General features: G+C 70.0%; 52 protein-coding genes and 1 tRNA gene (2 of these 53 only partly in view). 22 read left to right on the plus strand and 31 right to left on the minus strand.

Annotated features, from left to right (window positions below):
- The 5 genes from DDV73_RS05945 to DDV73_RS05965 form a co-directional block, all read right to left on the minus strand.
- Nucleotides 1-381, minus strand: the 5' end (the start) of a protein-coding gene (locus DDV73_RS05945; RefSeq protein WP_109506299.1) for an RNA polymerase sigma factor. It extends 1,107 nt beyond the left edge of the window; the window shows 381 of its 1,488 coding nt (coding positions 1-381); its start codon is at nucleotides 379-381; its stop codon lies off the left edge, out of view.
- 127 nt (nucleotides 382-508) lie between these two features.
- Nucleotides 509-1,081 (minus strand): HhH-GPD-type base excision DNA repair protein, encoded by a 573-nt coding sequence (locus DDV73_RS05950; protein ID WP_109506300.1) that lies wholly within the window; start codon nucleotides 1,079-1,081, stop codon nucleotides 509-511.
- Between the two features lie 86 nt (nucleotides 1,082-1,167).
- Entirely contained in the window at nucleotides 1,168-1,506 is a 339-nt protein-coding gene (locus tag DDV73_RS05955) for a hypothetical protein (RefSeq protein WP_109506301.1), read from the minus strand.
- Nucleotides 1,500-1,787: a hypothetical protein gene (locus DDV73_RS05960; protein ID WP_109506302.1), complete on the minus strand. Its 288-nt coding sequence runs from the start codon at nucleotides 1,785-1,787 to the stop codon at nucleotides 1,500-1,502. Before DDV73_RS05960 ends, DDV73_RS05955 begins: the two co-directional genes overlap by 7 nt.
- Nucleotides 1,754-2,158, minus strand: coding sequence for a universal stress protein (locus DDV73_RS05965; protein WP_109506303.1), 405 nt, complete (start codon nucleotides 2,156-2,158; stop codon nucleotides 1,754-1,756). Before DDV73_RS05965 ends, DDV73_RS05960 begins: the two co-directional genes overlap by 34 nt.
- 130 nt (nucleotides 2,159-2,288) lie before the next feature.
- Between DDV73_RS05965 and DDV73_RS05970 the strand changes: the two genes are divergently transcribed.
- Nucleotides 2,289-2,747, plus strand: coding sequence for a hypothetical protein (locus tag DDV73_RS05970; RefSeq protein WP_109506304.1), 459 nt, complete (start codon nucleotides 2,289-2,291; stop codon nucleotides 2,745-2,747).
- A 50-nt stretch (nucleotides 2,748-2,797) separates the two neighbouring features.
- Here DDV73_RS05970 and DDV73_RS05975 read toward each other — a convergent pair whose 3' ends face one another.
- From DDV73_RS05975 to DDV73_RS05985, 3 genes are all read right to left on the minus strand, one after another.
- Nucleotides 2,798-4,267: a glutamate-cysteine ligase family protein gene (locus DDV73_RS05975; RefSeq protein ID WP_109506305.1), complete on the minus strand. Its 1,470-nt coding sequence runs from the start codon at nucleotides 4,265-4,267 to the stop codon at nucleotides 2,798-2,800.
- 39 nt (nucleotides 4,268-4,306) lie between these two features.
- Nucleotides 4,307-5,923 (minus strand): sulfatase family protein, encoded by a 1,617-nt coding sequence (locus tag DDV73_RS05980; RefSeq protein WP_109506306.1) that lies wholly within the window; start codon nucleotides 5,921-5,923, stop codon nucleotides 4,307-4,309.
- Nucleotides 5,924-5,987: 64 nt separating this feature from the next.
- A complete protein-coding gene (locus DDV73_RS05985; protein ID WP_154402623.1) occupies nucleotides 5,988-6,962 on the minus strand; it encodes a DUF4192 domain-containing protein in 975 nt (324 codons plus the stop codon).
- A gap of 134 nt (nucleotides 6,963-7,096) precedes the next feature.
- Here DDV73_RS05985 and DDV73_RS05990 point away from each other — a divergent pair, with 134 nt between their 5' ends.
- Nucleotides 7,097-8,404, plus strand: a complete 1,308-nt coding sequence (locus DDV73_RS05990) for a DNA polymerase IV (protein WP_109506308.1) — start codon at nucleotides 7,097-7,099, stop codon at nucleotides 8,402-8,404.
- Here DDV73_RS05990 and DDV73_RS05995 read toward each other — a convergent pair.
- Together DDV73_RS05995 and DDV73_RS06000 are read right to left on the minus strand one after the other, a co-directional pair.
- Complete coding sequence (locus DDV73_RS05995) at nucleotides 8,356-11,970, minus strand: hydantoinase B/oxoprolinase family protein (RefSeq protein WP_109506309.1); 3,615 nt, start codon at nucleotides 11,968-11,970, stop codon at nucleotides 8,356-8,358. The genes DDV73_RS05990 and DDV73_RS05995 overlap by 49 nt on opposite strands.
- Nucleotides 11,967-12,662 carry a LamB/YcsF family protein gene (locus DDV73_RS06000; RefSeq protein WP_240617146.1) on the minus strand — a complete coding sequence of 232 codons (696 nt, stop codon included), beginning with the start codon at nucleotides 12,660-12,662 and terminating at the stop codon, nucleotides 11,967-11,969. Before DDV73_RS06000 ends, DDV73_RS05995 begins: the two co-directional genes overlap by 4 nt.
- A 24-nt stretch (nucleotides 12,663-12,686) precedes the next feature.
- Here DDV73_RS06000 and DDV73_RS06005 point away from each other — a divergent pair, with 24 nt between their 5' ends.
- Entirely contained in the window at nucleotides 12,687-14,849 is a 2,163-nt protein-coding gene (locus tag DDV73_RS06005) for a S9 family peptidase (protein WP_109506310.1), read from the plus strand.
- A gap of 240 nt (nucleotides 14,850-15,089) precedes the next feature.
- A complete protein-coding gene (locus DDV73_RS06010) occupies nucleotides 15,090-16,052 on the plus strand; it encodes a sigma-70 family RNA polymerase sigma factor (RefSeq protein WP_109506311.1) in 963 nt (320 codons plus the stop codon).
- Nucleotides 16,053-16,142: 90 nt separating this feature from the next.
- Here DDV73_RS06010 and DDV73_RS06015 read toward each other — a convergent pair whose 3' ends face one another.
- A complete protein-coding gene (locus DDV73_RS06015; RefSeq protein WP_109506312.1) occupies nucleotides 16,143-17,420 on the minus strand; it encodes a glycoside hydrolase family 3 N-terminal domain-containing protein in 1,278 nt (425 codons plus the stop codon).
- A 2-nt stretch (nucleotides 17,421-17,422) separates the two neighbouring features.
- Nucleotides 17,423-18,016, minus strand: a complete 594-nt coding sequence (gene coaE / locus DDV73_RS06020) for a dephospho-CoA kinase (RefSeq protein WP_240617147.1) — start codon at nucleotides 18,014-18,016, stop codon at nucleotides 17,423-17,425.
- A 69-nt stretch (nucleotides 18,017-18,085) separates the two neighbouring features.
- On the opposite strand from coaE, the gene DDV73_RS06025 reads away from it, so the two are divergent.
- Both DDV73_RS06025 and DDV73_RS06030 read left to right on the plus strand, forming a co-directional pair.
- Nucleotides 18,086-19,372 (plus strand): class I adenylate-forming enzyme family protein, encoded by a 1,287-nt coding sequence (locus DDV73_RS06025; RefSeq protein WP_109506313.1) that lies wholly within the window; start codon nucleotides 18,086-18,088, stop codon nucleotides 19,370-19,372.
- A complete protein-coding gene (locus DDV73_RS06030) occupies nucleotides 19,359-19,895 on the plus strand; it encodes a GNAT family N-acetyltransferase (RefSeq protein WP_240617148.1) in 537 nt (178 codons plus the stop codon). Before DDV73_RS06025 ends, DDV73_RS06030 begins: the two co-directional genes overlap by 14 nt.
- Nucleotides 19,896-20,099: 204 nt before the next feature.
- Here DDV73_RS06030 and DDV73_RS06035 read toward each other — a convergent pair whose 3' ends face one another.
- Both DDV73_RS06035 and DDV73_RS06040 read right to left on the minus strand, forming a co-directional pair.
- Nucleotides 20,100-20,777 carry an SIMPL domain-containing protein gene (locus DDV73_RS06035; RefSeq protein WP_109506314.1) on the minus strand — a complete coding sequence of 226 codons (678 nt, stop codon included), beginning with the start codon at nucleotides 20,775-20,777 and terminating at the stop codon, nucleotides 20,100-20,102.
- A 25-nt stretch (nucleotides 20,778-20,802) separates the two neighbouring features.
- Nucleotides 20,803-21,759 (minus strand): GlxA family transcriptional regulator, encoded by a 957-nt coding sequence (locus DDV73_RS06040; protein ID WP_109506315.1) that lies wholly within the window; start codon nucleotides 21,757-21,759, stop codon nucleotides 20,803-20,805.
- 150 nt (nucleotides 21,760-21,909) lie between these two features.
- On the opposite strand from DDV73_RS06040, the gene DDV73_RS06045 reads away from it, so the two are divergent.
- Nucleotides 21,910-22,518, plus strand: a complete 609-nt coding sequence (locus DDV73_RS06045) for a LysE family translocator (protein ID WP_109506316.1) — start codon at nucleotides 21,910-21,912, stop codon at nucleotides 22,516-22,518.
- Here DDV73_RS06045 and DDV73_RS06050 read toward each other — a convergent pair.
- A complete protein-coding gene (locus DDV73_RS06050) occupies nucleotides 22,505-23,131 on the minus strand; it encodes a response regulator (protein WP_109506417.1) in 627 nt (208 codons plus the stop codon). The genes DDV73_RS06045 and DDV73_RS06050 overlap by 14 nt on opposite strands.
- A gap of 11 nt (nucleotides 23,132-23,142) precedes the next feature.
- On the minus strand, nucleotides 23,143-24,345 hold the full coding sequence (locus DDV73_RS06055; RefSeq protein WP_109506317.1) for a sensor histidine kinase: 1,203 nt from the start codon (nucleotides 24,343-24,345) through the stop codon (nucleotides 23,143-23,145).
- 110 nt (nucleotides 24,346-24,455) lie between these two features.
- Here DDV73_RS06055 and DDV73_RS06060 point away from each other — a divergent pair, with 110 nt between their 5' ends.
- Together DDV73_RS06060 and DDV73_RS06065 are read left to right on the plus strand one after the other, a co-directional pair.
- On the plus strand, nucleotides 24,456-25,466 hold the full coding sequence (locus DDV73_RS06060) for an SMP-30/gluconolactonase/LRE family protein (protein ID WP_109506318.1): 1,011 nt from the start codon (nucleotides 24,456-24,458) through the stop codon (nucleotides 25,464-25,466).
- Complete coding sequence (locus DDV73_RS06065) at nucleotides 25,463-26,170, plus strand: ankyrin repeat domain-containing protein (RefSeq protein WP_109506319.1); 708 nt, start codon at nucleotides 25,463-25,465, stop codon at nucleotides 26,168-26,170. The genes DDV73_RS06060 and DDV73_RS06065 overlap by 4 nt, the downstream gene beginning before the upstream one ends.
- 62 nt (nucleotides 26,171-26,232) lie before the next feature.
- Here the strand turns inward: DDV73_RS06065 and rpsA are convergent, their stop codons facing one another.
- Nucleotides 26,233-27,705 (minus strand): 30S ribosomal protein S1, encoded by a 1,473-nt coding sequence (gene rpsA / locus DDV73_RS06070; RefSeq protein ID WP_109506320.1) that lies wholly within the window; start codon nucleotides 27,703-27,705, stop codon nucleotides 26,233-26,235.
- A gap of 338 nt (nucleotides 27,706-28,043) precedes the next feature.
- Between rpsA and DDV73_RS06075 the strand changes: the two genes are divergently transcribed.
- On the plus strand, nucleotides 28,044-28,871 hold the full coding sequence (locus DDV73_RS06075) for a class I SAM-dependent methyltransferase (protein WP_109506321.1): 828 nt from the start codon (nucleotides 28,044-28,046) through the stop codon (nucleotides 28,869-28,871).
- Nucleotides 28,872-28,952: 81 nt separating this feature from the next.
- On the opposite strand, the gene DDV73_RS06080 is transcribed toward DDV73_RS06075, so the two are convergent.
- Nucleotides 28,953-29,882, minus strand: coding sequence for a PorA family protein (locus DDV73_RS06080; RefSeq protein ID WP_161962294.1), 930 nt, complete (start codon nucleotides 29,880-29,882; stop codon nucleotides 28,953-28,955).
- Nucleotides 29,883-30,074: 192 nt separating this feature from the next.
- On the opposite strand from DDV73_RS06080, the gene DDV73_RS06085 reads away from it, so the two are divergent.
- A complete protein-coding gene (locus tag DDV73_RS06085; protein ID WP_109506322.1) occupies nucleotides 30,075-31,352 on the plus strand; it encodes an acyltransferase family protein in 1,278 nt (425 codons plus the stop codon).
- Between the two features lie 2 nt (nucleotides 31,353-31,354).
- On the opposite strand, the gene DDV73_RS06090 is transcribed toward DDV73_RS06085, so the two are convergent.
- Nucleotides 31,355-32,203 (minus strand): 2OG-Fe(II) oxygenase, encoded by an 849-nt coding sequence (locus DDV73_RS06090; RefSeq protein ID WP_109506323.1) that lies wholly within the window; start codon nucleotides 32,201-32,203, stop codon nucleotides 31,355-31,357.
- 147 nt (nucleotides 32,204-32,350) lie between these two features.
- Here DDV73_RS06090 and DDV73_RS06095 point away from each other — a divergent pair, with 147 nt between their 5' ends.
- The 3 genes from DDV73_RS06095 to DDV73_RS06105 all read left to right on the plus strand — a co-directional run bounded on the left by DDV73_RS06095 (nucleotide 32,351) and on the right by DDV73_RS06105 (nucleotide 37,255).
- Entirely contained in the window at nucleotides 32,351-33,835 is a 1,485-nt protein-coding gene (locus DDV73_RS06095; protein ID WP_109506324.1) for a bifunctional glycosyltransferase/class I SAM-dependent methyltransferase, read from the plus strand.
- Between the two features lie 32 nt (nucleotides 33,836-33,867).
- Nucleotides 33,868-35,991 carry a hypothetical protein gene (locus DDV73_RS06100; RefSeq protein ID WP_154402624.1) on the plus strand — a complete coding sequence of 708 codons (2,124 nt, stop codon included), beginning with the start codon at nucleotides 33,868-33,870 and terminating at the stop codon, nucleotides 35,989-35,991.
- Nucleotides 35,992-36,142: 151 nt separating this feature from the next.
- A complete protein-coding gene (locus DDV73_RS06105; protein ID WP_109506326.1) occupies nucleotides 36,143-37,255 on the plus strand; it encodes a glycosyltransferase family 4 protein in 1,113 nt (370 codons plus the stop codon).
- A gap of 14 nt (nucleotides 37,256-37,269) precedes the next feature.
- On the opposite strand, the gene DDV73_RS27755 is transcribed toward DDV73_RS06105, so the two are convergent.
- Nucleotides 37,270-37,416: a hypothetical protein gene (locus DDV73_RS27755; RefSeq protein WP_154402625.1), complete on the minus strand. Its 147-nt coding sequence runs from the start codon at nucleotides 37,414-37,416 to the stop codon at nucleotides 37,270-37,272.
- Between the two features lie 48 nt (nucleotides 37,417-37,464).
- Nucleotides 37,465-39,177, minus strand: a complete 1,713-nt coding sequence (locus DDV73_RS06110; RefSeq protein WP_154402626.1) for an MmpA family trehalose lipid delivery protein — start codon at nucleotides 39,175-39,177, stop codon at nucleotides 37,465-37,467.
- Nucleotides 39,178-39,263: 86 nt separating this feature from the next.
- Here DDV73_RS06110 and DDV73_RS06115 point away from each other — a divergent pair, with 86 nt between their 5' ends.
- Nucleotides 39,264-39,971: a class I SAM-dependent methyltransferase gene (locus tag DDV73_RS06115; RefSeq protein ID WP_109506328.1), complete on the plus strand. Its 708-nt coding sequence runs from the start codon at nucleotides 39,264-39,266 to the stop codon at nucleotides 39,969-39,971.
- A gap of 78 nt (nucleotides 39,972-40,049) precedes the next feature.
- Nucleotides 40,050-41,291: a lipopolysaccharide biosynthesis protein gene (locus DDV73_RS06120; RefSeq protein ID WP_109506419.1), complete on the plus strand. Its 1,242-nt coding sequence runs from the start codon at nucleotides 40,050-40,052 to the stop codon at nucleotides 41,289-41,291.
- A 188-nt stretch (nucleotides 41,292-41,479) separates the two neighbouring features.
- Here the strand turns inward: DDV73_RS06120 and polA are convergent, their stop codons facing one another.
- Complete coding sequence (polA, locus tag DDV73_RS06125; RefSeq protein WP_109506329.1) at nucleotides 41,480-44,149, minus strand: DNA polymerase I; 2,670 nt, start codon at nucleotides 44,147-44,149, stop codon at nucleotides 41,480-41,482.
- Between the two features lie 96 nt (nucleotides 44,150-44,245).
- On the opposite strand from polA, the gene DDV73_RS06130 reads away from it, so the two are divergent.
- Nucleotides 44,246-44,695, plus strand: coding sequence for a PaaI family thioesterase (locus DDV73_RS06130; RefSeq protein ID WP_109506330.1), 450 nt, complete (start codon nucleotides 44,246-44,248; stop codon nucleotides 44,693-44,695).
- Nucleotides 44,696-44,704: 9 nt separating this feature from the next.
- Here the strand turns inward: DDV73_RS06130 and DDV73_RS06135 are convergent, their stop codons facing one another.
- Nucleotides 44,705-45,277 carry a GNAT family N-acetyltransferase gene (locus DDV73_RS06135; RefSeq protein WP_161962295.1) on the minus strand — a complete coding sequence of 191 codons (573 nt, stop codon included), beginning with the start codon at nucleotides 45,275-45,277 and terminating at the stop codon, nucleotides 44,705-44,707.
- A gap of 138 nt (nucleotides 45,278-45,415) precedes the next feature.
- On the opposite strand from DDV73_RS06135, the gene DDV73_RS06140 reads away from it, so the two are divergent.
- The 3 genes from DDV73_RS06140 to DDV73_RS27765 all read left to right on the plus strand — a co-directional run bounded on the left by DDV73_RS06140 (nucleotide 45,416) and on the right by DDV73_RS27765 (nucleotide 47,375).
- The gene (locus tag DDV73_RS06140; protein WP_240617149.1) at nucleotides 45,416-46,150 is read left to right on the plus strand and encodes a DUF554 domain-containing protein; all 735 of its coding nucleotides are present in this window, start codon (nucleotides 45,416-45,418) and stop codon (nucleotides 46,148-46,150) included.
- A gap of 103 nt (nucleotides 46,151-46,253) precedes the next feature.
- Nucleotides 46,254-46,922 carry a hypothetical protein gene (locus DDV73_RS27760; protein WP_154402627.1) on the plus strand — a complete coding sequence of 223 codons (669 nt, stop codon included), beginning with the start codon at nucleotides 46,254-46,256 and terminating at the stop codon, nucleotides 46,920-46,922.
- A 285-nt stretch (nucleotides 46,923-47,207) separates the two neighbouring features.
- Nucleotides 47,208-47,375, plus strand: a complete 168-nt coding sequence (locus tag DDV73_RS27765) for a hypothetical protein (RefSeq protein WP_154402628.1) — start codon at nucleotides 47,208-47,210, stop codon at nucleotides 47,373-47,375.
- A gap of 136 nt (nucleotides 47,376-47,511) precedes the next feature.
- Here the strand turns inward: DDV73_RS27765 and DDV73_RS06145 are convergent, their stop codons facing one another.
- From DDV73_RS06145 to DDV73_RS06175, 7 genes are all read right to left on the minus strand, one after another.
- Nucleotides 47,512-48,222, minus strand: coding sequence for an ABC transporter ATP-binding protein (locus DDV73_RS06145; protein WP_109506332.1), 711 nt, complete (start codon nucleotides 48,220-48,222; stop codon nucleotides 47,512-47,514).
- Nucleotides 48,206-49,081, minus strand: coding sequence for an ABC transporter ATP-binding protein (locus tag DDV73_RS06150; protein ID WP_206050731.1), 876 nt, complete (start codon nucleotides 49,079-49,081; stop codon nucleotides 48,206-48,208). The genes DDV73_RS06145 and DDV73_RS06150 overlap by 17 nt, the downstream gene beginning before the upstream one ends.
- A 46-nt stretch (nucleotides 49,082-49,127) precedes the next feature.
- Nucleotides 49,128-50,273 carry a branched-chain amino acid ABC transporter permease gene (locus tag DDV73_RS06155; RefSeq protein WP_109506334.1) on the minus strand — a complete coding sequence of 382 codons (1,146 nt, stop codon included), beginning with the start codon at nucleotides 50,271-50,273 and terminating at the stop codon, nucleotides 49,128-49,130.
- Nucleotides 50,270-51,235: a branched-chain amino acid ABC transporter permease gene (locus DDV73_RS06160; RefSeq protein WP_109506335.1), complete on the minus strand. Its 966-nt coding sequence runs from the start codon at nucleotides 51,233-51,235 to the stop codon at nucleotides 50,270-50,272. The genes DDV73_RS06155 and DDV73_RS06160 overlap by 4 nt, the downstream gene beginning before the upstream one ends.
- A 104-nt stretch (nucleotides 51,236-51,339) precedes the next feature.
- Complete coding sequence (locus tag DDV73_RS06165) at nucleotides 51,340-52,359, minus strand: branched-chain amino acid ABC transporter substrate-binding protein (protein ID WP_206050732.1); 1,020 nt, start codon at nucleotides 52,357-52,359, stop codon at nucleotides 51,340-51,342.
- Between the two features lie 379 nt (nucleotides 52,360-52,738).
- The gene (locus tag DDV73_RS06170) at nucleotides 52,739-53,896 is read right to left on the minus strand and encodes a hypothetical protein (RefSeq protein ID WP_109506337.1); all 1,158 of its coding nucleotides are present in this window, start codon (nucleotides 53,894-53,896) and stop codon (nucleotides 52,739-52,741) included.
- A 24-nt stretch (nucleotides 53,897-53,920) separates the two neighbouring features.
- Nucleotides 53,921-54,535, minus strand: coding sequence for an ANTAR domain-containing response regulator (locus DDV73_RS06175; RefSeq protein WP_276310090.1), 615 nt, complete (start codon nucleotides 54,533-54,535; stop codon nucleotides 53,921-53,923).
- A gap of 86 nt (nucleotides 54,536-54,621) precedes the next feature.
- Between DDV73_RS06175 and DDV73_RS06180 the strand changes: the two genes are divergently transcribed.
- A tRNA-Leu gene (locus DDV73_RS06180) sits at nucleotides 54,622-54,695 on the plus strand.
- A 45-nt stretch (nucleotides 54,696-54,740) separates the two neighbouring features.
- The gene (locus tag DDV73_RS06185; protein ID WP_109506338.1) at nucleotides 54,741-55,484 is read left to right on the plus strand and encodes a helix-turn-helix domain-containing protein; all 744 of its coding nucleotides are present in this window, start codon (nucleotides 54,741-54,743) and stop codon (nucleotides 55,482-55,484) included.
- 3 nt (nucleotides 55,485-55,487) lie between these two features.
- Here DDV73_RS06185 and DDV73_RS06190 read toward each other — a convergent pair whose 3' ends face one another.
- Nucleotides 55,488-55,712, minus strand: the end of a protein-coding gene (locus DDV73_RS06190; RefSeq protein ID WP_109506422.1) for a PIG-L deacetylase family protein. It continues 528 nt past the right edge of the window; only the last 225 of its 753 coding nucleotides appear in the window; the start codon falls outside the window, past its right edge — the gene reads right to left on this strand; it ends in the stop codon at nucleotides 55,488-55,490.

Consider the following 55,712-nt stretch of genomic DNA (forward strand, 5'->3'; position numbering starts at 1 on the left):
GGCGGCCTCGCCCTCGGCCTTCTTGGCACCCCTCTTCGGGGCCGCCTTGGCCGGCGCCGCCTCGGTGGCCGCGGCCTTCTTCGCCGCCGGCTTCTTGGCGGCCGCCGCCTTGGTGGCGGCGGCAGTGGTCGCCTTGCGCGGCGTCGAGGCCGCGACCGCGCGCGCACCGTCGGCGCCGACCGCGACCGAGATTCCCTGCGAGCTGAGGTGAGCCAGCAGCGCCTTGAGATGACGCGGCTCGATCGCGGCGTCGTCGCTGGCCTTGCGAACCTGCTCGGGGCTGATGGTGCCGCTAGGGGCGCCGTCCTCGATGAGCTTGAGGACTGCGGGGTGCGAGAGCACCTCCGCGGGAATCTTGCGTGCGTTCGAAGACACGAACACCTCTCGTAAAGCTATGAAGGGCGCGGCGAAGCCCGGTGACGTCAAGAGCCGCAGACGTATTCTGCCACGCTGACAGACGAACCCAAGCCATCCCCCACAAGCCGGGCGTCAGAGCGTGTCTCCCAGCCTAAGAATCCTTCAAAGCCTTGGCTGCGGCCTTCTTTTCCTTCTTGTAGTCGCGCACCCGTTGCAGGGACACCGAGTCCACGACGTCGGCGACCGAGCGGAACCCGTCCTCGGCGTACGCGCCCACCGCTGCCTCCCAGCCGGACGGGCGTACGCCGACCTGCTTGGCGAGCAGGGCGACGAAGATCTGCGCCTTCTGCTTGCCGAAGCCCGGAAGGTCGGTCATCCGCTTCATCAGCTCCTTGCCGTCGGCCGCCTCGTTCCACAGCCGCGTCGCGTCGCCGTCGTACTTGTCGACCACGATCCGGGCCAGGTCCTGGATCCGGGTCGCCATCGCGCCGGGGAACCGGTGCACCGCCGGTGGAGTGGAGCACAGCGCCGCAAACTTCTCCGGGTCGGCGTCCGCGATCCGCCGCGGGTCGAGAGTTCCGAACCGCTCCAGCACCTTCGCCGGCCCGCGGAAGGCGTGCTCCATCGGGTACTGCTGGTCGAGCAGCATGCCCATCAGCAGCGCGAACGGGTCCTTGGTGAGCACCTCGTCGGCGGCGGTGTCACCCGTGATGTGAATGGCCATGCCGCCCATCTTGCCGCACCGCCAGGTATCTCACAGCGCGAGCACGACGAACCCGGCGTTGGCGTAGGGGTTGTCGCCTTCGTCGTTCAGCCGGCGGAACGCCGGAGCCGGCGCGCCTGGTGGCGCAGGGCCTGAGGTCGGCTTCGGGTGCCCTCCAGGTCCTTGAGGCTCGCGGCGAGGGTCCCGGCTGGCACCCCTTGGTCGAGCCAGCGGAGCGCGTGACCGGCCCAGTAGTCGGATGCGGCAAGGCCGTAGGCGACCAGCTCGACAGGGTCGCAGGGACGGGTGACGTCGGAGTCGAAGTCGGACTCGAGGTCGACGAGGTGCGGCATCATCGGGTGGCTCTGCTCGCGACGGATCTCAGTGAGCTCGTCGTACTGGGCGCAGGACGCTGCGTCCAGGCTCGCACGCGGCCGGCTCAGCACGCGGTCCAGTGCCGCACCTGGAGCCAGACCCCCCAGGACGCCAGGCCTCCGAGGGCGTTCAGTTCCGCCTCAAGCGCGACGTCGTCCCGCTCAGCGACGGCGAGGTCGGCGAGTAGCGCCGCGACCTCGGCGTACTCCTCGCTCCTCAGCGGATGATGTCCCGATGCCGAGATGGAGTCGGTGACCGCGTCGGCCGCCGCCGCCCGTTCGGGGGCGACGGCCGACCGCAGGCCTGCGAACGCGTCGTTCAGGCGTTGGCCTTGACGGCGAGGACGGGACACGGCGCATCGAGGAGGATGCGCTGCGCGTTGCTGCCGAGGATCAGCTTGCCGACCGGCGAGCGGCGGCGCAGGCCGATCACGATCAGCTCGGCGGTGTTGGCCTCGGCCAGGCTGATCAGGTCCTCGGCTGGCTCGAAGCCGCGGACGAGCTGGCGGACGTCGTACTCGACTCCCGACGCGTCGAGCTTTGCACGGACGGCAGAAAGCTCGCCGTCGGACTTCGCGGCGGCCTCACTGTCGAACGCCTGCCCACCGCGCTGGGAGTTGACGACCACGAGCTTGGAGCCGCGGAGCTTCGCCTCCTCGATCGCCGTGTCCAGTGCGGCCTCTCCCTCAGGTTTGGGCACATAACCCACGACCACGGTCCCCATTGGCGCAACCTCCTCGTGACGTCGGGCCGCGTCGGGCCCTGTCGTTGGCACGCTACCGATTCCGGCCCGGCATGGACAGGGCTGTGGAGGAAGGTCGGCGGCGTTGGGCCGGTTGCGGCAGGCTGGAGGGATGGAAGCCAGCTCGCCGGCGGTCCCGGAACCGCCGTACGCCGCGATGCGAGACGCCGTGCTCGCGTTCAAGGCGTCCGAGCCGCGGCGGGTGTTCCCGCCCGTCGTCCACGTCGGCACGCCGGGCGCCCGCGCGGCCACCTTCGCCGAGCGAGCGGCCGACGGCCTCGACCACGGGCTGCGCACCGAGGTGCTGGCCGCGCTGCTGAGCCGGGCGCTGGTCCACGACCGGCAGCCGGTCACCTGGCTGACCCGGCCCGGCGGGCTCGAGACCCACGACGCCGACCTAGCCTGGCTGGCCGCCGCCCGATCGGCGTACGGCGAGGCCGGCATCCCGCTGGCGATGGCGGTGGTGACCCGCGACGGCTGGCGCGATCCGCGGACCGGCCGCGGCGCGACCTGGAAGCGGCTGCGGGACCGCCGAACCGTCGAGCGAAGCGAGCTTGGTTCGGCGGAATAGAAGGGCAGCCCGGCGAAGCCGGACGATGTAGTTGGTCCGCGCAGCGGGGTTCAGTCCCAGGTGTGCACGGGGTCGTTGGTGTGCATCTTCGCGCGGTACTCCACCAGCGTGCGGCGCAGGCACTCCATCCGCTCCTCCCCCGCGTCGGCGTGGTCGTGCACGCGGCGCGCGAACCACTCGGCGCCGTTGGTGCCCTTGAGACAGCGCTGCTCGATGATCCCGAGCAGCCGATCGCGCTCGGTGGGACGGGCGCCCCAGCGGTCCAGGCCGGCGTGGGCGAGCGGCAGCAGCCGGCGCAGCACCAGCTCGGTCGCCCGGACCTGACCGATCCCCGGCCAGTAGACCTGAGCGTCGATCCCCTGCTCCGCAGCGGTGTGGAAGTTCTCCTCCGCCGCGCTGAACGACATCTGCGACCACAGCGGGCGCTCGGCCTCCGCGAGCTCACGGACCAGACCGAAGTAGAACGCGGCGTTGGCCATCGTGTCGGCCACGGTCGGCCCGGCGGCCAGCACCCGGTTCTCGACGCGGAGGTGCGGCACACCGCCCGCGATGTCGTAGACCGGCCGGTTCCAGCGGTAGATGGTGCCGTTGTGCAGCCGCAGCTCGGCGAGCTGCGGCGTCCCGCCTGACTCGAGCACTGCGAGCGGGTCCTCGTCCTCGGTGATCGGCAGCAGCGCCGGGAAGTAGCGCACGTTCTCCTCGAACAGGTCGAAGACCGAGGTGATCCAGCGCTCGCCGAACCACACCCGCGGCCGCACGCCCTGCGCCTTCAGCTCCTCACTGCGGGTGTCGGTGGCCTGCTCGAACAGCGGGATCCGGGTCTCCCGCCACAGCTCCTTGCCGAGCAGGTACGGCGAGTTCGCGCCGACCGCGAGCTGGATCGCCGAGATCGCCTCCGACGCGTTCCAGTACGCCGCGAACTGGTCCGGCGAGGTCTGCACGTGGAACTGGGTGCTGGTGCAGGCGGCCTCCGGCACGATCGAGTCCGCGGTCGTCTGCAGCCGGTCGATGCCGCGGATGTCGATCACGATGTCCTCGCCGCGGGCGGCGAGCACCTGCTCGCTGAGCAGCTGGTAGCGCGGGTTGCCGCTGATGTTCTCCGGCTCCAGGTGCCCGTTCATCAGCGTCGGCAGGATGCCGATCATCACCTGGTGGGCGCCGACCCCTCGGGACTTCTCCTCGGCGTCGTTGAGGCTGCGGCGCAGCCCCGCCTCGAAAGTGCTCAGCCCACCCTCGCGCAAGCGCGCGGGTGGGCTGTTGATCTCGATGTTGAACTGCCCGAGCTCGGTCTGGAAGTCGGGGTCCGCGATCGCCGTCAGCACTTCTTGGTTCTTGAGCGCCGGCAGCCCGTCGTCGTCGACCAGGTTGAGCTCGATCTCCAGCCCGGTCATCGGATCGTCGGTATCGAAGGCGGCCTCCTTCAGCATCCGGGCGAACACGTCGAGGCAGCGTCTCACCTTCTCCCGGTGACGCGTGCGGTCGGCGCGGGTGAACTCTTGGGCAGCGACCTCTTCTCCCATGAAGACACGCTAGTGGGTCGGAGCGGCTCGGGTAGCACATCAGCGAGACAGACTGAGCGACTCCTCCCAGCAGCCGGGGCGGCCCGGCCGGCCACAGACCGCCATCCGCTGAAGCTCGACAATGAGCTGCGCCGGCGCCCAGTCCGGTTCGTTGCGCAGCTGCAGGGGGTCGGGCTGCGCTCCGATCCGCCCGTCGAGGTCGTAGAACTCCACCGGCTGGCCCAGGGCGGCGTAGTCGACCAGCAGCGCGTCGAGGGTGCGCAAGGCGTTGTACGTCGGCGCCGGGGTGTTGCGGGCGGCCAGCACGAGGTCAGGATCGGCGCGGTTCGGCCGCTCGGTCTTGTGCTCGACCAGCGCCGCCTTGCGCCAGCTCGCCGGGTTGGCGCCGGCCAGCAGGCCGGTCAGGGTCTGTCCGTCCCGGTCGTCCGGCGGCCGGATCCCGGCCATCTGCAGGAACGTCGGGTAGAAGTCGACGTTCTGGGCGATCTTGTCGATCCTGCGGTGCCGGACACCGGGCCCGCTGATGATCAGCGGGATCCGCACGTCGTGGTCATAGGCGGTGCCCTTGCCGGACAGCAGCCGGTGCTCGCCGAGATGGAAGCCGTTGTCCGGGCTGAACACGACGTAGGTGTCGCGGCGCTCTGCGGGGGTCAGGCTGCGCAGCACTCCCTTGATCAGGTCGTTGACCGACTGGACCATCCGCACCCGATTGCGGAAGTTGCGGTCGATCACATTGATCTCCGACCGCGTCAACGGGTCCCGGCGTACCCACCACGGCTTGTCGCCGGTGTCCTCGTTGAACGCCGCGGTCCGCGGGTGCCGGATCTCGTTGCACTTCGCCGGTCCGCAGTCGCCGTGCAGCAGCTCGCCACCCTGGCTCTTCGGCCGGTCGCGGACCGCCGGCGGGAACTTGGGCTCGCCGTTCTGGCCGCCGCCGGAGTGCGGAGCGAACGTCGAGATCTGCAGGAAGAACGGGCGGCGCCCGCTGCGGTCGACGAAGTCCTTCGCACGCTTCGCGAGCACATCGGTGATGTAGGTCCGGTCGGGATCGGAGGGACTCCGCCTCATGGTGTCGATGGTGCGGACCTTGCCCCGGACGAAGCGGGTGATCTTGTAGTTGAAGTGGCCGTAGCCGCCGTTGCCGGCGACGTGCCACTCGTCCCAGCCCTGCGGCGGCTTGTAGCCGGGGGCGAACGTGTAGCCGTTCATGTATTTGCCGAGATAGCCGGTGCGGTAGCCGTGCCGGCGGAGCGGTACGGCGTAGGTCCGCGCCTCGTGGCCGCGACGCTTGAACACCGGCCAGCCGCCGTCGCCGTCGTTGGCGGTGTTGGTGCGGATGCCGGTGTTGTGCGGCATCTCCCCGGTCAGGATGGTGGCCCGGGACGGGCAGCACAGCGAGTCGGCGACGAAGTAGTTCCGGAAGGTCGCGCCGCTCTTCGCCAGGCCCTGCGGTCCGGTCAGCGCCGACATGTACGGCAGCAGGTTCGGTGACAGGTCGTCGGTGTGGATGAAGATGATGTTCGGCTTCGGCGGCGCCACGACGGTCGACGTGTCGGTCGGCGCGGCGGAGGTCGAGTGGGCGGTCGAGGCGGCGGTGGGTGGCAGCGCTACGGCGAGGCAGACGGCCACTGCGATCAGTGGAGTGGGCGGGCGCATACGGCCTCTTTACCTGTCGGGAACTGCGCTGTCGAGGCGTCGGAGCCACGATGGCCGGACCTGGTCACGCCGAGTCGAGCAGGGTCAGCAGCTCGCGCGGGATGCCGGTCCAGCCGTCCGGGCGCGCGGCGTGCCGCAGCAGGTCGGCGAGCAGCTCGGCGAGCGTGTACGCCGGGTCGACGGCCGAGCAGCGGTCCAGCGCGCACCAGGCGAGGGCGCCGTGTCCGCTGAGCCAGGAGGCGAAGGCCAGCATCGTGGCGGGCGCGGGCAGCAGCTCGGGCGGCGACCGGCGGACCAGGTCGGTCCAGAACGCGACGTGTGCGGCCGCGCTGCCTGCGCTCATGTCGGCCCAGGCGACGTCACGCACGCGCAGGTCGGTGAGGCTCACGAGCAACCGAGCGGCGTCGTCGACGTCGAGGATGGTGCCCTCCCGGACCGCGGCCCGGACGGTCCGCTCCACCCAGCGCGCGGCGGCCGCAGGCTGGGCCAGGAACCGGCGATGCGACGCTCGCTCGACGGCCGCGGTCACCGCCCGCACCGCGTCCGGATCGGGATCGATGGTGGCGGCCAGCTCCTCCCTGCTGGCGTGGGTGACGGCGCCGTCGTACACAGCGGCGGTGGTGATCGGATGTGCGCCGACGTCGTACGGCACGCCCTCGGTGACCAGCTCCGGCGGCGCGTCCGCCGCCAGCGCGAACCATCGCTCGCCATCGGCGCGGATCATCGCGATGACCTCGACGCTCGTCGCCGAGAACGCGTCCGCCAGCCGCTCGGCCTGCCTGGCCGCGTCGTCGGCGCGCTCGCTGAAGATCACGAAGACGGCACGTTCGCAGTCGTTGCGGACCGCCGCCCCCGCAAGGTCGTCGGCGACCTCGGCGAAGGCCGGCTCCTCGGTGGGCAGGTCGGTGCGGCAGTGCACGCCGCCGCGGCCGACGGACATCATCACCACCGACTCGGTCGGGTGGAAGCCGAGGGCAACCGGGGCGGCGGCGATCACGTCCTCGGGCGTGGTGGCCCGGATTGTCTGTGGTGAGTTCATGCCGACCACGCTGCCCGAACGGATCGGTCCACGCACCCGGCTGCTCGCCGGCTGTGGAGAAAACGGCACCCGCGAATCTGTGGACGATAAGTGGGCTGTCCGAGGTGTCGACTAGGTTCACCAGCGTGAGACGGATGCGCGCACAGGCATCGGTGCTGCACATCGACCTGGATGCGTTCTTCGCCGCAGTGGAGCAGCGCGACAAGCCGTCGCTTCGCGGCAAGCCGGTCGTCGTCGGCGGCGTCGGTGGTCGTGGCGTGGTCGCGACCGCGTCCTACGAGGCCCGCGAGTACGGCGTCCGGTCGGCCATGTCGACCCGCGAGGCGCGGTCCCGCTGCCCGCACGCCGCCTTCCTCACCGGCCGCTTCCACGCCTACCGGGCCACAAGCCAGGCGGTGATGGAGCTGCTGCGCGGGGTCTCCCCACTGGTCGAGCCGCTCTCCCTCGACGAGGCGTTCGTCGACCTCGAGCAGGCCGGCCTCCCCGACCTCGAGGTCCCGACCGTGACCGAGTTCGCCGAGCAGCTGCGCAGCCGGGTCGCGGAGGTCAGTGGCGGCCTGACCGCCTCGGTCGGGCTCGCGTCGTCGAAATTCGTCGCCAAGGTCGCCAGCGACCTGGACAAGCCTGACGGCCTGGTCGTGGTCGCTCCCGGCACCGAGCTCGACCTGCTGCGTCCGATGAAGGTCACGGTGATCCCGGGCGTCGGCCCGGCGACCGCCGAGCGGCTGCGCCGGACCGGCGTACACACCGTCGAGGACCTGCAGCGGCTCAGCCTGGACGAGCTGGTCCGCCAGGTCGGCAAGGCCAACGGCCAGGGCCTCTACCACCTGGCCCGGGCCGAGGACACCCGCGCGGTCGAGCCGCACCGGGAGACCAAGTCGGTCAGCGTGGAGGGCACCTACGACACCGACCTCACCGACCGGAAGCTGATGGAGGCATTGCTCACCCGGCAGGCGGCAGGCGTCGGCGAGCGGCTGCGCAAGCACGGGCTGTCCGGCCGCACCATCTCGATCAAGGTCCGCCTGCACGACTTCACCACGCTCAGCCGCTCCAGCACCCTCGCCTCGCCCACGGACAGCTCGTCGACCATCGCCCGGCTGGCCCGCGGCCTGCTGGCCGACCTCGACACCTCGGGCGGCGTCCGGCTGCTCGGCGTCGGCGTCTCCGGGCTGGCCGACTGGGTCCAAGAGGACCTGTTCGGAGAGACCGCCGAGGCCGAGCCCGAGCTCGACCTCCCCGAGCCCGAGGCGCCCACCACCCACCAGCGGACCTGGGCTCCGGGCAGCGACGTCGAGCACGCCGAGCACGGCCGCGGCTGGGTCTGGGGGTCGGGCAAGGGCGTGGTCACCGTGCGGTTCGAGACCGCCGAGACCGAGCCCGGGCCGGTGCGCAGCTACTCGGCCGACGACCCGGCGCTGTCGCGGGTGGCGCCGGAGCCGTAGCCGCCCCCGCCGGGGGTCTCGACGACCAGCACGTCCTCAGCCTCGACCGCAACGGAGTCCCGCCCTGCCAGCGGCTGTACGGCGCCGTCCGAGCGCTCCACCCACTGCCGGCCGAGCGCGCCGGGCTCGCCGCCCGCGAGTCCGTACGGCGGCACCCGCCGGTGGCTGCTCAGGATGTTGACCGTCATCGGCTCCAGGAACCGGATCCGCCGCCGACCGCCGTTGCCACCCCGCCACTGCCCGGCGCCGCCGGTGCCGGGCAGGATCTCGAAGGACTCCACCCGCACGGGGTAGCGCCACTCCAGTACCTCGGGATCGGTGAGCCGGGAGTTCGTCATGTGCGTCTGGACCACGTCGGTCCCCCGGAACCCGTCGCCCGCCCCCGACCCGCTGGCGACCGTCTCGTAGTACTGGCTGCGCTCGTTGCCGAACGTCACGTTGTTCATGGTGCCGGACCCTTCGGCCTGCACCCCGAGTGCGGCGTACAGAGCGCCGGTGACCGCCTGCGAGGTCTCGACGTTGCCGGCCACGACCGCAGCGGGGTACGCCGGTGCGAGCATCGACCCGGGCGGAATCGTGACCCTGATCGGCGCCAGGCAGCCGGCGTTGAGCGGGATGTCGTCGTCGACCAGGCTCCGGAACACGTAGAGCACCGCCGCCATCACCACCGACGACGGCGCATTGTCGTTGCCGGGCCGCTGCGACGAGGTGCCGGTGAAGTCGATCTCCGCACTCCGGGCCGCCCTGTCGACCCGCACGGCGACCTCGATCCGCCCGCCGCCGTCGAGCTCGTAGGAGTAGCTGCCGTAGCTCAGCGCCGAGATCACCCGGCGTACCGACTCCTCCGCGTTGCGCCGGACGTGACCCATGTACGCCGTCACGACGTCCAGGCCGAAGTGGTCCACCATCGCCCGCAGTTCTTCGACGCCCTTCTCGTTGGCCGCGACCTGCGCGCGGAGGTCGGCCAGGTTGGCAGTGGGGTTGCGGGAGGGGTACTCCGCGCTCAGGAGCAGGTCCACGGTCTCCGCCTCGCGGAGCCGGCCGTGCTCGACCAGCAGCCAGTTGTCGATCAGCACCCCCTCCTCCTCGACCCGGCCGCTGGCCGCCGGCATGGACCCCGGCGCGATCCCCCCGATCTCGGCGTGGTGGCCGCGCGAGGCGACGTAGAACAGCAGCTCGCGGCCGGTCTCGTCGAAGACCGGGGTGACCACGGTGATGTCCGGCAGGTGCGTACCGCCGCGGTAGGGGTTGTTGAGGACGTAGGCATCGCCGGGCTTGATCCGCCCCTCGTTGGCCTCGATGACCGCCTTGATGCTCTCCCCCATCGAGCCCAGGTGCACCGGCATGTGCGGGGCGTTCGCGATCAGGTTGCCGTCGGCGTCGAAGAGCGCACAGGAGAAGTCCAGACGCTCCTTGATGTTGACCGAGTGCGCCGTGCTCTGCAGCCGCACTCCCATCTGCTCGGCGATGGACATGAAGAGGTTGTTGAAGATCTCCAGCATCACGGGGTCGGCGTTCGTGTCGACGTCCTCGACCGGGCGGCGCGAGGAGACCCGGTTCAGCAGCAGGTTGCCGAGAGGGTCGACGGTGGCACGCCAGCCCGGCTCGACCACCGTGGTCGCATTCGCCTCGGCCACGATCGCCGGACCCTCGACCGCGTCGCCGGGACGGATCTCGGCGCGATGGTGGAGGCCGGCCTTGGTCCAGGCGCCGGCCACGAACATCTCGACGTCGGTCGCCGAGGCCTCCCCCGGCACGCCCTCGGTCACGGCCTCCTCGGCCCGGTCGGTATCCGCCCGCACCTCGACCGAGACCGCCTCGACCATCACCTGCTTGTCCGGCATCAGGAACGAGAAGCGACGACGGTACGCCGCCTCGAACTCGTCCAGCATCTCCTCGACCGGACCGATCCGCACCGGCAGCGCGGTGTCGGTGCCGTCGTACCGGAGCAGCGCGCGGGCCGTTGTCACCGCGCTCTCCGGCGGCACCCCTTCGCCGGCCAGCTCGTCGAGCGCTTCCTGCAGCAGCCCCTCGACGACCTCGTCGAGAATCGGCCTGACCTCGCCGTCGACCGGCTTCTCCACCGCGCGCTCGCGCATCGCGGTGACATCGGCCAGACCCATGCCGTACGCCGACAGCACGCCGGCGAACCGGTGGATCACCACGCGGGTCATGCCGAGGGCGTCCGCGACCGCGCACGCATGCTGACCACCAGCACCACCGAATGTCGCGAGGGCGTACTCGGTCACGTCGTACCCGCGCTGCACCGAGATCTTCTTGATCGCGTTGGCCATGTTGGCGACGGCGATCTCGAGGAAGCCCTCGGCCACCTCCTCCGGCGTCCGGCCGTCGCCGATCTCGGCGGCGAGCTCGGCGAACTTCTCGCGCACAACTCCGCAGTCGAGCGACTGGTTGCCAGCCTCGCCGAACACTGCCGGGAAGTACGCCGGCTGGATCCGGCCGAGCATCACATTGGCATCGGTCACCGCCAGCGGACCACCCTTGCGGTACGACGCCGGGCCGGGCTCCGCGCCCGCCGAGTCCGGGCCGACCCGGTAGCGCGAACCGTCGAAGTGCAGGATCGACCCACCGCCCGCGGCCACGGTGTGGATGCTCATCATCGGCGCCCGCAGCCGGACCCCTGCGACCTGGGTCTCCAGCTCGCGTTCGAACTCGCCGGCGTAGTGCGACACGTCGGTGGAGGTGCCACCCATGTCGAACCCGATCACCCGGTCGAAGCCGGCCGCGGTGGCGGTACGGGCCATGCCCACGACGCCTCCCGCAGGGCCGGACAGGATCGCGTCCTTGCCGCGGAACCGATGTGCCTCGGTGAGCCCGCCGTTGGACTGCATGAACAGCAGGCGGGCCTGGTCGAGCGCGGCCGACACCTGGTCGACGTACCGCCGCAGGATCGGCGAGAGGTAGGCATCGACGACGGTCGTGTCGCCGCGGGCGACCAAGCGCATGAGCGGGCTGACCTCGTGAGACTCCGACACCTGGGTGAACCCGACCTCGCGGGCGGTCGCGCCGATCCGCTGCTCGTGAACCGGCTGCAGGTAGCCGTGCATGCACACCACGGCCACGGCCCGGAACCCGTCAGCGAAGGCGGCCGCGAGGTCCTTGCGGCAGGCATCCTCGGCGAGCGGCTCCAAGACCGTGCCGTCGGCCGCGACCCGCTCGGCCGCCTCGATCACCCGTGTGTGCACGGGCTCGGGCAGCCCGATCCGGCGATCGAAGATCCGAGGCCGGTTCTGGTAGGCGATCCGCAGCGCGTCCCGGAAGCCGCGCGTGACGACCAGCACGGTCGGCTCGCCGCGACGCTCGAGCAAGGCGTTGGTCGCGACCGTGGTACCCATCTTGACCGCCGCGATCCGATCGGCAGGAAGCGGTTCGCCGACGGGCGCGTCCAGCAGCCGGCGGATCCCCTCCACCACCGCGTCCGGATAGCGGGCCGGGTCCTCCGACAGCAGCTTGTGGGTGACCAGGCCACCGTCCGGGCGCCTGGCGACGATGTCGGTGAACGTGCCGCCGCGGTCGATCCAGAACTCCCAGCCGGGCTGGCTCATGCAAGGCTCCGCAGCTCGAAGCCGGCTGCGGTGAGCGCGCGTCGTACCTCGCGGGCGACGGAGAGCACGGTCGGCCTGTCGCCGCGCACGCAGATGGAGTCGACCCGGGCGGCCATCTCCACCGCGCGCCGGCCGACCTCGTCGATATCGGTGATCAGCGCGCCCGGCTTGCCGCGCGGGACCAGCCGGCCGTCGGGGGTGTAGGCCCGGTCGGGAAAGCCCTCGTGGAAGGTACGGCGCCCGGCGGCGCGCGCCCGGTCGAGGATCAGCGCGCCCTCCATGCCGAGCACGGGCAGGTCGCCGGACCCCTCCAGCAGCGCCTGCGCCTGCTCGGGGTCGTCGTACACACGGTGGTAGAGGGCGCCGTGGGGCTTGACGTAGCGCACGGTCGCGCCTTCCTTGCGCGCGATCCGGGTGAGGGTGCCGACCTGGTCGGCGATCTGCTCGGACAGCACCTTGAACGACACGTCGCGGGCCACCCGGCCGAAGTTCGGCCGGTCGTTGTAGGAGACCTGGGCGCCGACCGAGACCCCCGACCTCGCCGCGACCGCGCAGACCTTCCGCATCATCCGCTCGTCGCCGGCGTGGTAGCCGCAGGCGACGTTGGCGCTGGTGACCACCGCCAGCAGGCCCATGTCGTCGGTCAGCCCTTCGCCGAGGTCGGCATTGAGGTCGATGGATGAGGTGGTCACACTCCGACGCTATCGTCTGCCGCCATGGAGCACTCCGAAGTTGACCCACCCGTCGCCGACCGTCAGCCCGTGACCGCCGTTCATCACGGCGAGACCCGGACCGACGACTACGAGTGGCTGCGGCAGAAGGAGAAGCCCGAGGTCACGGCCTACCTGGAGGCCGAGAACGCCTACACCAAGGCCCGCACCGACCACCTGGCCGACCTGCGGCAGACGATCTTCGACGAGATCAAGGCGCGGACCCAGGAGACCGACCTGTCGGTGCCGACCCGCAACCGCGGCTACTGGTACTACGGCCGCTCCTTCGAGGGCAAGGAGTACGGCGCGAGCTGCCGGGTCCCGGTCACCGACGAGAGTGACTGGACTCCCCCGCGGCCGGCGGAGGACGCCGCACCCGACCAGCCCGCGCTGCCCGGCGAGGAGGTGCTGCTCGACCACAATGTGCTCGCCGAGGGTCACGAGTTCTTCAGTCTCGGCGGGTCCGCGATCAGCCCGGACACCACCCTGCTGGCCTACTCGACCGATGTGGTGGGCGACGAGCGGTACACGGTCCGGGTCAAGGACCTCGGCACCGGCGAGCTGCTGCCCGACGAGATCACCGGCGTGATCGGCGGGGTGACCTGGGACCGTGACGGCAGCGCCGTCTACTACACGACCGTGGACGAGGCCTGGCGCGCCGACAAGATCTGGCGGCACCGGCTCGGCACCGGCCAGCCCGACGACGAGCTGGTCTTCCACGAGACCGACGCCCGGTTCTGGGTCGGCGTCGGCCGCACCCGCAGCGACCGGTTCCTGATGATCGCCTCCGGCTCGAAGTCCACCTCGGAGTACCGCGTCCTGGACACCGAGGACCGCGCGGCCGGCTTCCAGGTCTTTGCCGAGCGTCGCGACGGCCTGGAGTACAGCCTCGAGCACGCCGTGATCGGCGGCGAGGACCGATTCCTGGTGCTGCACAACGCCGCCGGCGAGGACTTCGCGATCGGCATCGCGCCGGTGCGGCCGACGCTCCCGGAGGAGTGGGACGCGCTGATCCCGCACACCCCGAGCGTGCGGCTCGAGGACGTGGACGCCTTCGCCGGGCACCTCGTCGTACACCAGCGCAGTGAGGGTCTGACCCAGCTCCGGATCCTCGAGCTCGGACCGGACTCCCCCAACGGCATCGCCGACGACTACCTGGTCCGGTTCGACGACGAGGTCTACACGATCGGCTCGGGCGCCAACCCGGCCTTCGAGCAGCCCGTGGTCCGGCTCGGCTACACCACGATGGCGACCCCCGCCTCGGTCCACTCGTACGACGTCCGCACCCGCGAGCTGACGCTGCTCAAGCAGACGCCGGTGCTGGGCGGCTACGACCCGGGCGACTACGAGGAGCACCGGCTCTGGGCGAAGGCCGACGACGGCACCCAGGTGCCGATCTCGATCGTGGCCCGCCGCGGCGCCCGGGAGGCGGGACCGATCCCGACGCTCCTTTATGGGTACGGCGCCTACGAGATGTCGATCGACCCGTACTTCTCGGTCGCCCGGCTCTCGATGCTGGACCGCGGCGCGGCGTTCGCGATCGCCCACGTCCGCGGCGGCGGCGAGATGGGCCGGCACTGGTACGACACCGGCAAGCTCACGCACAAGCAGAACACGTTCTCCGACTTCATCGCCTGTGCCCGGCACCTGGTCGCGACGGGCTGGACGCGGCCGGACGTGCTGGTCGCCGAGGGCGGCAGCGCCGGTGGGCTGCTGATGGGCGCGGTGGCCAACCAGGCGCCGGAGCTGTTCGGCGGAGTCGTGGCCAACGTGCCGTTCGTGGACGCGCTCACCTCGATGCTCGACTCGACCCTGCCGCTGACGATCGGCGAGTACGAGGAGTGGGGCAACCCGGAGGGCGACCCGGCGGCGTACGCCACCATCAAGGCGTACGCGCCGTACGACAACGTCGCGGCCGTCGACTACCCGCCGATCCTCGCCGAGACCTCGCTCAACGACACCCGGGTGCTGTACGTCGAGCCGGCCAAGTGGGTGGCCCGTCTCCGAGCCACCGCCACCGGCCGCCGTGACTTCCTGCTGCGCACCGAGATGTCGGCCGGCCACGGCGGCGTGTCCGGCCGCTACAAGTCGTGGCACGACCGCGCCTTCTCGCTGGCGTGGATCCTCGATCGGATGGGCTTGGCCGATTCGGCCCGGAAAGCACCGTAAGGGGCTTAAGGACTTCTTCAAAGTTACTGTCCTGCCAAGGGTGCCCCCCTGAAAAGTCCCTGAGAAGCAACTTTCTCGGCAACTGATTGGCGCCCTCGTACGTCATTCCCTGTGTAGACGACAGGTGATCGGGTACTCGCAGCATCTCGAAGGAATGTTCGGGCCACTCGATCCGTTGGACTTGGCGTGAGGTGACCGCACCACATCGGTCACTCCGCGCGTACGAAGGAGGGGCGTCCCATGGCGACACGCACGGCAACGAGGAGCGCAGGAACTCGGGAGATCGAGGGCCGCGACAGCGTCGGCCTGTACCTGGACGAGATCGCCCGTAACCCGCTGCTCGACGCGGCCACCGAGGTCGAGCTCTCGAAGACGATCGAGGCCGGCCTGATGGCCGAGTACCTCCTCGCTGAAGGCCGGATCGGCCGCAAGAAGGGCGGAGCGCCCGGCACCGCCTCCAAGGAGGAGCTCGAGTGGCTCGCCGAGGAGGGCCGCCGCGCCGTCGACACCTTCATCACCGCCAACCTCCGGCTGGTGGTCTCCATCGCCCGCAAGTACGGCCGCTCGCAGATGCCGATGCTGGACCTGATCCAGGAGGGCAACACCGGCCTGATCCGCGCGGTCGAGAAGTTCGACTACGCGAAGGGCTACAAGTTCTCCACTTACGCCACCTGGTGGGTGCGCCAGGCGATCACCCGCGGCATCGCGCAGCAGGCCCGAGTGGTGCGGCTGCCCGTGCACGTGGTCGAGGAGCTCAACCAGGTCGGCGGCGCCCGGCGTACTCTCGAGCGCCAGCTCGGCCGCGAGCCGGAGCCGCAGGAGATCGCCGAGGAGCTCGGCATGGAGCTGGAGCGGGTGCTCGACCTGCTCGCCTGGGGCCGCGAGCACGTCAGTCTCGACACCCCGGTCGACGAGGACGGCGACACCTCGCTCGGTGACCTGATGGCGCAGGAGACCTCCCCCGGACCGGACCTGACCGTGCTCGACGTCGAGGCCCGCGACCGGCTCAACAGCCTGGTCGGCCTGCTCGACGAGCGCGCGGCCGACATCATCCGGTCCCGCTACGGGCTGGTCGACGGCCGCCAGCACAAGCTGGCCGACATCGGCGCCAAGCACGGCATCTCGGCCGAGCGGGTGCGCCAGCTGGAGCGCGAGGCGCTGCAGAAGCTGCGCAAGTTCGCAGACCCCGATCTCGCCGCCTGACGCGCGCTCCTGCCGGCGTGCTGCAGGGGCGCGACGGTGGGTCAGCCCGCGTCAGGCCGGCGTACCACGTCCGGCTCGGCGGCTGAGCGCTCAGCCGCCGAGATCGGCCAACTTGTCTGAAGCAGTCTGAGCCTTCTCGACGACGTCGGTCGGCACCTGCTTGTTAGCGGCGATGCGCTGCTGCCAGAGCTGGACGGCGATCACCCGGGCCGCGGCCTCCTCGGCCCGCTCCCGCGGGATCCGGCCGGACTCGATCGCCCTGCTGACCGCGGCGTGGGTCTTGGCCGTGTCGGCCGGCATCAGCAGCAGGTCGGCACCGGCCACCAGCGCCTTGATGCCGGGCTGATCGAAGCCCATCACCGCGCCCATCCCCATCGAGTCGGTGATCGCGATGCCCTGGAAACCGCCGGTGTCGCGCAGCACGTCGTACGCCGCGGGCGCCAGGCTGGCCGGGCGGCGGGCGTCGAACGCCTCGACCGCAATGTGGCTCATCATCACCGCCGGCGCTCCTGCCTGCACCCCCGCACGGAACGGCACCAGGTCGTGCTTCTCGAGCTCCGCGAACGTGGAGGACAAGACGGGCAGCGAGGTGTGGCTGTCGCTGGTCACGCCGCCGTGCCCCGGGAAGTGCTTGGTGGTCGACACCACCCCTGCCGCGTTGAATCCCTTGACCGCCGCGGCGGTTGCCCGGGCCGCGATCTTCGGGTCCTCCGACGGTGACCGCGAGCCGATGGTCGGGTCGGCGGCGCCGATGGTGACGTCGGCGACCGGAGCGAAGACCCAGGTGAACCCGAGCGCACGCAGCTCCATCGCCATCGCGTACGACGCCTGCCGGACGACCTTGCGGCCCTGCTTGCGGTCCGCCTCGATCGCGGCGCCGGCGCTCGCGAACGGCGGGAAGTCGGTGGCCACGCCGCGCAGGTGAGAGACGGTGCCGCCCTCCTGGTCGACGCCGATCACCGCCGGGAAGTCGCGGCCGTCGGCCGCCATCGCGTCCCGTACCGCCTGGGTGGTGGCCATGACCTGGTCGGTGTCGGCGACGTTGTCCGAGGTCACGCAGACCCCGGCGAGGTGCAGCTTCTCGACCAGCGCACGGACCTCGGCCGGGTCGGTGCCGGCGTAGCGGCCGACGATCAGCTGGCCGGCGAGACGATCGGAGTCCCAGTCGGCGATCAGCTCCCGCGCCTGGTCCAGCTCCCCGGCGGTCGGTCCCCAGCCGAGCGGCCCGGTGGCCGGCGCCTCTTCCGCGGCGGTCGACGGCGCCCGGTCCTGGCTCGGCGACGGGTCGCCGGACGGGCCGGACGTCTCGACCGCGCAGGCGGCCAGCGACGCGGTGGCTGCGGCCGCGAGCAGGAGTCGTAGCCGCATCGTCAGTGACTCGTCTGCAGGCCGGCGTACACCTCGGCGACGCGCAGCCGCAGCTGCTCCGGCGTACCAGAGTTGTCGATGATGTAGTTGGCGACCGCCAGCCGCTCCTCGCGGGTGGCCTGAGCCGCGATCCGGGCCTCGGCCTCCTCCGGGGTCATCCCTCGGTCCTTGACCAGGCGCTCGACCTGGATCTCGACCGGTACGTCGACCACCACGAGGGCGTCGAAGGCGTCGGCCTGGCCGGTCTCGACCAGCAGCGGGATCTCGTGGATCACGATCGGGCCCTGGGCAGCCGCCTCCAGCTCGGCGCCTCGCGCGCGCACCCGCGGGTGGATGATCGACTCCAGCGTCCTGCGCCTGGCCTCGTCGGCGAAGACGATCTCGCCCATCTTCGCGCGGTCCAGTTCGCCGGACGCGGTCAGCACGTCCTCGCCGAACGCCTTCACGATCTCGGCCAGCCCGTCGGTGCCCGGAGCCACGACCTCGCGCGCGAGCACGTCGGCGTCGATGACGGTGGCGCCGAGAGCCGCGAAGATCTGGCCGACCGTGCTCTTCCCCGACGCCACTCCCCCGGTCAGTCCCACTCGCTTGGTCACGCCGGGAGTATGTCAGCCGACCCCGACCTGGTCCCAAACGCTTGAGACAACACTTGAGACACTGGCCGGGTGAACCCGCTGTCCCTGCTGCGCCCCGAACAGCGGGTGGCGCTGCTCGTGCCCGGCTCGGTGAGGTACGTCGAAACCGTGCTGTCGCTGCTGGGCCGCGGGGTGTTCCCGATCCCACTGGACCCGCGGCTGACGGCGTACGAGCGGGAGCGGATCCTCGCCGACCTCGCGCCGGACCACGTCGTCACCGACCCCGGCGAGCTGATCGGGCTCGGCACCGACGAGCGACCGCTGCCACTCGGCCGGCCGATCCACGTGACCAGCGGCACCACCGGCACTCCCAAGGGTGTGTACAGCGGGCTGCTCGGCCCGGCAGCCGCGGCCCGGCTGGTCGCCGAGGAGCGGGAGCTCTGGGGCTTCCGCGGCGACGATGTCAACCTGGTGCTGAGCCCGCTCTACCACTCCGCGCCGCTGCGGTTCGCGGTCGGCACCCTGCTCGCGGGCGGTCGCGTGGTCGCGCCCGGCGCATTCGACGTGGCGCGGGTGACCGACGCGATCTTGACCGAGCGGCCGACCACGATGTTCTGCGTGCCGACGCACCTGCAGCAGCTGTTCGCGCACTGGGACCGGGTCGGCGTACCCGACCTGTCCTGCTTCCGGCTGGTCGCGCACGCCGGCGCCGCCTGCCCGCCGGTCATCAAGCGACGGCTGATCGAGCTGTTCCCCGACGGCACCACGTGGGAGTTCTACGGCTCGACCGAGGGCCAGTTCACCGCCTGCCGGAGCGAGGAGTGGTTGGCCCGTCCCGGCACGGTCGGCCGGGCCCGGCCCGGCCGCACGCTCAGCATGGACGACGATGGCCAGATCTGGTGCGTGGTACCCGAGCACGCTCGCTTCAGCTATCTCGGCGCACCCGAGAAGACCGCCGCCGCCTGGCGCGAGACCGCCGCCGGACCGGCGTTCACCGTCGGCGACCTGGGCCGGCTCGACGACGAGGGCTACTTGTACCTCGACGGGCGCCGGGAGGACCTGATCATCAGCGGTGGGGTCAACGTGTACCCGACCGAGGTGGAGAACGTGCTCGCCGAGCATCCCGGGGTCACCGAGATCGCGGTGTACGCCGCCGACGACGACCGCTGGGGACAGCGGGTCTGCGCCGCAGTGGTGGGCGAGGCGACCGCCGCCGACCTCGACGCCTGGGCGCGCGAGCGACTGGCGCCGCCCAAGCGCCCCAAGGACTACACCTTCCTGCCCGAGCTCCCCCGCACCGCGACCGGCAAGGTACGCCGCCAGGCGCTGCGGCCGGACGTGGCTCACGCGGAAGGTGTCCCCGGTGCTGGAGACTGATCGCCTCATCCTGCGGCGCCGGAGTGCCGACGAGGCCGGCGTCTATCGCCGACTGTGGACGGAGCGGGATCCCAGAGTGCCCGCGCACCGCCGGCTGGATGCCGAAGCACGGCCGACGGTGGCCGACATCGCCGCTGAGATCCGCAGGGAGCGTGAGGATCCGCGGCCGGGTGTGCTGGCGATCGAGCGGAAGGGCGCGGGCGATGTCATCGGGTACTGCGGGCTGGTCTTCCACGGGAACGGCGCACCCGGCGAGCCCGAGCTGGCCTTCGAGCTGCTGCGGCGGGCTCAAGGCTTCGGCTACGCCACCGAGGCGGCCGAGGCTGTGGTCGGCTGGGCCGGCGAGTCCGGCTACAACCGGCTGTGGGCAACCGTTCGCACGTGGAACCTCGCCTCCCGCCGAGTCCTGGAGAAGCTCGGGTTCCGCGAAACGGGCCAGGTCGAGATCGACTACGCCCATGGCGACAACCTGCTGACCGTCCGGCTCGCTGACCCGCCCCGTGTTCACCCGAGAGAGCGCTGACCCGGCCCTTGTTCACCTGAGGGAGCGCTGACCCGGCCCTTGTTCACCCGAGAGAGCGCCGACCCGGCCCTTGTTCACCCGAGAGAGCGCCGACCCGGCCCTTGTTCACACGCGGCTCGTCAACAGCGGCCGGGTCAGTGGATCTGGGCGTGAACACGGGCCGGGTCGGCGGGTCTGGGCGTCAAGACGGGCCGGGTCGGCGAACTAACCGACGGTGAAGCGGGCGTCGACCTCGGCGGACACGGCGATGTCCTCCGGGGTGAACTCGACACCGCTGCCGCCGGCGCCGCCCGCGGCATCCCGACTCCGCGCGTACGGCGTGATCCCGCCGCCGCCGACCGGGTTGAGACCGTCACCGAGCATCCCGGCGTCGGCGAGCGCGACGACCCGGACCGGCCCGAGATCCAGCGCGTCGGCGTACGCCTGTGCCCGGGTCCGGGCATCTCGCACGGCCTGGGCACGCACCTGGGCGGTCAGCTCCAGGCGCTTGACCTCGCGCAACGCCCACTCGATCCGCTCGACGCTGACGCCGGTGATCGCCATCGCGCGGCCGGCGAGCGCGCTGAGCTCGTCGAAGTCGCTGAACTTCACCGAGAGGCTCACCTGGGCGTGGTGGACGAGCGGCCGCAGCTTGCCGTCCTGGTTCCACGGCCGCTTCGCCCAGGTCCGGAGCTGGCCGCTGGACCACCAGGTGACCGGGCCGGCCTCTGGGTTGTGCAGCCGGGTGATGTCCTCGGTCATCGCCTGCGCCGACTTCGCGGCCTGCCGGTAGACCGGCTCCGGCGACGGTCCCTCGATCCCGACCGTCGCGCGCAGAGTGGCCCGCTGCGGCGGCGCGTAGGCCGTGTAGGTGCCGCGGACCGTGATCTGGACGTCGCTCATGCGGGCAAGCGTAGAGACCCTGCGGTCAGGCTCCTGCCGCCGCGCTGAACGAGCGCCGGTACTGCTGCGGGCTGACGCCGCGGGCGCGCAGGAAGTGGTGGCGCAGGGTGGCGGCGTTGCCGAAGCCGACCTCGCCGGCGATCCACTCCACCGAGGCGTCGCTCTGCTCGAGCAGCTCCTCGGCGGCCAGGATCCGTTGGCTGGTCACCCAGGCGTGCGGGGTCACCCCGGTCTCCGAGCGGAAGCGGCGGGCGAAGGTGCGCGGCGACATGTGTGACTTGCGGGCCAGCGCCTCGACGTTGAGCTCGTCGGCGAGGTTGCCGGTGATCCAGGTGAGCAGCGGGCCGAGCGTCTCCACATCGCAGTCGGGTACGGCGCGCTCGATGTACTGGGCCTGGCCACCGGACCGCTGCGGCGGCACCACCATCCGGCGGGCGATCTGGCTGGCGATGGCCGCGCCGTAGTCCTCGCGCCACAGGTGCAGCGCGGCGTCGATGCCGGCGGCCGACCCGGCGCTGGTGATCACCTGGCCGCTGTCGACGTACAGCACCTCGGGGATCACGCGCGCCTCCGGGAACCGCTCCTGCAGCTCGTCGGTGTAGCGCCAGTGGGTGGTGCAGTCCAGGCCGTCGAGCAGCCCGGCCTCGCCGAGGGTGAAGGCGCCCGAGCACACCGACAGGATCCGCGCCCCGCGCTCGTGGGCGGCCTCCAGCGCGTCCAGGATCGCCAGCGGCGCGTGGCCGGCGCGCGGCATCGCGGGCACCGCGACCAGGTCGGCCTCGGCCGCGCGGGTCAGGTCCTCCTCGACGTCGATCCCGAACCCGAGCGAGGTGGGCACCCGGCCGGGCTGCACCGCACACACCGCGAAGTCGAGCGTCGGCAGGCCCTGGTCGGACCGGTCGATCCCGAACGCCTCGCAGAGCACGCCGAGCTCGAACGGCGCGACGCCGTCGTACGCAAGCACAGCCACGTTGGTCAGCATTCTCGTATCCTGCCACGATCCTGGCAGAAAATCGATGGAAGGTCACATGTCTGCCACTCGTGGCAGGATCTCGATGGGCGGAATGGCCTACCAGACGGTCCGGATGGTGCTCCGTGACGTGCAACCGGTGGCTCGGTAGTCTCATTCCGCATGACCCTGACCTTCCTGCTCACCACGCTGGTCGTGGTGGCAACGCCCGGCACCGGCGTCCTGTTCACGCTCGCCGCCGGGCTCGCGCACGGCACCCGGCAGAGCCTGGTTGCGGCCTTCGGATGCACCCTCGGCATCGTCCCGCACATGGTCGCCGCGATCACCGGCCTGGCCGCCCTCCTGCACACCAGTGCGGTGGCCTTCGGCATCGTCAAGTGGGCCGGCGTCGCCTACCTGCTCTACATGGCATGGGCGACCTTGCGTGAGAAGGGCGCGCTGACCGTGTCCGACCAGGCGCCCGCGTCGGCCGGCCGGACCATCGTCTCCGCGGTGCTGATCAACGTCCTCAACCCGAAGCTCACGATCTTCTTCTTCGCGTTCCTGCCGCAGTTCGTCTCCCCCGGCACCCCGCACGAGCTGCGCCAGATGCTGCTGCTGAGTGCGGTGTTCATGCTGGCCACGTTCGTCGTGTTCGCGGTGTACGGCGTGCTGGCGGCCGCCGTCCGCGACCAGGTGATCAGCCGGCCGCGGGTGATGGACTGGCTGCGGCGCACGTTCGCGGTCTCGTTCGTCGCACTCGGCGCGAAGCTGGCCTTCACCCGCGCCTGATGATCCGCCGCTCGATCGCGACCGCAACCGCGCCGGCCCGGGTGTCCACGCCAAGCTTGGTGTAGATGTGCGACAGGTGGGACTTGACCGTCGCCTCGCTCACCAGCAGCTCCCGCGCCAGCTCGCGGTTGCCCTTGCCGGTCGCGAGCAGCTGCAGGATCTCCACCTCGCGCTCGGTGAGCGACGGCTCGGGCGACGAGGCGCGCCGTACCAACCGGGCGGCGACCGCCGGTGAGAGCACCATCTCGCCGCGCACCGCCGCGCGTACCGCGCGGAACAGCTCGTCCGGCGGTGCGTCCTTGAGCAGGTACCCGACGGCGCCGGCGTCGACCGCCTCCAAGATGTCGGCCTCGGTGTCGTAGGTGGTCAGCACCAGCACCTGCGGCGGCTCGGGCAGGGCTCGGATCCCGGCCGTCGCGGTGGCGCCGCCGGGTCCGGCGCCCAGGCTGAGGTCCATGAGCACGACGTCGGGGCGGAGCTCACGCACCGCCCGCTCGGCCTCGTCGGCGGCAGCCGCCTCGCCGACCACCTCGATGTCCGGCTGCCCCTCGAGCAGCGCGCGGACGCCCGCCCGGACAACGGGATGGTCGTCGACCAGCAGGACCCGGATCATCGGCGTGACCACTAGCCTCTCCTCGGCAGCGGGAACGATGCGGCGACGACGGTGCCCTCGCCCGGCCGGCTCTCGACCACCAGCTCTCCCCCGAGCTCGGCGACCCGCGACCTGATGCCGGCGAGGCCGTAGCCGCGCAGGTCCTGCGGGTTGTGCGCGCCGACCGAGATGCCCACCCCGTCGTCGCGCACGTCCAGCGCGACCTCCGACTCGAGGTAGGTCAGGGTGACGGTCGCCGCGGATGCCCGGGAGTGCTCGGCGACGTTGGCGAGCGCGCCGCGCGCCGTCCGCAGCACGGCGGTCGCGACCGCGCCGGAGACCGGCACCGGGTCGCCGTGTATCCGCAGGTCGGTCGGCACACCCGAGACCCGCTCTGCCCGCTCGCAGAGCGCCCGGATCGCGTCGGTCAGCGCCGCCGGCCCCCGGCCGTCCAGCTCGGCGGGCGCCAGGTCGCGCACCACCCGGCGCACCTCGTCGAGCGAGGAGCGGGCGGCCGTCGCCGCGTGGCTGACGTGCGCCCGGGCCGTCTCCGGCCGGTCGTTCCAGTCCTGCTGGGCCGCCTCCAGCAGCAGGTTGATGCTGGTCAGCCCCTGCGCGACGCTGTCGTGGATCTCGCGGCTCAGCCGCGTCCGCTCGGCGACCACGCCGGCCCGGCGCTCCGCATCGGCGACGTCGTCCTGGGCCTGCTCCAGGTCGGCGAGCAGCCTGCGCCGCAGCGTCGCGTCACGCTCGAGGACCCGGTATGCGACGACCGACAGCACCGCGATGCAGGCCGGCCCGAGAACCACGGTCGGGTCCAGTACGCCGGTCATCCGGGTCCACGCTGCCGCCACGACCGCGACCAACAGCACGGTCACCGCGACCGCCTGCTGGAACGACAGCACCCGCAGCGCCACGAACACCAGCGGCACCGCCGCCCAGGAGAACGACGGCGCCAGCAGGGCGAGCCCGACGAAGAGCACCACCAGCACCGCCAGCCAGACCGGATGGCGGCGTACCGCGTGACCGGCCACGTAGACGGCCAGCAGCAGGGCCGCTCCGGGCAGCACCAGCCACGCCCGGTCGCCCAGCCCGTGGCCGTCGAGGTAGCGCACGACCGAGGCCAGCACCAGCAGGGTCAGCGAGGCGTGCAGCCACAGGTCGAGGCGGCTGGCCCCGGCGAGGATGCCGCCGTCATGCTCGGCACGGGGTGGCACAGGGAGGTCGCGGGTCATGGTCTGCCCAGGCTAGGTCTCCGGGTCCGGCTCGGCATCATCCGATCGGCTATCGAACGGTCGCCGACCGCCCGATGCCCGGGCGGGGCCGCCTGGCGGACGGTAGTGGCATGAACAGAAACCTGATTCCCGCGCTCACCGCGCTCGCCCTGTCCGTACTCCTGTCCCTGACCCTGTCCAGCGCAACCGCCCCCGCCTTCGCCGACGACTCCGACCGCACCGGCCGCACCGACCAGCAGCGACCGGGCAGCTACCTGCTGCCCGGCGACCCGGTGGTCGACGGCGCCGGTGGCTCGAAGTTCGAAGGCATCGGCGTCGACCGCGCCACCGGCCGCTACTACGTGAGCGAAGTGACCGGCGGCGAGATCCACCGCGGCAGCGCCGACCGTCGCCACGCCGAGGAGTGGCTGCCCGGCGACGGCGCCGACGGCCGGTTCACCGCTCGCGGCGTGACCGTCGACGGGGCCGGCCGTGTGTACGTCGCCGGCGGCCCCAACGGCACCGGCAACGACCGGCCCGACGTGTGGGTCTACGACCGGGACGGCCGGTTGCTGGCTGCGCTCCAGGTCCCGTCGAACGAGGCGTTCGTCAACGACGTGGCGATCGGGCCGGACGGCGCGGCGTACTTCACCAACTCCAACGCCCCGCAGATCTTCCGGGTCGCCAACGACGGCGCCGGTTGGGCCGCGACCACCTGGGCGGACGCCACCGGCACCATCACCACCCAGCCCGGCTTCAACCTGGGCGGGATCGTACTGAGCAGCGACCGCTCGGCGTTCGTCGTCGCGCAGGGCAACACCGGCGACCTGTGGCGGTTCGACGCGCGGACCGGCGCGGCCACCGAGATCGCCACCGGCGCCGACCTGGTCAACGCCGACGGGCTGGTCCTGCGCGGCCGCGATCTCGTGGTGATCCGCAACTTCAGCAAGAGCATCGCCCACCTCGAGCTCTCCGCGGACGGCGCGCGCGCCCGGCTGGTCGGGCAGCGGGCGACCGACCCGGACCGGGTGCTGACCACCGGCAAGCTGCTGGGCGGCCGGCTGCTGCTGGTCGACAGCCACTTCGACGAGAACGTCGGCCTGCCGCCGTACGAGGTGCTGTCGACGACGATGCCGCGATGAGACCGGTGATCCTGGGGCTGGCGCTGCTGCTCGTCGGCTGCGCCGGCCCGGATCCCGCCTCCGACCCCGCTTCGCCGACCCCACCACCACCCGTCTCCACTCCGAAGGAGCAGAACCCGATGATCGACCTCCTGGCAGCGGCCGCACGCGGCGATGCCGACGCGGTGGCGGAGGCCATCCGCGCAGGCGCCGACCTCGAGCAGCGCGACCGGAACGGGCGCACTGCGCTTCTGCTGGCAGCGGCGGCCGACCATGTCGCCGCAGCCCGAGTCCTGGTCGCGCACGGTGCCGATCCGGACGCTCTCGACGACCGGCACGACACTCCCTGGCTGGTCACCGGTGTGACCGGGAGCGTGGCGATGGCCGAGCTGCTGCTGACCGCCGACCCGGACCTCACCATCCGCAACCGGTTCGGCGGGATCTCGGTGATCCCGGCCAGCGAGCGCGGCCACGTCGACTACGTACGGCGGGTGGTGCGCACCGACATCGACGTCAACCACGTCAACGACCTGGGCTGGACCGCGCTGCTCGAGGCGGTCATCCTCGGTCGCGGCACCGAGCCGTGGCAGAAGATCGTGCGGATCCTGCTCGACCACGGCGCCGACCCGTCCATCGCCGACAACGACGGCGTCACCGCACTGGAGCACGCCGCTGCGAAGGGGTACGACGAGATCGCAGGCATCCTGCGCCAGTACACCAGCTGACCCTCCCCAGAAATCGCAACGGCCCGGCACCTCCCAGGAGGTGCCGGGCCGTTGCGCTTTGCTCAGTTACCGCCGGTCAGCTTCTCGCGGAGCGCCTGCAGCGCCTCGTCGGAAGCCAGCGAGCCGCCGGCCTCCTCGGTCGCGGCCGGAGCCTCGGCACCCGAGGAGTACGAGGTCGCCTCGCCGGCCTCGGCGTCGGCCACCTTGGCCTCGGCCTGCTGCTTGACGTGGGCCTCCCAGCGAGCGTGCGCCTTGGCGTACTGCTCCTCCCAGGTGGCGCGCTGCTCGTCGAAGCCCTCGAGCCACTCGCCGGTCTCCGGGTCGAAGCCCTCCGGGTAGATGTAGTTGCCCTGCTCGTCGTACGACGCGGTCATGCCGTACAGCGTCGGGTCGAACTCCTCCGCGTCGGTCGCGGTGGCGGTCTCGTTGGCCTGCTTGAGCGACAGCGAGATCCGGCGACGCTCGAGATCGATGTCGATGATCTTGACCATGACGTCGTCGTTGACCTGGACGACCTGCTCGGGGATCTCGACGTGACGCTCGGCGAGCTCGGAGATGTGCACCAGGCCCTCGATGCCCTCCTCGACCCGGACGAACGAGCCGAACGGCACCAGCTTGGTGACCTTGCCGGGCACGATCTGGCCGATCTGGTGGGTCCGGGCGAAGTGCTGCCACGGGTCTTCCTGGGTCGCCTTCAGCGACAGCGAGACCCGCTCGCGGTCCATGTCGACGTCCAGCACCTCGACGGTGACCTCGTCACCGACGGTGACCACCTCGGACGGGTGGTCGATGTGCTTCCACGACAGCTCGGACACGTGGACCAGGCCGTCGACGCCGCCGAGGTCCACGAACGCACCGAAGTTGACGATCGAGGAGACGACGCCCTTGCGGATCTGGCCCTTCTGGAGCTGGGTCAGGAAGCCCTGGCGAACCTCGGACTGGGTCTGCTCCAGCCACGCACGGCGCGACAGGACCACGTTGTTGCGGTTCTTGTCGAGCTCGATGATCTTCGCCTCGAGCGTCTGGCCGACGTACGGCTGCAGGTCGCGGACGCGGCGCATCTCCACCAGCGATGCCGGGAGGAAGCCACGCAGGCCGATGTCGAGGATCAGGCCGCCCTTGACGACCTCGATGACGGTGCCCTCGACGACGCCGTCCTCCTCCTTGACCTGCTCGATGGTGCCCCAGGCGCGCTCGTACTGGGCGCGCTTCTTCGACAGGATCAGCCGGCCTTCCTTGTCCTCCTTCTGGAGAACCAGGGCCTCGACCTTGTCGCCGACCTCGACGACTTCGGACGGGTCGACGTCGTGCTTGATCGACAGCTCACGCGAGGGGATGACACCCTCGGTCTTGTAGCCGATGTCGAGCAGGACCTCGTCCCGGTCGACCTTGACGATGGTGCCATCCACGATGTCACCGTCGTTGAAGTACTTGATGGTCTCGTCGATCGCGGCGAGGAAGTCCTCTTCCGAACCGATGTCGTTGATCGCGACCTGCGGCGCGTCGGTCTCAGGAAGAGTGGAAAGGCTTGTCATAGGGGACTGGATTCCTTGGGGTGGATATAGGAGTTGTGCGGGCACGCCGAAGGCCGCGTTTCACTACCGGGATGTTGCGTCGAATTTGATAGCGAGCGTGGGTCCGCTCCGTCTGGAACCCAGGCAGACCTCTGGCGCGATTGTCAAGGATACCGGCGGTTTGGCCCAGGCGTCCAACCCGGGTCACGCCGAGACCGGCCGCTGGGACCACACCCCGCCAGCTGGGTCGAAATTCCGGACTTGCCGGGTGGAACCAGACAAACAACCTCGGCCGGTGCCCACGTGTCGCCCGGGACGCGACGCGCTGGCGGCCCGGGCCGCGTGGAACACTTCCCGACATGGAGTACGGCGCGCACTATCCGCCCGTCCAGCCGGAGCGACGGGAGGTGGGCGAGGAGGAGACCCTCCGCGCGAACCGCCGGGACTGGGACGCCTATGCCGACGAGTACCAGGCCACCCACGGCGCGTTCCTCGGGGACGTCCACTTCATCTGGGGACCGGAGGGGCTGAGCGAGGCCGACGCCGGGCTGCTCGGCGAGGTCGCCGGCAAGCGGGTGCTCGAGATCGGATGCGGCGCCTCGCAGTGCGCCCGCTGGCTGCGTCAGCAGGGCGCCACCGCGATCGGCCTGGACGTCTCGATGCGCCAGCTGCAGCACAGCCGCCGGATCGACGACGCGACGGGGCTCGCCGTACCGACCGTGTGCGCGACCGCCACCGCACTCCCCTTCGCCGACGGCTCCTTCGACGTGGTCTTCTCGTCGTTCGGATCGATGCAGTTCGTGGCGGACGCCGACACCGGGGTCCGGGAGGCCGCACGAGTGCTGGCGCCGGGCGGCCGGTTCGCGTTCTCGGTCACCCACCCGACCCGCTGGATGTTCCCCGACGACCCCACCGAGGGCGGGCTCACCGCCGCCCAGTCCTACTTCGACCGGACGCCGTACGTCGAGGTCGACGACGACGGCAGCGTGCAGTACGTCGAGCACCACCGCACGATCGGCGACTGGGTGCGGGTGCTGGCCCGGCACGGCTTCAGCCTGATCGACCTCGCCGAGCCCGAGTGGCCCGAGGACCACGAACGGGTCTGGGGCGGCTGGTCGCGGGTGCGCGGCCGGCTGACCCCGGGTACCGCCGTGTTCGTGGCGACCCTGCGCGACCCTCAGACCTGAGCACAGACCTGACCACAGACATGACTGACGCCCGTCGCTGTGCAGCGCAGCGACGGGCGTCGAGCCAAGAGCGGGCCGGTGCTACTCGGCGGCGCGAGCTCCGCTGGACGAGCCGCCGAACCACAGCAGCGCGAGTCCGATCAGCAGCAGCGGGATACCGAGGATCCATCCGACCAGCGGGATGGTCTTGGTAACCAGGTTGAGCTTGTCGGCGCTGCTCTTCGCCTCGTCGAGCTTCTCGTCGAACTCCTCGTCGGTGACCTCGAGGTCGAGGATCAGCACGGTGTCACCGGTCTCGGCGTCGCGCCGCTCCTGGTGATCGCTCTGGAAGACGATCGAGCCGGTCTTGGGCTCGACCCAGACCTCCTTCTCGTCGTCGTACCGGCCAGCTACCTCGTCGGTGATCTGGATCGCCGCGTCCGTGAAGCTGATCTTGTAGACGTAGAGCTCGGTGCCGTCCTTCTCCTCGGTACGGTCGAAGACCGCGTCCACCGCACCGAGATCTGGGTCGTCGGCCGTCTCGCCGATCAGGCCGTCCCAGTACTTGTACGTCTTCTTCTCGGCGTCGAACGGGAACTTATTCACCAGCCCGCGGTACTCCCAGGCGTCCGCCGGCACGTAGTCCGGGTCGTTGACCGCCTCGGCGGTACGCCGGTCGGTCGCGAACGCCTCGGTGCTGGCGGAGATCAGCCGCTCCTGCGGGTCATCGGCCTCCACACAGCCCGTCGGGTCACCGATGTCCTTCACCAGACACGACGACTCCCGGTAGGAGATGACCTCCCCGTCGGAGAGGTCGGTGTCGGCGTGAGTGACACTCCAGCCCTTGACCGGCGACTCTTCCAGCCCACCGTCGCCGTCGCTCAGCTGAATGGTGCCGGCAGCGCGGGTGGTTTCCGTTGTATCGAGCGGCGCCTTCTTGATCCGGTCCGGCATCCAGAACTGAGCCAGGATGGCCAAGATGATCAGAAATGCACCCAGCAGCGCCAAAATGGCGCCCAAAGTCCTTCGCACTGCAATACCCTCCCATGGCAACAAGTGAGCGCACTGTAGCAGCGTAGGCGCGCCGCGAAACGGACAATCGGCAGGCTTTGCCTGGATTGATACCGGCCAGTAGCGGTCAGTGACCAAGATTGTCCCCAGACGGCCGATTCGGATGGGTCCATCAGGCGGAACCGCCGGGATCGATCGTCTAGTCTCCTCGCCATGACCGCCACTGAGCCCACGACTGCGAGCCGCCGGATCGATGTGTACGACGGCCTCCGGGGCATCGCGGTCGTGCTGGTCGTGCTGTCCCACGGCTGGACCGTGTGGCCCTCGACCGAGATCGACGAGCGCGACTGGCTGCACCCGTGGTTCGTCAGCGGCAACTACGCCGTCTCCATCTTCTTCGCGGTCGGCGCCTTCCTCGCCACCCGCAGCCTGATCAAGCGGCACGAGGAGCGCGGGACCGTGCGGTTCGGCGTGGAGTTCCTGCGCCGGTTCCTGCGAATCAGCGCCCAGGTCTGGCTGCTGCTGATCGCGGTCGCGGTGGTCACCGGGCTGGAGTCCGAGATCACCTACCGGGGCAAGGAGACCGGCACCTCGTTGTTCCGGATCGCCACCTATACCTGGAACTGGTACCTCCAGGACCACGCCGTCGTGGCCCGCCCCGACCTCGGCCACCTGTGGTACCTCTCGGTCGACATGCAGGTGTTCGTGCTGATCCTGCTCGCGGTCTGCATCCTGCGCCGGTGGCCGGTGGCGCTGCTGATCACGCTCGCGGCCCTGCTCGCGGCCTGCCTCGCCTGGCGGGCACACGTCTACGAGACTGAGGGCATCTACCAGGCGCTGCTGCGGACCACGGTGCGCGCCGACGCGCCGCTCGCGGGCGCGGTGGGCGCGGCCGCGATGCCGTTCCTGAGCAAACTGGCACCGGCTGGCAAGTGGCTGGCCGGGCTGGCGGCGATAGCGCTCGCACCGCTGGTCTATCTGATCGCCGACCCGGTCGGCGCCGCCGAGCCGGGGCGCAACTTCTTCGGCGTGCCCGGCGTGGCACTGACGCTGGCGCTGATGACGTTCATGGTCGGGTTCACGCTGCGGCCCGACAACCGACCTGTGGGCGTCGTGCTCGGCTCACCGCCGCTGGCGTTCCTCGGCCGGCACTCGCTCGCCCTGTTCCTGTGGCACTACCCGATCTTCTGGTACGTCTCCCGGCACTCCGACGGCTGGAGCTGGCAGGAGCGGACCCTCGTCGGCCTGGCCGCGACCGCGGTGATCGCCTTCGCCGGCGAGCTGATCGCGGAGCGGCCGATGCAGCGCTACCTGAGCTCGCCGGACTGGCGTGAGGTGGAGAGTGCCGGCCTTGCGCCGTACCTCGCCAAGCGGCTCCGCGGCGGGTCCGGCCGGCGCGAGCCCGCCGTACCGCTCGGCAAGCACAACGACGACCGGAGCCGCACCAACTCGGGTGGCGGCTCCGGCGACAGGTCAGGCGACGACGACTAGCGCTACTTGCGCTTGCGGAGCTTGTGGACCTTGGCGAGCATCTTGTTGACGCGCTCGTCGGAGATGCCGAGCCTGCGCTTGACCCGGTCGTACATGTCCAGGGCGTTCCGGTCGGCCCAGATCGCGGCCTTCTTCGCGCTGCTCTCGGTCGGCCGGGCCTGGTAGTTGGTCGAGCGCCGGACCGCCTTCTCCTCCTCGGTGAAGTAGTAGAGCGCCATCGAGCGGCGGGCTACGTCATCGGGGCAGGTCAGCGCATCCGGGTGACCGTGGAAGCTGTCGAAGCTGGTGGTGAACACCAGCATCCGGTTGCCGGCCGGGGTCACCTTGTCCTGGCACGCGGTCATGTCGGCGTCCCAGAGCTCGAGCTTGCCGCCCCACTCATCAAGCCACTCCTCGTTGAGGTAGAGCAGGATGTTCACCCGGCGCGCCCAGTTCTTGTGAACGTGGTGGGTGGTGAAGTCGGCGTGGATGTTGAGGTGGCCGCCGTTCAGCGTCTGGTGCAGGCCGCCGCCGTCCATCGTCCAGTCCGGGATCAGGTCCTCGATGCCGGTCAGCTTGACCAGGAACTCCACGAACTCCGGCGAGACGAACTCCTTGGCCACCGCGGTCAGCGTGGTCCCCCAGGTGTCCGGCTGGGTGTTGGCGTACTTGGTCTCGTTGACGTGCAAGTACCCCTTCCAGAACTCGTCCTTGATCCCTGGAAACTCCGCCGCGGCCTTGGCGAATGCGTCCGGGTGAAGTACGTCGTCCAGCACGATGTGCGGGAACGGATTCGCCTTGGCGTAGTCGTTCGCCTTGCGGTCGAGGTCCTCGGTGAGGTGCGCGAAGTTGATGAGGCTGGTGCTCTGCATGGCGGGAATGATGCCACGCGTGGCCAGAATTTCCAGGGGGTCCCACTTTTGTTACTCACCGGTTAGACTCCCGTCTGACCATCCGCCGGGAGGGAACGTCGTGGAGGGCGACACGGATGGCCGCAGTGAAAGAGGGAGATCGACCACATGCACCTTGGTGGCCTTGACGCAGCGCGCGCGCTGCAAGCAACGGAGACCCAGACCAGCCCCCGCGTCGGCGTACTCGTCGTCGCCTACAACGCGTCCGGAACCCTCGCGCAGACCCTGCAGCGGCTGCCGGGATCGTTCACCGAGTCCGTCGACCACATCCTGGTGTGCGACGACGCGAGCTCCGACGACACCTACCAGGTCGGCATGGACTTCAAGAACGGCTGCGCCTGGCCGCTGACTGTGGTCCGGCACGAGAAGAACCTCGGGTACGGCGGCAACCAGAAGGCCGGCTACGAGTGGGCCATCTCGCACGGCCTGGACGTTGTGGTGCTGCTGCACGGCGACGGCCAGTACGCCCCCGAGCACATCGAGGACCTGGTCGCGCCGCTGGTCTCCGGCGACGCGGACGCGGTGTTCGGCTCCCGGATGCTGGAGCCGGGCGGCGCCCGCCGGGGCGGGATGCCGATGTACAAGCTGGTCGGCAACCGGATCCTGACCCGCTTCCAGAACCGGCTCACCGGGCTCGACCTCAGCGAGTGGCACAGCGGCTACCGGGCCTACCGGGTCGACGCGCTCGCCGACCTCCCGCTCGCGTCGTACTCTGATGACTTCGACTTCGACACCGAGATCATCCTCGGCCTGCACGCTGCGGGCCGGAAGATCACCGAGGTGCCGATCCCGACCTACTACGGCGATGAGATCTGCTACGTGAACGGTATGAAGTACGCCAAGGACGTCACCCTCGACGTTCTCCGCTACCGGATGCGCGACGTCGGCTTCGGCGAGGGCTCGACCGGTGTCGACACCGAGGCCTACGAGCTGAAGCCGTCCGATCACTCCTCGCACGGCGTCCTGCTGCGCTGGCTGCGCGCTGTCGCGCCCGCCGCGGTCCTCGACGTCGGCTGCTCGGACGGGCAGTTCGCCGCGCTGGTCCGTGACCTCGGACACCGGGTCACCGGCGTCGACCTTGTCAAGCACGAAGGCATCGCCGACCGGGTGGACGCCTTCGTCGAGGCCGACCTCAACGACGGCCTGCCCGCGGAGTCCGGCGGCGGATACCGCGTGGTGGTGGCCGGCGACGTGCTGGAGCACGTGATCGACCCCGAGCAGCTGCTCACCGACATCACCGGACGGCTCAGCGAGAGCGGCGAGGTGTTTGTCTCGATTCCGAACTTCGCGCACTGGTACCCCCGTGCGCGTGTCGTAGCCGGTCGCTTCGACTACGATCAGCGCGGTCTGCTCGACCAAGGGCATGTCCGCTTCTTCACCCGGCGCAGCTTCGAGAAGCTCGTCGAGAAGTGCGGGCTGCAGATCGTGGAGCGGACCACGGTCGGCTCGCCGTTCGACATCGTCGAGCGCGGCACCGCCAACGCCACCGTGGGCAAGGCTGCCCGCGGAGCCGCGAAGGCGGACCGGGCAGCGACGCGAGCCTGGCCGACCCTGTTCGGTTACCAGTTCCTGTATCGACTGAAGCGGGTGTGAGGCAGGCTCACTCCGCGAGGAGTGTGCTGACGGTGCGGCCATCGCAAGCGGAGACCGACGCGAGCGAGGACACCGCACCGGAGCCTGACCAGCCGGACGGTCCGGAGCCGGTCAAGACGACAAGCCGGTACGACGCCAACCAGCGCCGCCGGCGGTTGTGGGCGACGGCCACCGGGCTCACCGTCGGCGGCCTTGCGTACTTCCTGACGCTGCTCGACTACAGCACCAAGCTCACCCGTACGGCGAACTCGCTGGGCTACGCCTCCAACTTCTTCGACTTCCAGGGCCGGGCGTTCCTGGAAGGCCGGCTCGACGTACCCCGCGGCAGCCTGGGCATCGAGGGCTTCATCATCGGCGAGAAGGAGTACATGTACTTCCCGCCGTTCCCGTCGATCATCCGGCTGCCGGTGCTGATGACCACCCACGAGTTCGACGGCAAGCTGACCCTGCTCTCGATGGGGCTGGCGTTCGTGCTGCTGGCGGTGATGACCAGCCGGCTGGTCTGGCTGGTGCGGGACTGCATGTGCGGCGACGCCGAGGTCACCCGCTACGAGGCGGTCTCGGTAGCAGTCTTCCTCGCGCTCGCGACCGGCGGCTCGGTGCTCACCTACAACGCCTCGCTCCCCTGGGTCTACCACGAGGTGTACGCCTGGGCGGTACCGCTCGTGATCGGCGCGATGTACTGGATGATCCGGGTGCAGCGGGAGCCGAGCCGGTGGACGATCGGCTGGCTGGCGGCGTTCTCGCTGTGCGCGATCATGACCCGTACGACGGGCGGCTGGGCGGTCTGCCTGGCCACCATCGGCCTCGGTGCGTGGGTGCTGCTCCGCCGGCCGCCCGCCCATCAGCGGCCGCTGTGCTGGGGCGTGATCGCCGCGGGCGCCGTACCCCTGCTGGCCGGCGTCGCCTACAACTGGGTCAAGTTCCAGCACCCCTACCTGTTCCCGCTCGAGGACCAGGTGTGGACCCAGGTCAACACGCACCGGCGGGAGGCGCTGGACGCCAACGGCGGCACCATCACCGGCCCGCAGTTCTTCTCGACCGCGTGGACGTCGTATTTCCGGCCGGACGGCATCCGGTTCGTCGACTACTTCCCCTGGATCACGCTGCCGGCCGAGCCGGTGAAGCCGGTCGGCGGGGCGTTCATCGACCAGAGCTACCGCACCGGCAGCGTGCCGGCGTTCATGCCCGGGCTGTTCCTGCTGACCTGTGCCGCGCTGCCCGCGCTGCTCGGGCGCCGCCTCCACCACGAGATCCGGATGCTCCGGGCACCGTTCGTCGCCGGTCTGCTGGTCACCGGCGGGGTGATGGCCTACGGCTACTTCGCCTACCGCTACACCTGCGAGTTCGTGCCGATGCTGGTGATAGGCGGGGCAATCGGTCAGACCGCGGTGACCGCCTGGCTGGACTCACACCGCTGGCTGTTGAAGAGCGTCGGGCTGGCGGTGCTCGCCGCGCTGACCGGGTTCTCGATCGCGGCGAACATGCTCACCGGCTACACCGCCTCCGCCCTCACCCGCGGCGGCGCCTCGCTCGAGCGCTACCTCGAGGTGCAGGAGAAGCTGAGCGGTCCCGAACAGCTGGACCTGGTCCGCAAGACCGACTCCTACCCGACCGGCGGCAAGACCGACGAGATCCGCATCGTCGGCGACTGCGACGAGCTGTACCTCAACACCGGCGACACCTACGAGCCCTGGAAGCTCATCCAGCGCCGAGGCACCGTGGTCACGGTCACCGTCGACCCGGAGGTGAAGCCGAAGCGGGTCCCGCTGATCGAGGTCAACACCGAGCTGAAGCGGACCGTGTGGCTCGACACCAACCGCCGGCACCAGGCCCGGATCGTGATCCGGTCCGAGCGTGGCCTGCAGCGCGGCCAGTGGTTCACGGTGCCGCCGCCGTACCAGCTCAGCGTGGGCGTGCTGGACAAGCCAGAGCTGGGCCACGCCGAGGTGCAGTCCACACCCGGCGGCTTCGTCGGCTACGTCCGCACCTTCGACTGGGACTCCAACTGGGTCGCCCAGCCGACCACGATCGAGATCGTCGAGTCCGGTCGGCAGCAGGCCCTCAAGGCCGGCATCTCCATCAAGCGCGGGGTCGGCCTGGCGCCCGCACTCTGCACCCGGCTCCAGGCCGCCACCGCCGACAGTGACCAGTAGATGACATATTCCAAGGGCTCGCGCGCTGCGCGCCGCCCATCACGCACGCTGGCGGCGTTGCCGTCGCTCGACGGGCCGCCGGCCCGCCTTCGTTCCGGCGCCTTGCCAGCGCACGCGCTGAACGACGCTCGCATGCGCGACCCCTTGGAATATGTCATCTAGGCCGTCGCGGCCCGGCCCGCTCGACATCGCCATCCTCAGCTGGCGAGACACCACCCACCCGGACGGCGGTGGCTCGGAGGTGTTCGTCGAGGAGGTCGCGCGCGAGCTAGTACGGCGCGGTCACCGGGTCACGCTGCGGTGCGCCGCCCACGGCGACGCGCCCGCGGAGCAGGACCTGGACGGCGTGCGGCTGATGCGTCGTGGCGCTCGGCTGACGGTCTACCCGCGCAGCCTGCTCTGGGTGGCCCGGCACCGGCGCCGGTACGACGTGGTCCTCGACGTCATCAACGGCATCCCGTTCGGTACGCCGCTGGTCCGGCGCCGCGGCCTGGTCGGTCTGGTGCACCACGTCCACCAGCGGCAGTGGCAGATCATCTACCCCGGCTTCTGGGGCAGGGTCGGCTGGTTCGTCGAGAGCCGGCTGACTCCCCTGCTCTACCGACGGGTCCCGTTCCTCACGGTGTCGGAAGCGTCGGCGACCGACCTGGCCCGGCTCGGTACCCCGGCGGCAGCGATCACGGTCGCCCGCAACGGCCTGGCGGTGGCGCCGGCCGCAGTCCCCCGCTCGGCGTCGCCCCGGCTGTGCGTGCTCGCACGGCTTGTGCCCCACAAGCAGATCGAGCACGCGCTCGCGGTCGTCGAGCGGCTCCGGCCGGAGTTCCCGGACCTACGCCTCGACATCGTCGGCGAGGGCTGGTGGCACGACCGCCTGCAGGCGGACGCCGAGCAGCGCGGGGTCGAGAAGTCTGTGACCTTCCACGGCCGGGTCTCCGACGCCGAGCGGGACCGGCTGCTCGCCGAGGCGTGGCTGGCGCTGCTGCCGTCGGCGAAGGAGGGCTGGGGACTCGCCGTACTGGAGGCGGCCGCGCAGGGCACGCCGACCGTCGCCTACCGGGACGCCGGCGGCGTCGCCGAGTCGATCGTCGACGGTAGGACCGGCATCCTCGCCGAGAACGAGGACGACCTGGTGGCGGTGACCCGGCAGCTGTTGTCCGACGCGGAACTGCGCGAGCGCATGGGCACGGAAGCCGTCGCGTGGTCGCGACGGTTCACGTGGGAGGCGACGACCGACGTCGTCGAAGAGGTTCTACGGTCGAGCTGAGCGGCTCAGCCGGCTCAGTTGTCGCCGTACGTCAGGACCGGCTTGTCGGCCGGGTTGGTGTCAGGAGCGCGCGTCTGCGACCACGTCAGCGTGAACACGACGAGGAACGCGAGAAGTCCGCCGACGAGTGGCGGCAGGACCATCTTCAGAAACGTAGGCACGTTAAAATTCCCTCTCCCTGGCAACGGCGGCCAGCATAACACCACAAGTTACCGGCGGGTGCTGTTAGCACGCCGGATTCGGGACAGCGCTCCAGCACAGAGGACGGCGAGCGCGGCCAGGTCGCCGAGGACCACCAGCACCACCCGGCGTGTCGGCTGCTCGCGGCTCTCGATGTCGTCGCCAGGCACCTTGTAGAGGCGGACGTCCGGGTCGTCGACGACCAGGCTCAGGCCCGACAGGTCGAGCGCGTCGGTGTCCGGGTCGTCGCGGTAGACCAGCACCCAGCCGACGCCGTACTCCGGCAGCACCTCGGCCGGCCGCCCCCGCTCCAGCGCCCGGCCCAGCTCGGTGGTCCGCCGGCTCTCGCCGCGAATCACCCGGTTCCCGACGGCCAGTTCGGCGGAGGTGAGCACGGTGCGGTCGAACCACCGGATCGCCGGGTCCGAGGACACCTCGCCGTTGGCCCAGGTGAAGTGGCGGTACGAGCGCCACGGCAGCGTCGCCACGGCGGTGTCGTCCTCGCTCGACGACAGCTCCGCCGACGCCTGCTCCAGTCCCTCGGGGAAGCTCACCGGCCCCACCGTGGTCCAAGTGCGCGACGTGGCGTCCGGGAGAAGCAGGACCGGGAGCGCGAGCAGCGGCAGGGCGGCACTGATCGCCACCTCCGCACCGTGCCGGCGGACCCGTTCCAGCAGCAGCTCGGTGACCACGCCCAGCGCCGCGGCGACCAGGATGCAGGCCGGCGCCAGGAACTTCTGTGCGTCCCGCAGCAGGCCGGCACCCGGCACCTCCACCACCAGCCAGCGCATCGCCTCACTCCCCCACGGCGTCGCGCTCAGCAGGGCGATCGCCAGGCCGCCGGCGGCGATCGCCGCACCCCGGACCAGGTCACCTCTCCCCCACAGCCGGGCCAGCCGCGGCACCGCCAGCGCCACGACCGCAACCACGACGACCGCGGTTAGTACGCCGAGCCAGGTCTCGCGGCTGGCGGGCACGCTGCGGGTGTCCCAGATGCCGCCCAGCCCGAGCACGGAGACGACAAACCCGCCCGGCGTGTCGCCGTGGGCGGCGAAGGCGTCGACGCCGGCCGGGTCGGCGGCGTCCATCCCCGAGCCGGTCAAGGCCGGCACCAGCCAGGGCAGCTGCAGCACCGCCAGCAGCGCGACCATCCGGACGACCCGCCGGCCGCGGGACCAGGCGAAGCCGGCGGCGGTCACGACCGCGAGCAGGCCACCGGTCGGCGTCAGCGAGGCCAGTGCCGTCCACAGCACGACCGTGGCGAGATCCCGGCGATCGCCGTCGCGGCGCCAACGGATGGCGGCGGCCGCGATCCAGGGCAGCGCGGCGTACCCGAGGAGCAGCGCCCACTGCCCGAGCGTCAGCCGCTCCACGACGTACGGGTTCCACACCGCGAAGCCACCGGCTGCCAGTCGCGCGGCCGTCCCGCAGTCACGCAGCAGCCGGTGCACGCCCCAGCCCGCCGCGGCCAGCACCAGCGGCAGCACCGCCCGGGCGAGGATGCCGCCGTCGACGACCGCTGTCAGCGCCGCCAGTACCGCGTCCAGCGGTACGGCGCGCGGCGGCGCGTCGTCCAGCCCGAGAACCGCCGGCGTCCAGGCATGCCGCGGCAGGAACACCAGGTCCCGGGCGATGGGGTACCCGCGGCCGCCGTACAGCGGAGCCACCAGCACGACAGCCAGCAGCAGCGGCCAGGCATCCAGCAGGAGCGCGCGCAGCCGCGCCGGTGTGATCACGCTCATTGTGGTCACCACCGTAAGGGCGACGTTGTTCAGTTCGGGCGACCACATCGGAAAGTTGCCGGGATCGACTCGTCTAGGCTGGCCCGATGCCGTCGCCGACCACCTTCGAGGAGGCGTTCGCGCACGCCGACGCGATCCCCGGCTGGCTCACCCGGGACCAGGCCGCCGAGCTGTTCCGGCTGGCCGCGGCGGTTCCGCCCGGCGGCACGATCGTGGAGATCGGCACCCACCTCGGCCGGTCCGCGGTGGTCCTCGGCCTGGCCGCCCGGCCGGGAGTCAAGGTCGTCGCGGTCGACCCGTTCCTGCCGGACTGGCGGTACGGGCGGGCGGACAGCCAGGCGCTGCTGCGCGAGAACCTCGCGAAGGCCGGTGTCGCCGGGCGGGTCGAGGTTCACGCCGTGACGAGCGAGGCCGCCCGCGCGACCTGGTCCGGGCCGGTCAACCTGGTGTACGTCGACGGTGGCCACTCCTACTGGGCCTGCCGGGACGACCTCGGCTGGGCGAGCTGGGTCCCGGCCGACGGCCACGTCCTGGTCCACGACGCGTTCTCGTCACTCGGGGTGACCACCGCGCTGCTGCGGCACGTGCTGCCCTCCTCCGCGCTGCGGTACGCCGGCCGCACCGGCTCGCTGGCCACACTGGTCGTCGGCCGCCCGGCCTTCCGGGATCGGGCGCGGTTCATCGGCCAGCTCCCGTGGTGGCTGCGCAACCTGGTGGTCAAGGTGCTCCTCCGGCTCCGGCTGCGCCCGCTGGCCGCCGTGCTCGGCCACCGTGGGCAGGCCGATCCCTACTGAGTCGACGTCCCGATTCCTACTGGCCGGTCACCACACGGTTAGTGGTTGGCTTCCTGTGAAAGACTCCCGGGCGTGACCATGCCGACGCTCAAGGTTCCGGCCTACTTCCGCAGCAGCGGATCCATCGCCGTCGCGATGGCCGTCATGAGCGTCGCGACCTACGGGTTCACGATGATCGCGGCCCGGATCCTCGGCACCCGCACCTTCGGCGCCTTCGCCAGTTTGATGGCGACGCTGCTGGTGATCGGCGTACTCCAGCTCGGGCTGCAGACCACCGCCGCCCGCCGGATCTCGGCGGACCCGGAGCATGTCGAGCAGATCGAGCGGATCATCCTGCGGGTCACCTACCGAGCCTCGCTCGCACTCGGCGCCGTACTCCTGCTGCTGACGCCGGTCATCAACTGGGTGCTCCGGCTGGACAGCCTGGCGACTGCCGCCATGGTCGGCATCACCTCGATCCCGGTGACGATCATGGGCGGCCAGGCGGGCATCCTGCAGGGCGAGCGCCGCTGGTGGCCGCTGGCGGTCCTGTACGTCGCCAACGGCGTCCCGCGGCTGGTCCTCGGCACCGCAATGATCCTGTGGCGGCCCACCGAGTTCTCCGCGATGGTCGGCGTCGCCCTGGGGGCGATCGCCCCCGTGTTGGTCGGCGCCTACGCGCTGCGCCGCGACCGCCCCGAGGGCCGGCGCAGCGACATCCACGGCGCCCGCGCGGTGATCAAGGAGACGCTGCACAACTCCCAGGCGCTACTCGCCTTCCTGGCGCTGTCCAGCGTCGACGTGATCGTGGCTCGCAACGTGCTCCCCGAGCACGAGGCCGGCCTCTACGCAGGCGGCCTGATCATGACCAAGGCCGTGCTGTTCCTGCCACAGTTCGTGGTGATCGTGGCCTTCCCGTCGATGTCGACACCACGAGAACGACGCCGCGCACTGACCCGCAGCCTGGCCATGGTGGCCGGGCTCGGCGTCGCCAGCACCCTCGGCGCCTGGGTGCTCTCCGGGCTCGCGCTCACCTTCGTCGGCGGCGAGGAGTACGCCTCGATCGAGGAGAAGCTGTGGCTGTTCGCGGTGCTCGGCACCGTGCTCGCCATGCTGCAGCTACTCGTGTACGCCGTCCTCGCGCGCCAAGGCCAGCGCTCGGTCTACTTCGTCTGGATGACGCTCATCGCACTGATCATCGGCGGCCTCCAGGCAAACTCACTCGAGGCCCTGCTGATCTGGGTAACCCTCATCGACGCCGCCCTCTTCGCCATCCTCCTCGGCCTCAGCCTCTGGATCGTCAAAGAACCCCTCCCCGAGCCAGAGAAGACCTCCGTCTGACGACCGACGACGGCGCGGGCATCTGGTTGGCCGCGCCGGGTGGGCCCCGAGTGGGCGCCGGGCGGCGTCAAAGGGCTTGGCCGCGGCGCCCGCAGCGGCGCGGGACCACAGCGAACGCCGTCCGGGCGACGCGCCGCCCCAGCGCCCGGCGGCCGCTCGGGACCGCAGGGCGCGGTCAACCCCCGCGACTAGTGAGCCGCCTCATGCCAACTGTGCCCCGTGCCCACCGACACATCCAGCGGCACCGTGAGCTCCGCAGCACCACCCATCTGCTCGCGCACCAGCGCCTCCAGAGCATCCCGCTCCCCCGGCGCCACCTCGAACACGAGCTCGTCGTGGACCTGCAGCAGCATCCGTGACTTCAGGCCCTGCTCGGCGAGGGCCTTGTCGACGCCGAGCATGGCGACCTTGATGATGTCGGCGGCCGAGCCCTGGATCGGCGCGTTCAAGGCCATCCGCTCGGCCATCTGCTGGCGCTGCCGGTTGGTGCTGGTGAGGTCGGGCAGGTAGCGGCGGCGGTCCAGGATGGTGGCGGTGTAGCCGGCCATCGTGGCCTCCTTGACGATGCCGCGCAGGTAGTCGCGGACCCCGCCGAAGGTCTCGAAGTACTCGTCCATCAGCCCGCGCGCCTCGTCGGGGGTGATCCGGAGCTGCTGGGAGAGGCCGAAGGCGGACAGGCCGTAGGCCAGGCCGTAGTTCATCGCCTTGATCTTGGCCCGCATCTCGACGCTCACGTCGGCGGCGTCGACGCCGAACACCCGGGCCGCGGTGATCGAGTGGAAGTCCTGGCCGGACCGGAACGCCTCGATCAGCGCCTCGTCCTTGGACAGGTGGGCCATGATCCGCATCTCGATCTGGCTGTAGTCGGCGGTCATCAGGCAGTCGAAGCCGTCGCCGACCACGAACGCCTGCCGGATCCGGCGGCCCTCCTCGGTGCGGACCGGGATGTTCTGCAGGTTGGGGTCGGTGCTGGACAGCCGGCCGGTGGCCGCGATCAGCTGGTTGAAAGTGGTGTGGATCCGGCCGTCGGACGCCACGGTCTTCAGCAGCCCCTCCACGGTCTGCCGCAGCCGGCTGACGTCGCGGTGGCGCAGCAGGTGGAGCAGGAACGGGTGCTCGGTCTTCTCGAACAGCCCCTGCAGGGCGTCGGCGTCGGTGGTGTAGCCGGTCTTGGTGCGCTTGGTCTTCGGCATCTCCAGCTCGTCAAACAGCACCGTTTGCAGCTGCTTCGGCGAGCCGAGGTTGATCTCCTTGCCGATCACCGCGAACGCGTCCTCTGCGGCCCGCTTCACCTCGCCGGCGAACTCCGACTCCAGCCCCTGCAGCAGGTCGAGGTCGACCGCGATCCCGGTCTGCTCCATCGCCGCGAGCCGGTCGACCAGCGGCAGCTCCACGGTCGCCAGCAGCTCGCTGCCGCCGTGCTCGGCGACCTGGACGTCGAGCGCCTCCGCCAGGTCGAGTACGGCGCGCGCGTGCAGCATCGCGGTGTCGCTCTCGGCGGTATCCCCAGGCTCGTCGAAAAGGCCGGGCTGCCCGTCCGCGGCAGCGGCGGCGGCCGCCTGGGTCAGCTCGCGCTTGAGATAGCGCAGGGTCAGGTCGGACAGGTCGAACGAGCGCTGGTCGGGCCGCACCAGGTACGCCGCGAGGGCGGTGTCGCTGGTCAGACCGGCCACCGGCCAGCCGCGGGCGGCCAGCGCGAGCATCGGACCCTTCGCATCGTGCATGACCTTCGCGGCGCTCGCGTCGGCGAACCAGGCCGCCAGCGCGGCGTCGTCCTCCGGCGTGACCGTGCTGGCGTCGATCCAGGCGGCGGTGTCGTCGGCGGCTGCCAATCCCAGCGCCCGGACATCACCGGACCCGGCTCGCCAGCTGCCCTGCACCTGGACGCCGACCCGGCCGCCGGGCGTCCGTCCGTGGGCGTAGAGCCAGTCGGCCACCTCGCCCGGGCCGAGCCGAACCGAGTTGAGGTCGAAGCCGCTGTCGTCGATCTCCTCCTCCGACTCCAGCTCCTCGAACAGCCGCTCCCGCAGCACCCGGAACTCCAGGCCGTCGAAGAGCGTGTGCACCTCCTGGCGGTCCCACGGGTTGCGGATCAGCTCCGTCGGCGTGGCCGGCAGCGCCAGGTCGCGGACCAGCGCGTTGAGCTGGCGGTTGCGGATGACGTCGCCGAGGTGCTCGCGGAGGCTGTCGCCGGCCTTGCCCTTGATCTCGTCGGCGTGATGGACGACGTTGTCGAGACCGTCGTACTGGACGATCCACTTGGCCGCCGTCTTCGGACCCACTCCGGGCACGCCCGGCAGGTTGTCCGAGGACTCGCCGACCAGCGCGGCCAGCTCGGGGTAGCGGGCCGGCGGGATGCCGTACTTCGCCTCGACCGCCTCCGGAGTCATCCGGGTCAGCTCGCTCACGCCGCGGATCGGGTAGAGCACCGTGGTGACGTCACTGACCAGCTGGAACGCGTCGCGGTCGCCGGAGATGATGAGCACCTCGAACCCGGCCGCGACCGCCTGGGTGGTCAGGGTCGCGATGATGTCGTCGGCCTCGTAGCCGTCGAGCTCCATGTGGGGGATCCGGAGCGCGTCCAGCACCTCCTGGATCAGCGGCACCTGACCGCGGAACTCCGGACGCGACTCGCTGCGGTTCGCTTTGTACTCGGCGTACTGCTCGGAGCGGAACGTCTGCCGTGACTTGTCGAAGGCCACCGCGACATGGGTCGGCGCCTCGTCGCGCAGCACGTTGATCAGCATCGAGGTGAAGCCGTAGACCGCATTGGTGTGCTGGCCGGTGGTGGTCGAGAAGTTCTCGACGGGCAGCGCGAAGAAGGCGCGGTAGGCGACGGAGTGTCCGTCGAGCAGCATCAGTCGCGGACGAGCGGTGGTTTCGGTCGTGACACCGGTCTCAGGTTCAGGCACCCTGCGACTCTAGCCGTCGCCGCCGACAGTCAGAATGACCCCATGACCGACGCGCTCGAGACCCTCGAAGGCCTCTCCCCCGACGAGTTCAACGCACTGCTTCCCGAGGGGCAGGGCAAGCTCAACGAGAAGATGGGCGTCGAGCTGATCGAGATCTCCGCGGCCCGGGTCGTCGCCACCATGCCGGTCGAGGGCAACACCCAGCCCTACGGCCTGCTGCACGGCGGCGCGTCCGTCGTACTTGCCGAGACGCTGGGCTCGGTCGGCTCCGCCATCCACGCCTATCCGGACCGGCTGTCGGTCGGCGTGGACATCAATGCCACGCATCACCGCGCGGCCAGGTCGGGCCTGGTCACCGGCGTGGCCACCGCGATCCACCTGGGCCGCTCGACGGCGTCGTACGAGGTGGTGATCAGCGACGACCGCGGCAAGCGCGTGTGTACGGCGCGGATCACCTGCGCACTGGTGCCCGCCGAGAAGATCGCTCGCTAGCCGGCCGAGTCAGCCGGGGCTCGGCGCGCGCTTGCGGGCCGAGCGGCGGGCGGCGACGACCTGGCTGAGGTTGCTGCGGCCGGCGGCACCGCGCCGCGCGGGCCGCTGTGACAGCTTGCTGCGCAGGTTGTGGGTGGTGGTCACCCGCAGTACCGCCTGCGGCAGGAAGGACAGCCTGGCCAGGAACCGGTTGGCGTCGCGCAGCGTCATCGGCGAGGCGCAGGCGACCTGGCTGATGCCGAGCTGCTCGGCGAAGATCACCGAGCTCTCCAGCAGCGCCGTACCGACGCCATGCCGGCGGTACTCCGGCACCACCTTCGGCGAGTGAGCGTTGACCACCCGCTCCAGGTTCAGCGTGGAGACCGTGGTGGCGGTGAGCAGGATCGCGCCCGCGAAGACACCGTCGAACTCGGCGACCACGATCCGCTGCAGCGGATCGGTCCTGACCGCGGCGATCACGGTGGCGACGTCACCGAGGTGGACCTCGGCGTCATGGCCGCGCAGCTGCTCGCGCCACAGAAGGGCGAGCTGGGCCGCGTCGTCAGGTACGACGTCGCGCAGTACCAAGGAAAACCTGCTCAACTCAATCCGCCTCCGAGCGCGCCTGGACTCGAGTCGAGTCCTCCTCCAGCCGTCTCCCGAGCCAGCTCCCAAGGGGTGACACTACGCTCAGTGAGCTGAATTGTCAGACAGGCAACTGGAGGGCTGTTGTTGATCGGGATGGGCACCGCCGCGAACGTCGCGGCCGTGCTGGCCGGCACCCTGCTCGGCGTGCTGCTGGGCAACCGGCTGCCGGTCCGGACCCGGGACGTCGTGACCGACGGTCTCGGCCTGGTGACCCTGCTGATCGCAGCCACCTCGGCGATAGCAGTGCTGGACCCCGGCCTGGCTGAGTACGCCGGGTCCAGCGCGCCGATGCTGATCGTGCTCGCCTCACTGGTGCTGGGCGGTGTCGTCGGCTCGCTGCTGCGCATCGAGGACCGGCTGGCGGGGCTCGGCGGCTACCTGCAGCGACTGCTGACCCGCGATTCCGGTACGGCCGGCAGGCAGCGGTTCATCGACGGGTTCATCACCGCCTCGCTCATCTTCTGCACCGGGCCGCTCACCATCCTCGGCTCGCTCAACGACGGGCTCGGCAACGGCGCGGACCAGCTCTACCTGAAGTCCGCGCTGGACGGCTTCGCGGCGATCGCGTTCGCCGCGGCGTTCGGCTGGGGCGTCGGCGCCAGCGTGGTCACGATCGTGGTGGTGCAGGGCGGGCTGACCGTGGTCGGCGCCGCGCTCGGCGACGTACTCCCGGACCCACATCTGACCGCGATCACGGCCACCGGGGGCCTGCTGCTGGTCGGTGTCGCACTCCGCCTTCTTCGCATCCGGGAGATACCGGTCGCCGACCTGCTGCCGGCTCTGCTGATCGCGCCCATCCTGGTCGAGGTCATCGGCGCTTCTCGTTGACGAGTTATCCACAGGTCGGCAATTGCGTCTGGTGACCCAACTACAGCGTCGATAGGGTCGCCACGCCCGAGCGACCGGGCTCGGATAGCGAAAGGATCGACCGATGTTCAAACAGATCCACAGGGGTTTCGCGTTAGCAGCGCTGTTCCTTGGCCTACTGGTGGTGGTACCAGTCGCGACAGTGGGTTCGGCTGGGGCCGCCACCTCGGCCGTCGACCGCGCTGCGACCATCTGCAATGCGCACACCTACCACCGCAAGGTAAGGAACATCAAGGGGACGTACAAGTCAGCCGTCCTCACACAGCGGAGAGCGGAGACGTTCCCAGGGCGGACCACCATCCGCGAGGGATCTCTGCATCAGACGAATCGAGTCAAGCGACTTCGAGTCCGTGTCGCACACCTCATCCAGGCTGGGGGCGGCGCCGAAGCCACCCTCAAGAAGGTTGTGAATGTCTTCCTTTCGGCCCACCAAGAGGCGTCGATCCGGGCAACCTTTGCAAACACATTCAGGGAGCGCACCAAGGTACGCCAGAGCGTCAAGATGGTCATCCCAGGCGGCGTCTCGGTGATCTGGTTCCGGGGGTACTCCTTCGCTCACGGAACGCTCAGCATGTCGCGATGCGACGCAATCAACGGTACTGGCGATGGCCGTGTCGTTTGGGAGCGCAAATCATGGACTAGTTACGGCTGGCCCGACGAAGGAGGGCAGCGGTGCGATCTGGCGCCCCGTACACCGGCTGCTCGGGTAGCCAAGGCGCAAGGCTGCATCTGACCTTAAGAGATGCTCGTAAGCCTGAGCCCGTCCACGCCCATGCGTGGGCGGGCTCAGCCTTATGCGTCGGACCGGCGACGGTAGTGGTCAGAGCCCATACTCCCAACTCCGCACCTGACCACGACCACCGCCACCGGCTGCCAACCGCCGGACGGCATCGCCCTCCGTCGCCGTCATGGACGAGGGCAGCCACGTCGGTGAGCATCCGAGTCATGGCAGAAAATCGATGGAGGGTGACTTGTCTGCCACTGGTGGCAGAAACCCGGCTATAGCAGAATTTCTGCCATGGAAACCATCGTCGTTGTTATTGCACTCTTCGCCTTCGCCGCACTGCTGATCCGGTACGGCCGTCACGACCACTTCGCTGGGCCGGGCAACGTTGTCGGTCGCCACGACGAGCTCGGCTCACTGACCGACCGAAGCCGGCTCGTCCACCGAAGCAAGCTCGCCTGACCGCTGGCCGCGGACATGCGCGCTTGGCCCGAACGGGCCCTCACCCGCACTCAGGTCCAGCACGACGTGGCGCGCCCGTCCATTGGACGGGCGCGCCGATTGTCAGACCAAGAGGCCCGCACCGCGGGTGACGGGATCAAGCAACCCCGAGGTATGCCTCACGGATGCTCGGATCCTTCAACAGCTCCTGACCGGGGCCGGTCTTGACGATCTGGCCAGTCTCGAGCACATAGGCGCGGTCGGCCCTCGAGAGCGCCTGCTGAGCGTTCTGCTCGACGACCAGGATGGTCGTGCCTTGATGGGCGATCTCCGCGATGATCGTGAAGATCTGCTGGATCAGCATCGGCGCCAGACCCATCGATGGCTCGTCCAGCAGCAGCAGCTTTGGCCGGGACATGAGCGCCCGACCGATGGCCAGCATCTGCTGCTCGCCACCGGACAGCGTGCCGGCAGTCTGTTTACGGCGCTCCGACAGCCGCGGGAAGAGATCGAAGACGCGCTCGAAGTCCTTCGCCACCGCGGCCTTGTCCCGACGGGTGTAGGCCCCCATGTCGAGGTTCTCCCGCACCGACATGCCCGGGAACACGCCGCGGCCCTCGGGCACCAGACAAAGACCCTTGCGCATCCGTTGGTCGGCTCGCCGCTTGGTGATGTCGACGCCGTCGAACACGATCCGGCCCGAGGACAGGCCACGGATCCCCGAGATCGCCCTCATCGTCGAGGTCTTGCCGGCTCCGTTGGCTCCGATCAGGGCGACCACCTCGCCCTCGGCAACCTCGAGGCTCAAGCCATGAAGGGCCTCGATCTTCCCGTAAGTGAGGACAACATCCTCAAGCTGAAGCAGCATCGTCCGGCTCTCCTAGGTAGGCTGCGATGACCTTCGGGTTGCTTGCGACCTCGCTCGGCAGTCCTTCGGCGATCTTCTGGCCGAACTCGAGCACGACGATCCGGTCAGTAACTCCCATGACGAGTTTCATGTCGTGCTCGATCAGCAGCACGGTGAGGCCGCGGTCCCGGATCCGCCGGATCAGGGCCATCAGGGATTCCTTCTCGGCGGGATTGAAGCCCGCAGCAGGCTCGTCAAGACACAGCAGCTGCGGTTCGGTCGCCATGGCGCGGGCGATCTCCAGCCGGCGTTGGTAACCGTACGGGAGGTTGCGCGCCAGGTCATTGGCGCGGTCGGCAATCCCGACGAACCGGAGAAGCTCCATCGCCTTCTTGCGACCGGCTCGCTCCTCCAGGGTGTGCCGGGATACGCCGAACACCTTTGCGGTGGCACGCCGCAACCGGCTCTGCGCACGGGTCAGCCCAGTCCCTGTTATCTCGGGAAGCTCCTCGGGCTTCGGCCGCACCCGATAGGCCCGGAACAGCGCGCCGAGAACGCTCGTCTTGTGCCGGGCATCGCACCCGACCAGGACGTTCTCCAGGGCCGACATCTCGGGGAACAGCCGGATGTTCTGGAAGGTTCGGGCGATCCCCATCCGGGTGATCTGGTGGCTCTGCCGGCCGCTGACCTGCTTCCCCAGGAAGCGGATGTTGCCCGATGTCGGTGCGTAGACACCGGTCATCGCGTTGAAGCAGGTTGTCTTCCCGGCTCCGTTCGGTCCGATCAGGCCGAGAATCTCGCCTCGCCGAATGTGGAAGTCCACGCCGTTGAGGGCAACCACACCGCCGAACTTCAGCGTGACCTGGTCGACCTCGAGCACCACCTCGTCGTCCGGGGTAGCGTTCGTCTGCTTCTCCAGACTCAGTTCAGACATCGGCAGCGGCCTCCTTCGCCTCGTGTCTACGATCCTCGAACTCTTTGGCGCGCCGGCGGTTCGGCACCAGGCCCTGCGGACGCAGGACCATCACCGCGACCAAGGCGACGCCGAAGGCGAACGGACGCCATTGTTCGAAGCCTCGGAACCGCTCGGGCAGGTAGGTGATGAGGAAGGCGCCGATGAGGACGCCGACCATGTTGCCCGACCCGCCGATAACCACCATCGCAACGAAGAGGAACGACAGGTTCAGACGGAAGCCGTTGGGCTCCACCACACCCTGCTTGCTCGCGAACAGCAGCCCCGCGATGGCGCCGAGGGCCGCCCCGATCGCAAACGCCCAGAGCTTGAACTTGAAGGCGGGCACGCCCATGATCGCGGCCGCGTCCTCGTCCTCCCGGATCGCCAGCCAGGACCGGCCGACGCGGCTGTGCTCGAGTCGGCGAACCGCGAACATCAGCAGGATGAGCACGATAAGCGCCAGCCAGTACCACCGGTGGACGTCGAGCGAGTTGAAGTAGTCGCGCCCATCTTGTTCCGGGCCAGGAGGCTTCGGAATGCCGATGACGCCACTCGGCCCACCGGTGAACTCGGAGTTGCGCAGGATGATGCGGATGATCTCGCCGAAGCCCATGGTCACGATCGCCAGATAGTCACCGCGCAGACGCAGCGTCGGCGCGCCGAGGATGACACCCGCCACCAGGGCGAACGCGATCGCGATGGGGATGCACGCCGCGAACGGGACGGCCCAGCCTTCGGAGAGGTCGAACTTCCGCGCGATCGCCTCGGTCACCGGCGAGCTCGGTGACCCGAAGAGCGCGACCGAGTAGGCGCCGAGCGCGTAGAAGCCGACGTAGCCGAGGTCGAGCAACCCGGCCAGGCCGATCACGACGTTGAGGCCGACCGCCGCGATCATGTAGATCACGATCAGGAACAGCACGCTCGACCAGTCCGTGCCGCCCGCGCCGAGATCGGTACGGATCTGGGCGAACGGCAAGATGTTGAGATAGGGCAGGTAGAAGCAGAACGAAATCAGCGCCAGGACGATCGGGAGCTTCACCCAGATCGGACCGTTGGCCCAGTTGTCGGCGAGGGCCTTGCGGGCGGTGGCGTATCTGTCGAGCAAAGTGGTACTCATGCGCGCGCCTTCCCAAGTGACTCACCGAGGATTCCGGTAGGTCGGAACATCAGCACGGCGATCAAGACCACGAACGCGGTGACGTCCTCCCAGTTGGAGCTGAACAATGTTGACGAGTACACCTCGACCACACCCAGCAGCAGGCCTCCGACCAGGGCCCCACGCAGGTTGCCGATGCCACCGAGGACGGCCGCGGTGAATGCCTTGACGCCGATGAGGAATCCGATGTCGAACTTCGTGATGTCGTACCGCAGCGTGTACAGCATCGCCGCGACCCCAGCCATGGCGCCGCCGAGGACGAACACGAGCATGATCACGCGGTCCTGGTTGACGCCCATCAGTGCCGCCGTATCCGGATCCTGTGCGACTGCCCGGACACCACGCCCCAGTCGGCTGTAGTTCACGAAGAGGTCGAGGAGCACCATCATCAGTACGGCGCCGAAGATCACGATCAGCTGGATGTTGGTGATCGACACGCCGCCGACCGTGAAGAGGACCTTGGTGTCGATCAGGGTCGGGATGCTCACCAGGGCCCGGCCGAACGGCGGCCCGAAGAACTGGCGGAACACATGTCCGAAGAGCTCGACCAGCACCAGTGAGCAACCGATGGCGGTGATCAGGAAGATCAGCGGCGGCGCGTTCTTTTTGCGCAAGGGCCGATAGGCGATCCGCTCGACGGCAAGCGCCGTGCCTGCCGAGGCCAGCGTTGCGGCGATGAGCGCGACGGACGTCGCGAGGATGACCGTGCCCACGCCGGATGCGGCGGTGGCGTTGAAGACGGCGTAGACGCCGAAGACGGTCCAGGTGCCGACCATGAAGACCTCGGAGTGCGCGAAGTTGATCAGGCGCAGGACGCCGTACACCAACGTGTAGCCGAGCGCGACGAGGGCGTAGATCGCGCCCTTGGTGAGGCCGTCGACGGTGTGCGAGCCGAGATTGTCGATCAGGCTGGTGAAATCCATGAACTCTCCCTGGCGTGGACGAGGACGTCCAGGCGGTGGTTGTCACGCCAGGGGGCGGTCAGGAAGGGTCCTGACCGCCCCGCTGGCCATACTGAGTGTGTGCGCTACTTGGGAACTTCCTGGTCGGCCACCAACGCGCCATCGGTGACCTTGTAGGCCCAGATGACCACGTTCTCCTCGGCGACGTCGCCCTTCTCGTCGAACTTGTAGGTCTTGGTCAGACCTTGCCCCTCGTAGGCGTCGACGAACTTCTCGACCGCTTCACGATCCCGGGCACCGTCTGCGAAGGCCGCGAGGAAGATGTTCATCGCGTCGTAGCCCTCGGCCGCGTACGCGCCGGGAGCCTCGCCGTACTCCGCCTCGTAGTCCGCGGCGAAGGTGCCGCCGGCCTCCTCGGCCGGCAGGCAGGGGCAGGTAACGATCGCGCCCTCAGACGCAGCCCCGGCTGCCTTCGGGAAGTCCGCGCCGTACAGGCCGTCCCCGCCGACGAACGGCTCCTCGACACCTGCATCGCGCAGCTGCTTGAGGAACGGGCCGGCCTCCGCGGCGTACCCGGCATAGAAGACCGCGTCCGGAGCTGCGGCCTCGACCTTGGAGACCACGGCAGCGAAGTCCGTCTGGCCTTCCTGCGTCTTGTCGCTGTCGGCGACCAGGTCACCGAGCTCGGTCTTGACCGTGTTCGCGAGCGGCTCGCCGTACGCCGTGGAGTCGTCGACGACGAAGATCTTCTTCGCCTGCAGGACCTCCCTGAGGTAGTTGGCGATCGCTACGCCCTGGACGTCGTCGTAGCCGATGACCCGGTGGAAGACCGATGCCGGGTCCTCGAGGGTCAGGTCGGTCGCGGTCGCCGACTGGCTGATCATGGTCAGGCCGGCGTCATCGAAGATGCCCTTGGTCGCGCGAGTCTCGCCCGAGAACGCCCCACCGATGACCCCGAGGAAGTCCTCGTTGGTCGCCATCTGGGTCGCCGCCGGGGTCGCCTTCGCCGGGTCACCCTCGGTGTCGAACTCCTGGAGCTTGATATCGCAGTCCTCGTTCTCGGCGGACCACTCCGTGAGAGCCATCTTCGCGCCGTTGACCGAGGGGATCACGATGCTGGCATTGCTGCCGCTCAGGGCACCCATGATGCCGATCGTGGCGGCGCAGTCGCCGTCGTCGCCTCCGCCGTTTTCGTCGGTCGTGCCACACGCCGATGCGCTGACCGCAAGCGCCAGGGCAACGGCACTAAACCCAAATCGTGTACTTCGCCTCAAGACGATTACCTCCTGTTGGTCCAGGGAATACACCCAGGACGCTCGTGATGGCTCTGTCGGACGCTTCAGAGCGCAGCCAACCCGCCCACCCCTCGCGTCTCCGAGTCAGCCGCAAGGTACACCTCTTGCGGCCTGTGTGGAAGTTCACTTCGCCGTAGGGCGTCGAAAGAGATGCTGATCCGTTACGGCAGAGGTCTGTCTACGTCCACATTTGTCATAGCGCCACGGGCTTACGACATCGCCGTGCGGATCATCCCGGCACTGCCGCCTGCCATACCCGGCCAGACTTGGCGTCGTCGGCGAGGAGCAGGACCTCGTCGCCGGAGATGCGAGCGATCAGGACCTGCTCACCGGCGGTCTCGGGCTGCACGGGCGTGTCGAGCATCGACCAGTGAGCACCCGCGTCGGGCGAGCCCCACAGGGCATACTGCCTGCCGTCGCTCGCCGAAGCCAGCACCAGTCGGTCCGCGACGGCTAGCGCGCTCACGAACGGAGCGGCCGTGATGTCATCGTCGATGTGCCCGAACACGGGACCGGACCGCCATCGGCCGCCGGTCTCGCGCCAGGTCCCGAATCGGCTGCCCTTGACGCCCACGGCAAGCTGCCCGTCCGCGATCGGTGTCACCCGCTGCAGCTCGGCGAACTCCTCGTCGTACGGCACCTTGACGCGACGCCAGGCGACGCCGTCCGTCGAGACCCACGCCATCGGCACTCTGGGCACTCGGCCTTGCCGCTGCGCGCCACCGACCACGGTCCAGGCGCCCCCGGCGGCATAAGTCGCATCGACGGCGAAGGTGTCGAGCTCCGCGTCGCGTCGCAGTGCCGGGTCGTCGTCAACGAGCCGGAACGCTCGGGCGTCGGGCGACGTCCACACCGCTGCCCCGCTGAACCGGTTGCCGACGATCAGCCAGCCCGGTGGCCCTGCTACCAGCCTCCCGACGTTGACTGCATGCGGCCCGCCGTACAGCTCGAACGGGGCAGTCACGCTCTCGAAGGAGCCGTCCGCCAGCTGGCGCCAGGTGCTCACCCGCGGGTTGCCGTGTGCGCCGCCTTCCTTGGCGCCGATCATGGCGACCTCGCCGCTCCGGCACGCGACCGAGTAGATCACGTTGCGCCTCGCCCAGTAGCTGCGCGGACGCATCACCAGGGCCGTCCACGCCTGACCGTCCGCGCTGCGCCAGGCAGCTGGGCGACTCTCACCGGGACCTGCGAACACCGCGCCGACGACGTACCACTGCTCGCCACACCGTGCGGCGTCGCGGACCGCAACCCGGCCGGCTTGCCCACCAGGCATGGACAGGCTCGTCTCGGTCCACTCCAGCGAGGGCGCCGCCGGCGGATCTTCCTCGGCGTCGGTGCAGGCGGCGGCCATCAGCAGCAACAGGACCGCACCGATCGCTCTCCGCACGGACTCGACCCTAGCGACCAAGGTCTAGCCTGCGGACCCTCCTACACCCGGGCCGTGCTCGACGACGCCGTCCGCGACCTGGCGCATCGACAGCCGAAGGTCCATCGCGGTCTTCTGGATCCACCGGAACGCGTCCGGCTCGCTGAGCCCGAGATCCTTCTGCAGGACGCCCTTCGCGCGGTCGACCGCCTTGCGGGTCTCCAAACGGTCGGCGAGGTCGGCGACCTCCTTCTCGAGCGTGGCCAGCTCGGTGAACCGGCTGACCGCCATCTCGATCGACGGCACCAGGTCCTGCTTGGTGAACGGCTTGACCAGGTACGCCATCGCCCCGGCATCGCGTGCCCGCTCCACGAGGTCGCGCTGTGAGAACGCGGTCAGGATCACCACCGGCGCGATCCGCTGCTCAGCGATCCGCTCCGCGGCGGCAATGCCGTCCAGCTTCGGCATCTTCACGTCGAGGATCACCAGGTCCGGCCGAAGCTCCTCGGCGAGCTCGACGGCCCGCTCGCCGTCCGCGGCCTGGCCGACCACGTCGTACCCCTCCTCGGCGAGCATCTCGGCGAGGTCCATCCGGATCAGTGCCTCGTCCTCGGCAATGAGGACCCGGCGGCTGCTGCTGTCGTCGACTGGCTGGCTCACGGGACACAGGCTAGTCGTTCGCCCCGCGCGCGGCGGCAGTCCAATGCGGTACGTCGCCGCGCGTACAGGTACGGTTTTCTCTGCCAGCCCCGGTAGACCAACTGGCAGAGTCGATGCTCTCAAACAGCATTCAGTGTGGGTTCGAATCCCACCCGGGGTACCCAACCGAGGTCCGAATGTCGGTGCCGTCACCGAGGCTGTCGCCATGTACGGGGATGCTGTTCGCCGCGAGGCTCGACGCTTGCTCGAGGGCGGCGCCACTCTGTCCGAGGCCAGTCGCCGCCTCGGCGTCAGCCGGTCGACGCTTCGCGACTGGCGTGCCCGCCCGAGCCGGCCGCGGGCCGGCCGATGCTCGCTGTGCGACGACGCCCCGCTGGACCGTCCGGCGTACGCCGCTCTGCTCGGCTACTACCTCGGTGACAGGTGCATCTCCCGCGCAGCGCGCTACTTCGCCCTCCGGGTCTCGTGCGACGCCTCCTACCAGCAGATCGTCGCCGACATCGAGCAGGCAATTCACGCGGTTCGTCCCGGCGCTCGGACGTTCCGGGTCTCCGCGCCTGGCGCGATCGTCGTACAGGCGAACTGGCAGCACTGGCCATGCCTGTTCCCACAGCATGGGCCGGGGCGCAAGCACGAACGGCCGATCGTCCTGGAGCCCTGGCAGCGGCGGGTTGCTGAAGCTCATCCAGGAGAGTTCCTGCGCGGACTGTTCCACTCGGACGGCTCGCGGGTGCGCAACTGGACGACCCAAGTGGTTGCCGGCGAGCGTAAGCGATACGACTACCCGCGCTGGCAGTTCACCAATGTCTCGGCCGACATTCGTGAGCTGTGTTGCTGGGCGCTCGATCTGGTCGAGATCCCACGGCGGCAGTCGAACGCCAAGACGATCAGCGTGTCGACGCGGGCCGGGGTGGCTCGACTCGATGAGCTGATCGGGCTGAAACGGTAGACCTCAGGCCAGGTCGTCGAAGGACGGCGGCGCGTGCTGGTCGGTGGCCTTGAAGAGTACGGCGTGCTCGACGCCCATCGCCTTGCCGCTCATCGCGGCGATCTGCGGGATGAAGTCCTTCGGCGCGGGGTGGCCGGGGATCGCCGCGAGGTACTCCTTGTGGGCCTCGAGCGAGGCGACGCCCTTGGCCAGCGGCTCCCCGGTCACGTCGACTCCGTGGGTGGCGTC

Origin of the sequence: Nocardioides speluncae (assembly GCF_003121585.1) — a bacterium.
Classification (GTDB): domain Bacteria; phylum Actinomycetota; class Actinomycetes; order Propionibacteriales; family Nocardioidaceae; genus Nocardioides; species Nocardioides speluncae.

Excerpts from the sequence above, each read along its gene's own strand:
- DDV73_RS06105 (WP_109506326.1), top strand. The coding sequence starts at position 36,143 with ATGTCATCTAGGCCGTCGCGGCCCGGCCCGCTCGACATCGCCATCCTC.
- DDV73_RS06185 (WP_109506338.1), top strand. The coding sequence starts at position 54,741 with ATGTACGGGGATGCTGTTCGCCGCGAGGCTCGACGCTTGCTCGAGGGC.
- DDV73_RS05990 (WP_109506308.1), top strand. The coding sequence starts at position 7,097 with ATGCGCGCACAGGCATCGGTGCTGCACATCGACCTGGATGCGTTCTTC.
- DDV73_RS05950 (WP_109506300.1), bottom strand. The coding sequence starts at position 1,081 with ATGGCCATTCACATCACGGGTGACACCGCCGCCGACGAGGTGCTCACC.
- DDV73_RS27765 (WP_154402628.1), top strand. The coding sequence starts at position 47,208 with ATGGAAACCATCGTCGTTGTTATTGCACTCTTCGCCTTCGCCGCACTG.
- DDV73_RS27760 (WP_154402627.1), top strand. The coding sequence starts at position 46,254 with ATGTTCAAACAGATCCACAGGGGTTTCGCGTTAGCAGCGCTGTTCCTT.
- DDV73_RS06160 (WP_109506335.1), bottom strand. The coding sequence starts at position 51,235 with ATGGATTTCACCAGCCTGATCGACAATCTCGGCTCGCACACCGTCGAC.
- DDV73_RS06095 (WP_109506324.1), top strand. The coding sequence starts at position 32,351 with ATGCACCTTGGTGGCCTTGACGCAGCGCGCGCGCTGCAAGCAACGGAG.
- DDV73_RS06145 (WP_109506332.1), bottom strand. The coding sequence starts at position 48,222 with ATGCTGCTTCAGCTTGAGGATGTTGTCCTCACTTACGGGAAGATCGAG.
- DDV73_RS06010 (WP_109506311.1), top strand. The coding sequence starts at position 15,090 with ATGGCGACACGCACGGCAACGAGGAGCGCAGGAACTCGGGAGATCGAG.
- rpsA (WP_109506320.1), bottom strand. The coding sequence starts at position 27,705 with ATGACAAGCCTTTCCACTCTTCCTGAGACCGACGCGCCGCAGGTCGCG.
- DDV73_RS06120 (WP_109506419.1), top strand. The coding sequence starts at position 40,050 with ATGCCGACGCTCAAGGTTCCGGCCTACTTCCGCAGCAGCGGATCCATC.
- DDV73_RS05995 (WP_109506309.1), bottom strand. The coding sequence starts at position 11,970 with ATGAGCCAGCCCGGCTGGGAGTTCTGGATCGACCGCGGCGGCACGTTC.
- DDV73_RS06115 (WP_109506328.1), top strand. The coding sequence starts at position 39,264 with ATGCCGTCGCCGACCACCTTCGAGGAGGCGTTCGCGCACGCCGACGCG.
- DDV73_RS06040 (WP_109506315.1), bottom strand. The coding sequence starts at position 21,759 with ATGCTGACCAACGTGGCTGTGCTTGCGTACGACGGCGTCGCGCCGTTC.
- DDV73_RS06075 (WP_109506321.1), top strand. The coding sequence starts at position 28,044 with ATGGAGTACGGCGCGCACTATCCGCCCGTCCAGCCGGAGCGACGGGAG.
- DDV73_RS05965 (WP_109506303.1), bottom strand. The coding sequence starts at position 2,158 with ATGGGGACCGTGGTCGTGGGTTATGTGCCCAAACCTGAGGGAGAGGCC.
- DDV73_RS06005 (WP_109506310.1), top strand. The coding sequence starts at position 12,687 with ATGGAGCACTCCGAAGTTGACCCACCCGTCGCCGACCGTCAGCCCGTG.
- DDV73_RS06090 (WP_109506323.1), bottom strand. The coding sequence starts at position 32,203 with ATGCAGAGCACCAGCCTCATCAACTTCGCGCACCTCACCGAGGACCTC.
- DDV73_RS06165 (WP_206050732.1), bottom strand. The coding sequence starts at position 52,359 with ATGGGTGCCCTGAGCGGCAGCAATGCCAGCATCGTGATCCCCTCGGTC.
- DDV73_RS05975 (WP_109506305.1), bottom strand. The coding sequence starts at position 4,267 with ATGGGAGAAGAGGTCGCTGCCCAAGAGTTCACCCGCGCCGACCGCACG.
- DDV73_RS06140 (WP_240617149.1), top strand. The coding sequence starts at position 45,416 with ATGGGCACCGCCGCGAACGTCGCGGCCGTGCTGGCCGGCACCCTGCTC.
- polA (WP_109506329.1), bottom strand. The coding sequence starts at position 44,149 with ATGCTGCTCGACGGACACTCCGTCGCCTACCGCGCCTTCTTCGCGCTG.
- DDV73_RS06065 (WP_109506319.1), top strand. The coding sequence starts at position 25,463 with ATGAGACCGGTGATCCTGGGGCTGGCGCTGCTGCTCGTCGGCTGCGCC.
- DDV73_RS06015 (WP_109506312.1), bottom strand. The coding sequence starts at position 17,420 with ATGCGGCTACGACTCCTGCTCGCGGCCGCAGCCACCGCGTCGCTGGCC.
- DDV73_RS06060 (WP_109506318.1), top strand. The coding sequence starts at position 24,456 with ATGAACAGAAACCTGATTCCCGCGCTCACCGCGCTCGCCCTGTCCGTA.
- DDV73_RS06055 (WP_109506317.1), bottom strand. The coding sequence starts at position 24,345 with ATGACCCGCGACCTCCCTGTGCCACCCCGTGCCGAGCATGACGGCGGC.
- DDV73_RS06035 (WP_109506314.1), bottom strand. The coding sequence starts at position 20,777 with ATGAGCGACGTCCAGATCACGGTCCGCGGCACCTACACGGCCTACGCG.
- DDV73_RS05985 (WP_154402623.1), bottom strand. The coding sequence starts at position 6,962 with ATGAACTCACCACAGACAATCCGGGCCACCACGCCCGAGGACGTGATC.
- DDV73_RS05970 (WP_109506304.1), top strand. The coding sequence starts at position 2,289 with ATGGAAGCCAGCTCGCCGGCGGTCCCGGAACCGCCGTACGCCGCGATG.
- DDV73_RS06045 (WP_109506316.1), top strand. The coding sequence starts at position 21,910 with ATGACCCTGACCTTCCTGCTCACCACGCTGGTCGTGGTGGCAACGCCC.
- DDV73_RS06155 (WP_109506334.1), bottom strand. The coding sequence starts at position 50,273 with ATGAGTACCACTTTGCTCGACAGATACGCCACCGCCCGCAAGGCCCTC.
- DDV73_RS05980 (WP_109506306.1), bottom strand. The coding sequence starts at position 5,923 with ATGCGCCCGCCCACTCCACTGATCGCAGTGGCCGTCTGCCTCGCCGTA.
- DDV73_RS06050 (WP_109506417.1), bottom strand. The coding sequence starts at position 23,131 with ATGATCCGGGTCCTGCTGGTCGACGACCATCCCGTTGTCCGGGCGGGC.
- DDV73_RS06110 (WP_154402626.1), bottom strand. The coding sequence starts at position 39,177 with ATGAGCGTGATCACACCGGCGCGGCTGCGCGCGCTCCTGCTGGATGCC.
- DDV73_RS06130 (WP_109506330.1), top strand. The coding sequence starts at position 44,246 with ATGACCGACGCGCTCGAGACCCTCGAAGGCCTCTCCCCCGACGAGTTC.
- DDV73_RS06085 (WP_109506322.1), top strand. The coding sequence starts at position 30,075 with ATGACCGCCACTGAGCCCACGACTGCGAGCCGCCGGATCGATGTGTAC.